The organism is Sedimenticola hydrogenitrophicus, from assembly GCF_029017505.1.
GTDB lineage: Bacteria > Pseudomonadota > Gammaproteobacteria > Chromatiales > Chromatiaceae > Sedimenticola > Sedimenticola hydrogenitrophicus_A.
On record NZ_JAQGEI010000001.1, the window covers coordinates 115,343 to 173,013 of the forward strand.

44 protein-coding genes (2 of these 44 running past the window's edge) are annotated in these 57,671 nt (G+C 62.6%); 10 read left to right on the forward strand and 34 right to left on the reverse strand.

Translation table 11 applies throughout. The features are described 5' to 3' along the window. From O9K64_RS00475 to O9K64_RS00520, 10 genes are all read right to left on the reverse strand, one after another. Positions 1-2,075, reverse strand: partial view of a DEAD/DEAH box helicase gene (locus O9K64_RS00475; RefSeq protein ID WP_275096100.1) — the 5' portion only. The gene continues 646 nt to the left of window position 1, outside the view; 2,075 of the gene's 2,721 nt are visible here — the first part of the coding sequence; it begins with the start codon at positions 2,073-2,075; the stop codon falls past the left edge of the window. After that, complete coding sequence (locus O9K64_RS00480; RefSeq protein WP_275096101.1) at positions 2,075-2,290, reverse strand: hypothetical protein; 216 nt, start codon at positions 2,288-2,290, stop codon at positions 2,075-2,077. The genes O9K64_RS00475 and O9K64_RS00480 overlap by 1 nt, the downstream gene beginning before the upstream one ends. Beyond that, positions 2,287-2,811 carry an AAA family ATPase gene (locus O9K64_RS00485; protein ID WP_275096102.1) on the reverse strand — a complete coding sequence of 175 codons (525 nt, stop codon included), beginning with the start codon at positions 2,809-2,811 and terminating at the stop codon, positions 2,287-2,289. The genes O9K64_RS00480 and O9K64_RS00485 overlap by 4 nt, the downstream gene beginning before the upstream one ends. 2 nt (positions 2,812-2,813) lie before the next feature. Beyond that, positions 2,814-4,439, reverse strand: a complete 1,626-nt coding sequence (locus O9K64_RS00490; protein ID WP_275096103.1) for a site-specific DNA-methyltransferase — start codon at positions 4,437-4,439, stop codon at positions 2,814-2,816. A gap of 21 nt (positions 4,440-4,460) precedes the next feature. Beyond that, a complete protein-coding gene (locus tag O9K64_RS00495) occupies positions 4,461-5,528 on the reverse strand; it encodes a Fic family protein (protein ID WP_275096104.1) in 1,068 nt (355 codons plus the stop codon). A 339-nt stretch (positions 5,529-5,867) separates the two neighbouring features. After that, positions 5,868-7,340, reverse strand: coding sequence for a helicase HerA-like domain-containing protein (locus O9K64_RS00500; RefSeq protein ID WP_275096105.1), 1,473 nt, complete (start codon positions 7,338-7,340; stop codon positions 5,868-5,870). A 158-nt stretch (positions 7,341-7,498) separates the two neighbouring features. After that, entirely contained in the window at positions 7,499-9,418 is a 1,920-nt protein-coding gene (locus tag O9K64_RS00505; protein WP_275096106.1) for a DUF2207 domain-containing protein, read from the reverse strand. After that, positions 9,418-9,960 (reverse strand): LemA family protein, encoded by a 543-nt coding sequence (locus O9K64_RS00510; protein ID WP_275096107.1) that lies wholly within the window; start codon positions 9,958-9,960, stop codon positions 9,418-9,420. The genes O9K64_RS00505 and O9K64_RS00510 overlap by 1 nt, the downstream gene beginning before the upstream one ends. Before the next feature lie 481 nt (positions 9,961-10,441). Beyond that, complete coding sequence (gene ppx / locus O9K64_RS00515) at positions 10,442-11,962, reverse strand: exopolyphosphatase (protein ID WP_275096108.1); 1,521 nt, start codon at positions 11,960-11,962, stop codon at positions 10,442-10,444. Positions 11,963-12,309: 347 nt separating this feature from the next. Next, positions 12,310-12,828 (reverse strand): SixA phosphatase family protein, encoded by a 519-nt coding sequence (locus O9K64_RS00520; RefSeq protein WP_275096109.1) that lies wholly within the window; start codon positions 12,826-12,828, stop codon positions 12,310-12,312. 96 nt (positions 12,829-12,924) lie between these two features. Between O9K64_RS00520 and O9K64_RS00525 the strand changes: the two genes are divergently transcribed. After that, the gene (locus O9K64_RS00525) at positions 12,925-13,497 is read left to right on the forward strand and encodes an NUDIX hydrolase (RefSeq protein WP_275096110.1); all 573 of its coding nucleotides are present in this window, start codon (positions 12,925-12,927) and stop codon (positions 13,495-13,497) included. 165 nt (positions 13,498-13,662) lie between these two features. On the opposite strand, the gene O9K64_RS00530 is transcribed toward O9K64_RS00525, so the two are convergent. The 5 genes from O9K64_RS00530 to O9K64_RS00550 all read right to left on the reverse strand — a co-directional run bounded on the left by O9K64_RS00530 (position 13,663) and on the right by O9K64_RS00550 (position 22,110). Further along, positions 13,663-14,481, reverse strand: coding sequence for an NYN domain-containing protein (locus O9K64_RS00530; RefSeq protein WP_275096111.1), 819 nt, complete (start codon positions 14,479-14,481; stop codon positions 13,663-13,665). Positions 14,482-14,772: 291 nt separating this feature from the next. Then, positions 14,773-17,109, reverse strand: a complete 2,337-nt coding sequence (locus O9K64_RS00535) for an alpha/beta fold hydrolase (protein WP_275096112.1) — start codon at positions 17,107-17,109, stop codon at positions 14,773-14,775. Positions 17,110-17,312: 203 nt separating this feature from the next. After that, a complete protein-coding gene (gene acs / locus O9K64_RS00540) occupies positions 17,313-19,253 on the reverse strand; it encodes an acetate--CoA ligase (RefSeq protein WP_275096113.1) in 1,941 nt (646 codons plus the stop codon). Between the two features lie 122 nt (positions 19,254-19,375). Then, positions 19,376-20,104, reverse strand: coding sequence for a PolC-type DNA polymerase III (locus O9K64_RS00545; protein ID WP_260294792.1), 729 nt, complete (start codon positions 20,102-20,104; stop codon positions 19,376-19,378). 125 nt (positions 20,105-20,229) lie between these two features. Beyond that, a complete protein-coding gene (locus O9K64_RS00550; protein ID WP_275096114.1) occupies positions 20,230-22,110 on the reverse strand; it encodes a putative nucleotidyltransferase substrate binding domain-containing protein in 1,881 nt (626 codons plus the stop codon). 141 nt (positions 22,111-22,251) lie between these two features. Between O9K64_RS00550 and O9K64_RS00555 the strand changes: the two genes are divergently transcribed. Beyond that, on the forward strand, positions 22,252-22,416 hold the full coding sequence (locus O9K64_RS00555; protein ID WP_275096115.1) for a hypothetical protein: 165 nt from the start codon (positions 22,252-22,254) through the stop codon (positions 22,414-22,416). 87 nt (positions 22,417-22,503) lie between these two features. Here O9K64_RS00555 and O9K64_RS00560 read toward each other — a convergent pair whose 3' ends face one another. The 6 genes from O9K64_RS00560 to O9K64_RS00585 form a co-directional block, all read right to left on the reverse strand. Then, positions 22,504-23,199, reverse strand: coding sequence for a tetratricopeptide repeat protein (locus O9K64_RS00560; protein ID WP_275096116.1), 696 nt, complete (start codon positions 23,197-23,199; stop codon positions 22,504-22,506). Continuing rightward, the gene (locus O9K64_RS00565) at positions 23,192-23,425 is read right to left on the reverse strand and encodes a hypothetical protein (RefSeq protein ID WP_275096117.1); all 234 of its coding nucleotides are present in this window, start codon (positions 23,423-23,425) and stop codon (positions 23,192-23,194) included. The genes O9K64_RS00560 and O9K64_RS00565 overlap by 8 nt, the downstream gene beginning before the upstream one ends. Before the next feature lie 169 nt (positions 23,426-23,594). Next, entirely contained in the window at positions 23,595-25,580 is a 1,986-nt protein-coding gene (locus O9K64_RS00570) for a sodium:solute symporter family protein (protein WP_275096118.1), read from the reverse strand. 233 nt (positions 25,581-25,813) lie between these two features. Beyond that, complete coding sequence (locus tag O9K64_RS00575) at positions 25,814-27,169, reverse strand: sigma-54-dependent transcriptional regulator (protein ID WP_275096119.1); 1,356 nt, start codon at positions 27,167-27,169, stop codon at positions 25,814-25,816. Further along, entirely contained in the window at positions 27,166-30,117 is a 2,952-nt protein-coding gene (locus O9K64_RS00580) for a sensor histidine kinase (protein ID WP_275096120.1), read from the reverse strand. Before O9K64_RS00580 ends, O9K64_RS00575 begins: the two co-directional genes overlap by 4 nt. Next, the gene (locus O9K64_RS00585; protein WP_275096121.1) at positions 30,107-30,307 is read right to left on the reverse strand and encodes a hypothetical protein; all 201 of its coding nucleotides are present in this window, start codon (positions 30,305-30,307) and stop codon (positions 30,107-30,109) included. Before O9K64_RS00585 ends, O9K64_RS00580 begins: the two co-directional genes overlap by 11 nt. A 577-nt stretch (positions 30,308-30,884) precedes the next feature. Here O9K64_RS00585 and O9K64_RS00590 point away from each other — a divergent pair. Then, entirely contained in the window at positions 30,885-31,454 is a 570-nt protein-coding gene (locus O9K64_RS00590; RefSeq protein WP_275096122.1) for a hemerythrin domain-containing protein, read from the forward strand. A 201-nt stretch (positions 31,455-31,655) separates the two neighbouring features. Beyond that, positions 31,656-32,927, forward strand: a complete 1,272-nt coding sequence (locus tag O9K64_RS00595) for an NAD(P)/FAD-dependent oxidoreductase (protein WP_275096123.1) — start codon at positions 31,656-31,658, stop codon at positions 32,925-32,927. Positions 32,928-33,271: 344 nt separating this feature from the next. Here O9K64_RS00595 and O9K64_RS00600 read toward each other — a convergent pair whose 3' ends face one another. Beyond that, on the reverse strand, positions 33,272-34,450 hold the full coding sequence (locus O9K64_RS00600; RefSeq protein WP_275096124.1) for a methyl-accepting chemotaxis protein: 1,179 nt from the start codon (positions 34,448-34,450) through the stop codon (positions 33,272-33,274). A gap of 124 nt (positions 34,451-34,574) precedes the next feature. Beyond that, positions 34,575-35,594, reverse strand: a complete 1,020-nt coding sequence (hemH, locus tag O9K64_RS00605) for a ferrochelatase (protein WP_275096125.1) — start codon at positions 35,592-35,594, stop codon at positions 34,575-34,577. Between the two features lie 175 nt (positions 35,595-35,769). On the opposite strand from hemH, the gene xerD reads away from it, so the two are divergent. The 5 genes from xerD (at position 35,770) to O9K64_RS00630 (ending at position 39,653) form a co-directional block, all read left to right on the forward strand. Continuing rightward, on the forward strand, positions 35,770-36,672 hold the full coding sequence (gene xerD, locus O9K64_RS00610; RefSeq protein ID WP_275096126.1) for a site-specific tyrosine recombinase XerD: 903 nt from the start codon (positions 35,770-35,772) through the stop codon (positions 36,670-36,672). 61 nt (positions 36,673-36,733) lie between these two features. Further along, the gene (locus tag O9K64_RS00615; protein WP_275096127.1) at positions 36,734-37,216 is read left to right on the forward strand and encodes a YajQ family cyclic di-GMP-binding protein; all 483 of its coding nucleotides are present in this window, start codon (positions 36,734-36,736) and stop codon (positions 37,214-37,216) included. Between the two features lies 1 nt (position 37,217). Further along, entirely contained in the window at positions 37,218-37,973 is a 756-nt protein-coding gene (locus O9K64_RS00620; RefSeq protein WP_275096128.1) for a disulfide isomerase DsbC N-terminal domain-containing protein, read from the forward strand. Positions 37,974-38,194: 221 nt separating this feature from the next. Then, positions 38,195-38,944 (forward strand): PP2C family protein-serine/threonine phosphatase, encoded by a 750-nt coding sequence (locus tag O9K64_RS00625; protein WP_275096129.1) that lies wholly within the window; start codon positions 38,195-38,197, stop codon positions 38,942-38,944. Positions 38,945-38,981: 37 nt separating this feature from the next. Continuing rightward, a complete protein-coding gene (locus tag O9K64_RS00630; RefSeq protein ID WP_275096130.1) occupies positions 38,982-39,653 on the forward strand; it encodes an FHA domain-containing protein in 672 nt (223 codons plus the stop codon). 66 nt (positions 39,654-39,719) lie between these two features. Here the strand turns inward: O9K64_RS00630 and mutS are convergent, their stop codons facing one another. Next, positions 39,720-42,317 carry a DNA mismatch repair protein MutS gene (gene mutS / locus O9K64_RS00635; RefSeq protein ID WP_275096131.1) on the reverse strand — a complete coding sequence of 866 codons (2,598 nt, stop codon included), beginning with the start codon at positions 42,315-42,317 and terminating at the stop codon, positions 39,720-39,722. A 211-nt stretch (positions 42,318-42,528) separates the two neighbouring features. Between mutS and O9K64_RS00640 the strand changes: the two genes are divergently transcribed. Further along, positions 42,529-43,827: a tyrosine-type recombinase/integrase gene (locus tag O9K64_RS00640; protein ID WP_275096132.1), complete on the forward strand. Its 1,299-nt coding sequence runs from the start codon at positions 42,529-42,531 to the stop codon at positions 43,825-43,827. 14 nt (positions 43,828-43,841) lie between these two features. On the opposite strand, the gene O9K64_RS00645 is transcribed toward O9K64_RS00640, so the two are convergent. The 10 genes from O9K64_RS00645 to drmA all read right to left on the reverse strand — a co-directional run. Continuing rightward, the gene (locus tag O9K64_RS00645) at positions 43,842-45,170 is read right to left on the reverse strand and encodes a HipA domain-containing protein (protein ID WP_275096133.1); all 1,329 of its coding nucleotides are present in this window, start codon (positions 45,168-45,170) and stop codon (positions 43,842-43,844) included. Continuing rightward, complete coding sequence (locus tag O9K64_RS00650) at positions 45,167-45,460, reverse strand: helix-turn-helix domain-containing protein (RefSeq protein ID WP_275096135.1); 294 nt, start codon at positions 45,458-45,460, stop codon at positions 45,167-45,169. The genes O9K64_RS00645 and O9K64_RS00650 overlap by 4 nt, the downstream gene beginning before the upstream one ends. 213 nt (positions 45,461-45,673) lie before the next feature. Beyond that, positions 45,674-45,931, reverse strand: coding sequence for a helix-turn-helix transcriptional regulator (locus O9K64_RS00655; RefSeq protein WP_275096136.1), 258 nt, complete (start codon positions 45,929-45,931; stop codon positions 45,674-45,676). A gap of 192 nt (positions 45,932-46,123) precedes the next feature. Further along, entirely contained in the window at positions 46,124-46,813 is a 690-nt protein-coding gene (locus O9K64_RS00660) for a DUF4400 domain-containing protein (protein ID WP_275096138.1), read from the reverse strand. Further along, positions 46,792-48,822 (reverse strand): type IV conjugative transfer system coupling protein TraD, encoded by a 2,031-nt coding sequence (traD, locus tag O9K64_RS00665; RefSeq protein ID WP_275096140.1) that lies wholly within the window; start codon positions 48,820-48,822, stop codon positions 46,792-46,794. The genes O9K64_RS00660 and traD overlap by 22 nt, the downstream gene beginning before the upstream one ends. Before the next feature lie 4 nt (positions 48,823-48,826). Then, positions 48,827-50,563, reverse strand: coding sequence for a MobH family relaxase (gene mobH / locus O9K64_RS00670; protein ID WP_275096141.1), 1,737 nt, complete (start codon positions 50,561-50,563; stop codon positions 48,827-48,829). Beyond that, positions 50,536-50,940 carry a hypothetical protein gene (locus O9K64_RS00675; RefSeq protein WP_275096142.1) on the reverse strand — a complete coding sequence of 135 codons (405 nt, stop codon included), beginning with the start codon at positions 50,938-50,940 and terminating at the stop codon, positions 50,536-50,538. Before O9K64_RS00675 ends, mobH begins: the two co-directional genes overlap by 28 nt. Positions 50,941-51,432: 492 nt before the next feature. Beyond that, positions 51,433-52,182 (reverse strand): DISARM system phospholipase D-like protein DrmC, encoded by a 750-nt coding sequence (drmC, locus tag O9K64_RS00680; RefSeq protein ID WP_335342207.1) that lies wholly within the window; start codon positions 52,180-52,182, stop codon positions 51,433-51,435. A 13-nt stretch (positions 52,183-52,195) separates the two neighbouring features. Beyond that, on the reverse strand, positions 52,196-54,055 hold the full coding sequence (drmB, locus tag O9K64_RS00685; protein WP_275096144.1) for a DUF1998 domain-containing protein: 1,860 nt from the start codon (positions 54,053-54,055) through the stop codon (positions 52,196-52,198). Between the two features lie 2 nt (positions 54,056-54,057). Next, on the reverse strand, positions 54,058-57,671 hold the 3' portion of the coding sequence (drmA, locus tag O9K64_RS00690) for a DISARM system helicase DrmA (RefSeq protein ID WP_275096145.1). 397 nt of this gene lie beyond the right edge of the window; only the last 3,614 of its 4,011 coding nucleotides appear in the window; its start codon lies off the right edge, out of view — the gene reads right to left on this strand; its stop codon occupies positions 54,058-54,060.

Consider the following 57,671-nt stretch of genomic DNA (forward strand, 5'->3'; position numbering starts at 1 on the left):
GCCTGCTTGCTGGCGTGGGTGAGAGATGGCTCCGGCAAATTGCGGCACAGCCAAGTGGCTATGCGCACTTCATCCCAGTTCTCGGGCTGATAGACTAGACCCAGATCGCGTTGCAGATCAGGTAGGAAGCGGGACACAACCTTGCCGCTGTCGTCATCTACATCGATCTCGCCACCTTCCGACACCTTCAAACCAGCACCCAGGGCCGTCAGGTTGTCGCTGGTCGGTGCGGCATCGTAAGGCGACAAGTCCCACGGGTACTCCAACACTTCCGGGTCATCGAACAGTTGCAACTGTTCTGAATCATTGGGACCCTGCACGCGCAATGCGAGCTGTGGCACGCGAAAGCGTTCGCCCAGTTCAGCCGGCGTCTGGAAAAACTCGATAGCCGTGGTGCGGCTGATTTCGGCGGCCTCGATTATGGCCGTCGCAGCGGTTTCACTAGTGACCGATGCCTTGAGAACTTCAGCCTCATCCTCGGTCAGTGGTGTGCTGATGGTCAGCGTGTTGAGCTTGCCATCCCAGCTCACCTTGTCGCGCACCGGCTTGGGCATGCTCCTGAGGTCGGGTTTCTCCGACAGGGTGATCGCCACCGGCCGAACGACGACTCGCCCCGCGTGCCCCTCCAGATCCAGCCGCGCTTGATCGGCCTTGGCGGCGGTGACGAACTCGGTTACTTCGCGCCGCTCGAAGCCGGCACCCGCCACCAGACGGTCACGCAGCGCGCCTGCCGTCTCGGCAAAATTGCGTGACACCACGAACGCATAAGACTGATTCAGCGCCTTTGCCTGCCGATGGCTGGCGCCGGGTTGCCGCAACACGCGGCCCAGCAACTGCTCCACGGCCGTGGCGGATGACAGCGAGGCCATGCTGACCAGGATGTAGGCGAAGGGGCAGTCCCAGCCCTCGGCCAGCGCCTTCTGGGTGATGACGAACTTCACCGGACAGGTTGGGTCGGCAATGCCCAGTTTGTAGTCGACGTCGATTTGCTCCAGCCCCTTTTCTTCACCGGTGGCGACGATGATCTCGCTGGCCGGAATGCCGTGATTGGTGATCAGCTCATTGCGCACGTGCTCAAAGTCCAGCCTGTCCACCCCGGTGCGGCGGGGTTCCGACTGAATCAGCACCAGCGGCCGCAGGTAGGCGGCGCCCGCCCGGCGTTCCTCATCCGCCAGCTTGTGCAGGGCATCGCGCCGACCGATGGCGTCCGCCAGGCATTGCTGCCAGTTCGGCTCGGTTTCCAGTACCACCGGCAGCTTGATCATCTCCTCCGCCTTCAGTTCGGCGGCGGAGACACTGTGCAGCACATTGCTGGGAGTGCGCTCCAGATCGGGCGTGGCGGTCAGCTCCATTACCCCGCTGGGGCGAAAGCGCGCCAGCATGTCGAAGGCGAGTTCGGTGCGGCTGTTGTGTGCCTCATCCACAACCACAAAGGGCCTGCGCAGGCGCAGCACATTGGCCAGCGAACAGGGCGTAGTGCGATTCGCGCCTTCGCCCTCGTTCAACAGCATGTCGCGCTGGGTCGGCGACAGATTGTCGAAGTGATGCATCAGCGCGCCGCTGCTCTGATACACCTTGCGTGACTCCTCGTTCTCCACCTGAAACGCCTGCCGGGTGGCGACGATGATGGTGGTCGAGGTATCCAGCGTGGCGCGGGTTACGCTCTTGGCCTCATCCAGATCCATCACCGTGATCGGCCCGGCCTCGCGCAGCGCCGTGTGGTAAGGGTGCAGGCGGTCGCGCAGGGCGCGCAGCGTCTGCTCGCGGATCGGCTTGCTCGGCACCAGCCACAGAATCACGCTGTGCTCGCAGCGCAGCAGGTGGGTATTGACCAGCGCCACGCTCTTGGCCGCCAACCAGGTCTTGCCGCCGCCAGTGGGCACGCGCAGGCAGAAATACGGCATGTCAGCCGGAAAGCCTGACAGCGGGTGGTACGGGTTGCCACGCCCCCACAGGCGTTCGGTGGTGGCGGTGAAGGCAATCGAGGGCGAGGGCAGCTCGTGGCAGGACCTGAAATAGGCCTCGATACTGTCGAGCACATGCTGCTGGTAGGTTTTCGGCGCGAATGTGGTCATCACTTATCACCGTAGGGTGGGGTCGGCTCGTGCACCTGGGAGTCTGTTGACTCCGCCCCGGGGCTGATCTGCTCAATCACGCCGTGATGGCTGATGACAATATCCGTGCCGGTTTGCGCAGCGATCTCACGGGCACGTTTTGCCGCGCGCTGCATGGCCTGTAGCGACAAACGCAAATCCTGGTCCTGCGCCGTTTCGATAGGCTGTTTGTTCATGGCTGCTCACTCCAGTCCAGCAGGACCGGGCTTGGCCCCGCATTGTCATACAACGCCCACGCATCAACCCGCGGCGCATACAGCTGTTCAAAGTTCATTCGTCCGGCAACAAATCTGCGGCGGATGACGTCTTCGGGAACGTCGTGACCGCCTTGCCGTACCCGCTGAACAACACGGGCGATAGCGGCCTCGACGCTGTCGAGTTGCAGAAATATCAGCTTGACCCGGTAGCCTGCCGACCGCCATTCGTCGATATGGTGCAGGTAGCCGCGCCCTGACAAGGTGGTTTCGAAGGCGAAACTTTCTTTGGCTGCGAAATGCCGGGCCAGTTCGTGCAGCATCAGCCGTCCCGCTTGAATCGCCGCGCGCGCCGGCGCAAAGGGTGCAAGCCCGGCGGCGATCAGATCTGCATTGACGAATATTGGGCAGCCCGCCTCGTTGGGCAGGAACTCGCGGGCAAAGGTGGTTTTGCCCGCCCCGTTGGGTCCGGCGATGATGATGACTTTCAAGTCGTCGTGCATCGCTACACCTCCAGCGCGTAAGGGGTCTGCTTGAAGGTGATGCCCTCGCGGGCGGCACGGCTCCCCATGCGGTTGGCGGCGGCGTAGATCACCTTGGCCCCGGCGAATTTCGGCAGCAGATCGAACACCGGGCCGGTGAGCACATTGCCGCCGCCCACGGATTTATCCTTGAGGATGCCGTTGTAGAGCAGGTAAATCGCGCGGCCCTCGTGCACGCCGACCAAGGGGCTGGCTGTTTCGTCTCTTTTTGCCGGCGACAGACCGGTGCCGGTTTCGGCAAACCAGACGAATTCGGCGAGCTGGGCAAAACTCACGTCGCTGCGGATCTGGCCTTCGGCATCGAATAGCGGTTCCGCTGACAAGCGACAGAACTGGAAGCCACTGCCGAGACCCTCGACGGCAGTGCCCTTGGTGTTGGTGTAGCCGGTAACAACGCGCTTCATGCGCCCAGCAGTGACGGTCTTGGCAATGCCGGGGTCCATCTCTACCTGGATGAAACGACGGTTTCCGCCGTCCTGGGTGTTCTGCTTCAAAACCGCATGGCCGGTGGTGCCGGAGCCTGCGAAGCTGTCGAGAACGATGGAGTCCTTATCCGTGGCGATCTGCAGGATGCGTTGGATCAGACGGGTGGGCTTCGGGGTGATGAAGACGTCGTCAGAGGTATCGAAGTCGACCAGTTCGAGAAGCTCCTTCTTTGCCTCTTGCGTATGGCCAACATCTTTGTAGAACCACATCGTCTGTGGAACCACGCCGTCTTTCACATCGGTCAAGAATCTTTTGAATTGTGGAATCGAATCCTGTTTCTTTCCCCACCAAATTCGATTGTCTTTATCAAGTTCTTTGAAACGCTCCTTTGATATTGTCCAATAGCGTCCCTTTGGAGGGCCGCCAATAACTCGCCCTGATGGCGTTGTGAGAGAGTAGGTTCCATCGGAATAATAGTTCCGGGCTGAGAGATCGCTTGTCTTCCAGGGGCCTCGTGGATCATTGTCTGGATTCTTATACGCAGCATCTTGTGACTCATTGCGGCCAATTAAATTTGGCCTCCAGTTATCAGCTTTCGTCGCATAAATAACGATGTAGTCGTGGTCCTCGGATAGGTGGCGCGCTGAGTTCTTGGGCGAATATACTTTCTGCCAGAGTACTGTTGCTACAAAATTCTTTGCGCCAAAAATCTCATCCATCAGCAACCGCAGTGTCGCCACTTCGTTGTCATCTATCGAAATGACGATCGCTCCATCCTCCCGCAGAAACTGCTTCAGCAGCACCAGGCGCGGGTACATCATGCAGAGCCAGCGGTCATGCCGGTCCAGCGTTTCACCTTCCTTGCCGACCACCTCGCCCAGCCACTTGCGAATCTCCGGGCTGTTGACGTTGTCGTTGTAGACCCAGCCCTCGTTGCCGGTGTTGTAGGGCGGGTCGATGTAGATGCACTTCACCTGCCCGGCGTAGCGGGGCAGCAGGGCCTTGAGGGCGTGCAGGTTGTCGCCCTGCACGATCAGGTTGCCGGCTTCCCCGGCATCCTCAGCGCCGCAGGAAAGCTCGGGCACCGGCTCCAGCAGGCGGAACGGTACTTCTTTGTGGTGTTTGACGACGGCTTCTTTGCCGATCCAGTTCAATGTAGGCATTCGCGTTCCCGTTAGGTTTTTCTATTCTTGTGCTGGCGGTCGTTGGCCGAGGCCGACCCACTTGGCGCCTCGCCCCTTGCCCGTGGGGGCGATCAATCCTTCGCTCTTCATCGCACGCAGTACCAGCCGCACCATGTCGCGGCTGACGCCGGGGCAGGCTTGTTCGATCTCGGAGATGGAAAAGGGCAGGTTGCGTTTGAGGATCTCCGCGCGCACCCGGTCGCCCTTGGCCCCGCGTCCGTGTGAGAGGCTGCCGACCCGCTCCTCGAATTCCTTGTAGGCGCACAGCAGGGCGCCCCAAAAGTAGTCGAGCCAGGGCGCGATGTCGTGCGCGGCCTCGTGCCAGCCCTGGGAGCTGGCTTCCAGCGTTTCGTAGTAGCTCTCTTTCGATTCCTCGAAGATGCGCTCCAGGCTGATGAAGCGGCCCACGGCGTAATCGAAGTGGTAGAGCAGTTGCAGGGTGAGCAGCCGCGCCATGCGTCCGTTGCCGTCCGGGAACGGATGAATGCACAGGAAGTCGAGAATGGCCAGGGGCACCAGCACCAGCGGATCGGCCAGGTGCTGGTCCAGCGCGGCGCGATAGCGTGCGATCAGGTCGGTCATTGCCATCGGTGCGAGATGCGCGGCGACCGGACGGAACCGGATACGTGAACTCCCATCCGGGTGCCGTTCGACGATATCGTTGTTGGTCGCCTTCCAGTGTCCGCCCGGCTGCGGCATGTAGCGGTAGAGGATGCCGTGCAGCTGGAGCACCGTGCCATCGGAGAACGGCATCCGTTCGCCACTTTCGTGAATCAGTGCCAGTGCATCGCGGTACCCGGCGACCTCCTGTTCGGACCGGCTCTTGGGCGTGGCGTTCTTGAGGACCAGCGATTTGAGCCGGCTCGCCGCGACGACCACCCCTTCGAGACGGTTGGACGACTCGGTCGACTCGACCGCCGCGACTTGTCGCAGATCGCTCAGTACTTCGGGGGACTGGGCGACGTACAGCCGCTGTTTGCCCCGGTACTCCCCCAGGGCACGCAGCGTCGCCAGTTGCTGGGCGTCAAAGCGCAGCGCGGCAAGGTAGTCGGGCGACAGTGAGTGCATGGCTCGTCACGGTTTGAATAAATGGGGTAATCCTACTGCATAACGGGGTATTAAGCTACTCTATTACCCCAATAAAGAGCAGGTTACCCCGTTTAGGGTCCGCCATAGGGAAATATGGGTGTGTGGGTCGCCTAACGATTGAACATTGCCATGCGAGGTACGAGCGTCGGCAGTTTTCAATTTTGCCAGGGATTTTGCTGAGAATGAGCCTCTAACAGGGCAGGATTAGCACGTAGGTTGGGATGAGGAACGAATCCCAACATCAGGAGGTATGGTTCAGCGCCATATGTTGGGGTTCGCAGGCTCACCCCAACCTACGACCTTGTTACTGCCTCCCCATCACCGCTTCCCCATAATCGACCCCAACACCCCACGAATAATCTGCCGGCCGATGGTGCTGCCCACGGACCTGGCAGCACTTTTAAAGAAGGATTCCAGCACGGTCTGGCGACCACTCCCGCTACGTTTTTCTGCCTTTGCCAACTCCTTCTGCCGCGCCTGCTCCACTTCGGCGGCCTGTTGCGTTTCGGCCTGCTTGGCGGCGCGTTCAGTGAGTATTTCGTGAGCGGATTGGCGGTCCACGGCTTGCTCGTAGATGCCGGCGACCAGCGAGCCGGACATGATAGTCTGGCGCAGGGGTTTGGTGATGGGGCCAATCTGGCTCTCCGGGGGGCGGATCAGGGTACGCTCGACCATCCCGGGGCGTCCCTTGGCGTCCAGGGTGGAGACCAGCGCCTCGCCCAGGCCCAGTTCGCTGATCACCTGTTCGGTATCCAGGGTCGGGTTGTCGCGGAAGGTCTGGGCGGCGGCGCGCAGTGCCTTCTGGTCCTTGGCGGTGTAGGCGCGCAGGGCGTGCTGGATGCGGTTGCCGAGCTGGCCGAGGACCGTGTCCGGGATATCCAGCGGATTCTGGGTGACGAAGTAGACCCCGACCCCCTTGGAGCGGATCAGTCGCACCACCTGTTCGATCTTGTCCAGCAGCGCTTCCGGGGCATCGTCAAACAGCAGGTGCGCCTCGTCGAAGAACAGCACCAGTTTGGGTTTTTCCCGGTCGCCCACCTCGGGCAGCTGTTCAAACAGTTCCGACAGCAGCCAGAACAGGAAGGTGCTGTAGAGTTGCGGGGCGTTCATCAACTGGTCGGCGGCGAGGATGTTTATGACGCCCAATCCGTTCTCGTCGGTCTGCAGCAGGTCGGCCAGGTTGAGGGCCGGTTCACCAAACAGTTGGCTGCCGCCCTGGTCCTCCAGGCTGATCAGGCGGCGCTGGATGGCGCCGACGCTGGCGGCGGAGACGTTGCCGTAAAGGGTGCGGAATTCGGCGGCGTTCTCCGCCACGAATTGCAGGATGGCGCGCAGGTCCTTGATGTCCAGCAGCAGCCAGCCGTTTTCGTCGGCAACCCGGAACACCAGTGCCAGCCCCCCCTGCTGGGTGTCGTTGAGATTGAGCAGGCGGGCCAGCAGCAGCGGTCCCATTTCCGAAATGGTGGTGCGCACCGGGTGGCCCTGCTGGCCGTAGATGTCCCAGAAGGTGACCGGGAAACCGCGGAAGGTGAACTCATCCAGCGACATCCGCTCCAGTCGCTCCTGAATCTTCGGGTGGGGTTTGCCCGGCTGGCCGAGACCGGAGAGGTCACCCTTCACGTCGGCCAGGAATACCGGTACCCCGAGGCGGCTGAAGGACTCGGCCAGCCCCTGCAGGGTGACGGTCTTGCCGGTACCGGTGGCGCCGGCGATCAGGCCGTGGCGGTTGGCCATGTTGGGCAGCAGCCCGACATCTTTGTCACTGCAACCCAGGTAGATCATCTGTTCCATTGTTGGTATTCCTTCTCCGACTTTAAATTATTCATGATGGCCAGCGGGCATCCGCGTGGGCAAAAAAAACGTGCCCACCCTACCGGGCTGTTGCCAGCCTCGGGCAGGCACGGGGGCCTGCCCCTACGATTGAACAGGTGTGCATTCTGCGCAGAGGGCTACCAGCCACCCCCGCCGCCACCGCCGCCGCCACCACCGGAGGAGCCCCCGCCGCCGCTGCCGGAGGAGGAGCCCGGTGCGCTGGAAGAGGAGGAGATGGCCGAGCCCATGGCGCTGCCCACGGCGCTGGTGAAGCCGCTGAGGTTGCGGCTGTTCCAGCTCCGGCCGCTGTACCAGGTGGGGTGGTAGGCGTGGCCATCCTGTCCGGCGCCGGCCAGCACCTGGGTGAAGCGTTCCGCCCACTGCTGTTCGACCCCCAGTGCCAGGGCGTAGGGAAGGTAGGCCTCGAACAGCGCCGGGGTCTTCTCCACCGGGTGCTTGAAGTTCAGTTCGTCCTGTTCGGCCACCCCGAGATACTGCTTGAAGCCCTCGACCTTCTGCAACAGTTGCTGGCCGGCCAGGGTCGGCGCCTTGAGCCACTCGTAGAATGCCACATTGATGGCGATGGCGAGCAGCAGCATCAGGGTGAAGGGGAGTGAGATGGCGAAGGTGAGCATACCGATGCCGAATACCTCGCCGGCCAGGAAGGGCAGGGCGAACAGGGTGACGCCGATCGCCTTGGCGTAGCTGCCGACGCCGCTGCCGAGCGCATCGCGCCAGGCCCGATAGATGCCGACCACCATCTTGAACACGGCGATGCTCCAGATGGAGAGCCAGACCATCATGAAGCCGCCCAGCATCAGTTTCTCTTCCGAGCCGACACTCCATAAACCGACCCCGAGCAGGGCCAGGGTGATCAGCAGGCCCGGTACGATAAAGCCGCTGTTACGGACGAAGTAGCGTTTTTCATAATCCCGCTTCAGTGACGCCTTGTGCGCCTCCAGCGCCTTGGCGATTTTCCGGTGATTGGTTTGGTGCAGCTTGATCTTGTGGTCGCGGCCACCGAACAGGGCGCTGGCGATGGCACCCTCGCCGGGGGCCAGGGTGGGCGACTTGCCGGTCTTCTCCAGGGTGAACTTGCCCGCCCTGTCCTCCTTGATTTTGAGATAACCGCTGACCGCCATGTTGACCACGGCCGCACCGAAGGTCTGGTGGTCGTAGCCCATCTTCTGAATAAAGCGCATGGCGGCGGGGGAGTAGCCCTTGGGCGGGGTGTAGAGTGGGATGATCACGCCCAGTTCCGGGTCGCGGCCCACCCGATACCAGATGGCCGTGAAGTAGGCCAGCAGTAGCAGCAGGCCGCCGCCGGCGATCAGGAAGCCCTGGTTGTCGGTCAGGAACCAGCTGATGCGCTGCTGCCGGTCCGGTTCCGTGACATGGCCCTTGGGCCAACTGGTGACCAGGGTCAGCCCGTGGTGGACCGGCAGCGGGGCGGTGGTTTCGAACAGCGCCTTGCCGTCCTCGTCCACCCGGGCGCTGTACTGTTGCCCCCGGGCGCCCTGGGCGCCGGTGTAGCCCTCGACCCGGATCGCACCGGTGGGAACCTCGGGTGGCAGGGTGACCCGGGCGCCGGCGCGCTCGATGGGGAAGTCCCAGCCGTTGCCGGTGACGTTCCAGTAGAGCTCGTCATGCTCGGCGAAGAAGCCGAGCTGCCGGCTGGTGCGGTAGCGCAGGGTGTAACGGTAGACCCCCGGCTTCAGGTAGACGTTCTGGCTGCCGGCATAGATGCGCATGCCGTTGTCCTGGGCCTCGCTGCGGTAGGGCTCGCTGCGGCCGTCGCGGCGCACCTCCAGCAGTTCGAATCCCACCCGGTAGCGGTTGCCGAGGCGGTCTTTGTAGTCGGTGGGAAAGTCGCGGAAGATACCGCGGCGGATCTTGTTGCCTTCGGCCCGTACCTCGATGGTCTCCTCCACCAGCATGCTGCCGTCGCGCTGCACCTGGATGTCGCTGAAGTAGTCGAGGATGCGCTCCTGGGCGATACTGGGGGTGGAGAGGAGCAGCAACAACAGCAGGGTGACGGGTCTGAAAGGGTTCGGCACTAACGTATCTCCGGTGGATCGACCTCCACCGCGCTCTCCAGCTCGAAGAAGGCGGCGGGGTGGAAGCGGAAGGTGCGGGCGATCAGCAGATCAGGAAAGGAGTCGATGCGCACGTTCAGGTTGCGTACCGCGCCGTTGTAATAGCGGCGCGCGTACTGGATGTGGTTCTCCACGTCGCTGAGCTGTTGCAGCAGATCCAGATACTGCGCGCCGGCCTTCAGGTCGGGGTAGGCCTCGGCCAGCAGCAGCAGGGAGCGCAGCTGTTCATTGAGGTCGCTCTCCAGCCGGCCCCGTTCCGCCGGCGCGGTGGTGGCCGAGGCGGCCGTGCGCAGGTGGGTGATGTGGTCCAGGGTGGACTGCTCGTAGCGGGCGTAGGCCTGTACCGCATCTACCAGTTTGGGGATCAGGTCGTGGCGCCGTTTCAGCTGCACGTCGATATCGCTCCAGGCCGCCAGTACCCGGTTTTTGTCCCGCACCAGTTTGTTGTAGATGATGATGGCCCAGGCAATGAGCGGCAGCAGTAGCAACAGCAGTATTTCCATTGCGCCCGAGTTCCTCTGTTTTTATCGTTGTGCTACCCGGTGTAACCGGCAACCGGTTCCAGTTTGCGTTCTCGCCGATGGGATTTCAAATTTTTCTTTGCTGGTGAGACCGAAACCATGAGGGCAACCACGGGGGGTTGCCCCTACGGGATGGTGAATTTTTTTGGAAAGGTGCGTAGGGGCAGGCCCCTGTGCCTGCCCGGGTCGCTGGCACGGTGAACAGCAGGGCAACCACGGGGGGTTGCCCCTACGGGATTGAGGATGTTTTTGGAAAGGTGCGTAGGGGCAGGCCCTTGTGCCTGCCCGGGTCGTTGGCACGGTGAATAGAAGGGCAACCACGGGGGGTTGCCCCTACGGGATTGAGGATGTTTTTGGAAAGGTGCGTAGGGGCAGGCCCTTGTGCCTGCCCGGGTCGCTGGCACGGTGAATAGAAGGGCAACCACGGGGGGTTGCCCCTACGGGGTTGTGGGTGTTTTTCTGATCAGCTGAACCGCAGCTCGAAGCCGCGGCCGGCCAGCTGCCTGGCCTCCTGCTCCAGTTCGGCGTGGGGCAGGGTGTGGGTGGTGAGCCAGTGCTCGGGGAAGGTCAGTTGCAGGCGGCTTTCGGCCACCTCGATCGCCACCTTCACCTGGGTGGCGGCGGAGCGCGCCCGGTGCAGCAATACCGACAGGCGCAGCAGGATGCACAGGCGCAGGGCGGCCAGGGAGATATCCTGGGGCAGTTCGTTGAACACGTCGAAGGGGAATTTGCGCCGGTGGCCGCGGATCAGGGCAGAGAGCACCCGCTGCTCCTGGCGCGAAAATCCCTGCATATCGGAGTTGGCGATCAGGTAGGCACCATGCTTGTGGAACTGGCTGTGGGAGACCGTCAGGCCGATCTCGTGCAAGCGGGTGGCCCAGCAGAGCATGTCGATGTACTCCCCCTCGCGCAGTTGCCAGCTGTCGGCCGCCTGGTCGAACAGGGCGCGGGCGGTGGCCTCCACTTGGCTGGCGTGCTCCACATCCACGTCGTAGCGGCGGCACAGGGCGCGCACGGTGCTCTCGCGCACGTCCTCGTACTGGGTGCGGCCCAGCATCTCGTACAGCAGGCCCTCGCGCAGCGCCTTGTCGGAGACCTTGAGCTGTTCGATGTTCAGCGCCTTGAACACCGCACGCAGCACCGCCACGCCGCCGGCGAATACCGCCCGGCGTTCGCTGCTGAGTCCCTCCAGCTGGATCTTGTCCACATGCCCGGCGTCGATCAGTGCGTTACGCAGTTTCTTCAGCGCCTGGTAGGTGATGCCCTCCTGCTCGCCGGTCCAGCCCGCCGCCTGCACCACCTTGTGGATGGCGCGGATGGTGCCGGAGGCGCCAACCGCCACCTCCCAGCCGGCGCTGCGGTACTCATGCTTGACCGGCAACATCTCCAGCGCGCCGTTCAGTTCCGCCGAGCGCATCGCCTCGGCGCTGAGGTTGCCGTCGCTGAAGTGCCAGCGGGTCATGTTGACACAGCCCATGTGGATGCTTTCGGTGCGCCGTGACTGGAAGCCGTCGCCGACGATCAGTTCGGTACTGCCGCCGCCGATGTCGATCACCAGGCGGCGCTCGTTGCCGGCGGCCAGCCCGTGGGCCACGCCGAGGTAGACCAGGCGCGCCTCCTCGCGGCCGGCGATGATCTCGATCGGGTGTCCCAGCACCGCCTCGGCCTCGGCCAGGAAGCGGGCGGAGTTGCGCACCTGGCGCAGGGCACTGGTGCCGACGGCGCGGACGCTGCCGTGGGGCAGGGATTTCAGGCGCTGGCCGAAGCGCTTCAGGCAGTCCAGGGCGCGCGCCTCGGTCTCCGGGGAGAGCTCCTTGTTCTCCTGCAGGCCGGCGCCGAGGCGCACCATCTCGCGCAGCCGGTCGATCACCTGGAAATTGCCGTTGTCGACCTTGGCGACGATCATGTGGAAGCTGTTGGAGCCGAGATCCACCGCCGCGACGGTATCCGAGATGTTGGCGATATTGGCAATATAACGCAGCATGGGTCCGGCGCTTTATGACAAACAGGACCGGCATGCTACCACCGGGCCGGAGCGATTGAAACCACGGTTTTGGCGGCGTCCGCCCGGGCAACCACGGGGGGTTGCCCCTACGGGGTTATGGGTGTTTTGAAGGGAGGGTAGGGGCAGGCCCCCGTGCCTGCCCGGGTCGGTGGCACGGTGAACACCCGGGCAACCACGGGGGGTTGCCCCTACGGGGTTGTGGGTGTTTTGAAGGGAGGGTAGGGGCAGGCCCCCGTGCCTGCCCGGGTCGGTGGCACGGTGAACACCCGGGCAACCACGGGGGGTTGCCCCGACGGGATTGTGGGTGTTTTGCAGGGCCGGTAGGGTCAGGCGCACGTTTCCAGCCCCAGGCTGCGCAGCTGCCTGGGCGGCAGCAGCCAGATCATCTCGGCCGAGGCCGGCTTGGCGGTGCCCTTGAACTGCAGCAGGCAGGCGGCGCCTTTTTTGAGCTGCAGGAAGTTGAAATGGGAGCCGTTGGTACACCAGGAGATGAGTTCCGACAGGTCCGGTTCGTGGCCGATCAGGAGAATCGTGCTCTGGGTCGGCAGTTCGGCGAGCAGGCTGGTCAGCTTGGCCGGGTCCGAGCCCGGATTCAGCTGGGGAATCGCCTTGCGGATCGCCTCGGGATAGCATTCGGCGAGCAGATCGGCGGTCTGTACCGCCCGCGTCAGGGTACTGCTGAAGATATAGTCCGCTTCCGGTTCCAGTCGCTTCAGTCCCTGGCGCGCCTGTTCCATGCGCTTGATACCTTTAGCTGTCAGCGGGCGGAGGCTGTCGTCGGTGTTGTGTTCGGCGAAGACGGCGCGGTCCTCGGCGATGGCGTGTCGGATGATGATGATGTTCATATCTGCTGAGTCGGTCAGTCCGGTTGCACAGAGAAAACAGGTTAGAATATATACTATTTAAGCATGACACCATTGAGACTACGAACGGACAACAGCATGAATTACTGCAGCCAGTGCGGCAGCGACATTGAAATCAGGGTGCCGGAGGGCGACAGCCGGGAGCGTCACGTCTGCAGCCATTGCGGACATATCCATTACCAGAACCCCAATGTGGTGACCGGTTGCATTCCCGAGTGGGAGGGGCGGGTGCTGTTGTGCCGCCGTGCCATCGAGCCGCGAAAGGGCTACTGGACCCTGCCGGCCGGTTTTCTGGAGAACGGTGAATCGACCCAGCAGGGGGCGTTGCGCGAGACCCTGGAGGAGGCCAATGCCCGGGTGGCGGTGGAGCAGCTCTATACGCTGTTCAGCCTGCCCCATATCTCGCAGGTCTACATGCTGTTCCGCGGACCGCTGCTGGATCTCGATTTCTCGCCGGGCCACGAGAGCCTGGAGGTGCGGCTGTTCGAGGAGCGGGAGATCCCCTGGGACGAGCTGGCCTTCCAGGTGGTCTCCGAAACCCTCAAATACTACTTCGAGGACCAGCGCCGGGGCGCGTTCCGGCTGCGCTCCGGGGTGATCGAGCGCCTGCCGGGGGAGCGGCGACGCTATCGCACCACCCTGCACGAGTAGCCCTTAGGATCCGCGCAAGAATAATTCCGTAGTACCGAGGGCGTTCCTGGGCCCCGCTGGCAAGGCACGCTTTGCAGGCAATGGCTGTTCCCTTGCCAAAAAGTGTAACGCCGCCAGCGGGGTCCAGGGGCGACCGAATACAGGAACTTATTCTTGCACGGGTCCTTAGCTGGGCGCGTAGACCAGCCGCACATTGGTGGCGATCAGGCCGTCATCCACGTCGCTCTCCTTGAGATAGAACTCGACAATGGTCTCCCGGTGCATCAGCAGATCCGGGGTCACCTCGTCGGCCAGTTCGTTGATGTGGCAGAATACGCTCTCGTAGGGCGAGTGGGGGTCGCGCGGATCGGTAATCCAGAGATTAGGCGAGATGTCGCGGATAAAGCGCAGGAAGCCGTAGCCCTTGTCCTGGAACCATTTGGTACAGACCCCGCGCACGCAGGAGCCGGGTTTGCCCCACTCGTTGCGCGGCTCGTAGGAGAACGGCAGCAGATCCGGTATCAGGTAGCCGCGATAGAAGGCGTCGGCCTGACGCTGCAGCTGTTTGGAGACGTTCTTGAAACCCAGCAGTTCCACCCGGCAGCCGCGATTCTGCAACGCGGTGACCACCTGGAGAAAGTCGCCGTCGCCGGTGACCAGCAGGATCAGGTCCAGGTTCTCCGCCTGCAACATGGCGTCCACCGCCAGATCCAGGTCGGCGTTGGCCTTGGTGGTGATGTTGCCTTCCTCGTCGGTATAGCGCTTGACATGCTTGACAATAATCTTCCAGCCGTAGTCCCGCACCATCTGCTGGTAGATGTTGGATTTCTTCGCATACTCGCCATCCTCCCGGGCACGCTCCTGGTCAAAGGCGAGATAGGTGTTCAGGCGCAGCAGGGTGCCGTTATCGCGCGCCGCGAAGCGTCGCAGAATGTCATAACGCAACTGATAACCGCCATTGAATTTGACGTTTTCCGCGTCAACAAAAACACCGATTTTAAGCATGTACGGAATCCATTTTTTTAATTTCAAGACAGGGGTCGGAGTCAAATGGCACTTAACTTAAAGCGAATCGCAGGATTTTCGTCATTCCATCCTTAGGTCCGTAACCGGTGCATCCCTGCACCACTCCTCCGGCGCAGGCCGGAATCCAGGAATACCGCCACCATTAAGCAGTCTGGATCCCGGCCTGCGCCGGGATGACGGTGATTCTTGACTTAAGTTATTGACTTAAGTAAGTACCATTCGACTCCGACCCCTATAGGTAAATGATCCAACCGGAAGTGGCCCATTACATCAGATCGGCAGTGGCGGCTCAATCGCCGGCAGCGCCGCCTGTTGCGTGGGGGTGGTCAGGTTCGCTTCCAGGGCCTTCAGATACTGAATGATGATCCCCTGGGTATTATCGATATTCTCATTCAGGATGCCGTGCCGCTGGGAGTGCACGAACTCGAGGCGTTTCAGCTTGCTGCTGATCTTCTCATACACCCGGTTGGCACTCTCCGGCACCACCACCGGATCCTCGTCACCCTGAATGACCAGGGCCGGGCAGTGCACGTCCGGCAGGCGCTTGACCAGCTGGGTGACCATCAGACGCAACTCGAACAGGGCGTGTACCGGCATGCTGGTGTAATTGATGTCGGGGTGTTCCGTGTCATTGGGGCGGAACGGCATGATTCCCTCATAGGCGCGCAGCCAGCTCACCAGCCGGTTGGCATGATGCACCAGGGGCACGAAAATCATATTCTTGTTGCGGAACTTGATCGGCGCGGAGATGGCCACCACGCCGGCCAGCCCGTCCGGCTGCTCGGCCGCCTGCAGCAGTGACAGGGCACCACCGGTGGAGAAGCCGATCAGACAGATATCCTCACAGTGCTGCCGCATGATGTGGCAGGCCCGCTGGACCGACGCCAGCCACTCCTTCCAGCTGCGCTCGCGCAGATCCCAGGGCGAGGTGCCGTGACCCTTCAGACGTGGGCCGATGACCGCATATCCCAGGTGCCCCAGTTTATCGGCAAACGGTTTCACCTCGGCCGGCGAGGCGAGAAAACCGTGCACCAGCACAATACCCAGGCGGTTGGGTTGTTCCGGCAGAATCAGGAACGGCTCGGCGCTCCGGGTGGCAGTCTCCTTGCTGTTCAGCTCCTGATGCCGTGGCTTGGAGAAGCTGGCCCTGTCCCAGCGATAGGCGACCCGTTCGTCATCAAACAGATGGGCGGCAAGCTCTAGCGGGGTGGTGCTGGCGGCCCGGTTGATGACGTCGTCGATCATCTCGTTCAGGCCGACGACCGGGCGCGCCTCGTTGGCGTAGACCTCGACCATGTTCTCCAGCCGGATCTCATCAAATTCATGCTCCTTGCACAGCTTGGGCATGAACAGGTAGTGGTCGCCCTCGTGCTCGATCAGTTCCAGCTGTGCCGCGGTGAGGAAGAACTGGTCGAGGCCGGCACAGCGGCCGAACATCAGCTCACCATAACTGCCGGCATCGCGGAGACTGCGTTGCAGATTGATCTTCGGCAGCTTCTGTGCCGACTTTACGGCGAGATAGAGCATGCGATGGAACTGCCCCCGGTCGACCGCCTGTTGGCCGTTTTCGAGCAGCTGATAGATGATCAGGGCGGCGAGGTGGCTCAGGTTGATGGTCACCTGGTTGTAGATCGCCTTCATGTAGTCGTTGCGCAGCCGCAGGGCATTCTTGCGCAGCCGGTTGTTGAGCAGGTGGTGCTTGAAATCGCGCGGCGGCGCGTGCCGGTCCAGCAGTTCGTCCAGCGATTGCAGCTGCGGGATCAGCTGCTTGACGATCGGCCGCACCCACCAGCTCCAGTATTTGTGGCTGTAGAGGATATCCCCCAGGTGGATGTCCATATCCGTATTCTTCAGCAGGATATTGCCCTCGATCAGCAACTCTTCCGAGAGGCGGCGGCTGATGCCGCGATTGACCAGCTCGAATACGCTGTGCAGGAGGTTGTCGCTGACGCGCATCGGGTAGAAGGTGATATTGGCCGGCACAATGGTGGAGGGCCGTTCCGCGGCCGCCAGCAGCGCCTGCGACGTGGCAATCTCCAGCCGGTGCATCCAGTGCTCGATCAGCGGCTGGTTATCCTGTTCAAAGGCGAGCTGGATCGACTGTTTGAGGATATCCACCGCCAGCGACAGCACCGCCGCGCCGGTGTGGTGTTTTCTGCGTTCCAGGGCGGAGCGCGAATAGATGCTGTAGGCGCCCCGTTTATCCTGTACCCGGCGGTCCTTTACCATGCCCCCTTCGGGGAAAATGACCACCTTGTGTCCGCGCAGGATCTCCTCGGCGAGATAGGCAATCAGGCGCGGGTGGTTGTGGGGCACGGCGCCGACGTTGCGCAGGTAGTTGCTCAGGGTGTCGTCCCCGGTGAAAAACTCCGCGGCGGCGATGGAGCGGCAATAGGCGCCGGTCTCCTGATAGATCAGATACTGCGGGATGAAGGTCTCGAAACGGGCGAAATGGTTGAACAGGAAGATCTCGCCCTCGGCCACCTGCCCGCGGTCGTGATGCATCTTGATATTGACGCTCAACAGACGCTTGATAGTGGAAAAGAAGCGTATCGACCACTGGTAGGTGGAGATATTGATCTTTACTTCGTCCTGCCGATCCGTCAAACCGATTCCCCCTGATACGGATGCCCTGAATGTCGGGCCTCTAGGCATTTGCTGCAGCCGTTCAAGGCATTTGATTCTGCGTTTTATAGCCAAAAGTATAGGCGTTGGCGGGGGTTGTGTCTGCCGCTGCATCGACTGGTTGGCGCCACAAAAAAGGCGGCCCCGTTACCGGGACCGCCCGTGCTGGCTGACAGAGGCCGCGGTTACTGGTTGGCGCGGTTCTCAATCAGATCATCCACCACGCCGGGATCGGCCAGGGTGGAGGTGTCACCCAGGGAGTCGATCTCGTTGCAGGCCACCTTGCGCAGGATGCGGCGCATGATCTTGCCGGAGCGGGTCTTGGGCAGGCCATGCGCCCACTGGATCAGGTTGATCTTGGCGATCGGCCCGATCTCGTCACGCACCAGCTTGATCAGCTCGGCCTTCAACTCATCGGTCGGTTCGACGCCGGCCATCGGGGTGACATAGGCATAGATGCCCTGACCGGTGATCTCGTGGGGATAGCCCACCACCGCAGCCTCGGCCACTTTCTCGTGCAGCACCAGGGCCGACTCGATCTCGGCGGTGCCGAGGCGGTGGCCGGAGACGTTCAGCACGTCGTCGATACGCCCGGTGATCCAGTAATAGCCGTCCTTGTCGCGGCGTGCGCCGTCACCGGTGAAATAGCTGCCGGGATACTGGGTGAAGTAGGTGTCCTTGAAGCGCTGGTGGTCGCCGTAAACGGAACGCATCATGCCGGGCCAGGGGCGGGTCAGGACCAGCGCGCCCTCGCACTCGCCTTCCAGGGTCTCCCCGGTGGTGGCGTCCACGATGGCGGGCACCACGCCGAAGAACGGCTTGGAGGCGGAGCCGGGTTTCAGGTCGGTGGCGCCGGGCAGCGGGGTGATCAGATGGCCGCCGGTTTCGGTCTGCCACCAGGTGTCGACAATCGGGCAGCGCTCGCCGCCGACCACGCGGTAGTACCACTCCCAGGCTTCCGGATTGATCGGCTCACCCACGGTGCCGAGCAGGCGCAGCGAGGAGAGGTCGTGCTTTTTCACCGGCTCCTCGCCCAGCCGCATCAGGGCACGGATGGCGGTGGGTGCGGTGTAGAAGATGTTGACCTTGTGTTTCTCGCAGACTGCCCAGAAGCGGCCGGCATCCGGGTAGGTGGGGATGCCCTCGAACATCAGGCTGATGGCACCGTTGGTCAGCGGTCCGTAGACGATATAGGTGTGGCCGGTGACCCAGCCGACATCGGCGGTACACCAGTAGACCTCGCCCTCTTTGTAATCGAAGGTGTATTTGTGGGTCATGGCGGCGAACAGCAGGTAGCCGCCGGTGGTGTGCAGCACGCCCTTGGGTTGTCCGGTGGAGCCCGAGGTGTAGAGGATGAACAGCGGATCTTCCGCATCCATCGGCTCCGGCTCGCACTCCGCCGAGGCGTCGGCCATGGCGTCGTGATAGTAGATATCGCGGCCTTCGGTCCAGGCAATGTTGCCGCCGGTACGCTTGACCACCACGCAGGTGTGCACGTTGGGGCAATCTTCCAGGGCGATATCGGCATTGCTCTTGAGCGGGACGTGCTTGCCGCCACGCACCGATTCGTCGGCGGTGATCAGGGTCTGGCAGTCGGAGTCGAGGATACGGCTGGAGAGGGCGTCGGGCGAGAAGCCGCCGAAGACGATGGAGTGCACCGCGCCGATGCGGGTACAGGCCAGCATGGCCACCGCCGCTTCCAGGATCATCGGCATGTAGATACAGACCCGGTCGCCCTTCTTGACGCCGCGGCTTTTCAGCACATTGGCGAATTTACATACCTCGGTATGCAATTCGCGGTAGGTGATTTTTTTGTCCTCGGCGGGATTGTCGCTCTCCCAGATGAAGGCGGTCTGATCCCCGCGGGTCTCCAGGTGGCGATCCAGACAGTTGTAGGAGACATTCAGTTTGCCGCCCTGAAACCATTTGATCCCGGCTTCATTGAAATCCCACTCGCTCACCTTGTCCCACTTGCGGAACCAGGTAAGGAACTCGTCAGCGGCGTCGCCCCAGAAACCTTCCGGGTCTTCGACAGAGCGCTGATACAGCTCCTGGTACTTGGCTGCATCGATATGGGCTTGCGCGGCTGTTTCAGCACTTACCGGATAGATTTTCTCATCGGACATGGCGTGTCTCCTTCTCTTTAAAATTACATGGACCGATAGCTCGGTCGGTTTCTCTGAATTTAGTGTAGTTGCACTGCTGAACTGCTGGTGATGATCCACGGATCATCCGTTTATCGGAAATATTAAAAATGTCCCAATTCGTATTGCCGTTGAATCAGCCGGTCGACCGGATTGTTGTATTCCGTCAATACCGCGGCGATTCGCCTGAACACCTCGGCGGCGGTGATGGCGTCACCCCGCGCCGTGTGTCTTCCCTGTACCTCCACCCTGGCGTAGTCGGCCACCTCTTCCAGTGTATAGTGTCCAACCCGGCCGGTATGGACCAGGTAGAGTAGCATGGTATCCAGCCATGGATGTTTCAAATGACACAGCAGCTCGCGCTGCAGAATCTTGTTCAGAAAGCGGATGTCGAATCCCACATGGTGTCCCACCAGCACGCTCTCGCCGATGAAATCCACGATCTCCAGCATCACCTCCTCGATCAGCGGCGCGTCCTTCACATCCGCGTCGGTCAGCCGGTGGATGCGGGTCGATTCGGCCGGAATCTTGCGCCCCGGAAAAATCAATGTATTGAATTCCCGGCCGGTCAGTTCCAGACCCTGCATCTCGATCAGGGCGATGGAACAGATCTCGTCACCGGCGTAGGCCTGCAGCCCGGTGGTCTCGGTATCCACCACCACAAACCGGGTCTCCGCCAGCGGCCGGGTGACCAGCCGTTTCGGATCGATCGACAGCAGGCGCCGGTGCAGCGCCAGCATCCCGGGATCGGCCAGCAGCGCCCCCTTGCTCAGGGTGCGCCGGAATCCCGCATGTATCCTGCCGAATAACTCGCCGAGTTGTTCACTTGCCATATGCTTGTTGCCGCTGCCGTCCGATCACTCCAATCCGCATTCTTGATATTTTTATTCCGGCCCTTGGGCCGGAGCGGAATGATGTCGCCAAATCTGGCTGTCGGGCAGTCTCTGCCACTCCTCTCTCAGAATATGTCCGTTGCGTATTCGTCCTGCAGTTGCTCCTGAAACCGTTTGACCGCCCGCATGGCCATGCGCAGGGTGCTGCGTGACTGTGGGGAGAGGCGTTCCGGATTGATCAGCTTGTTCACTTCCCTGTCTGTTTTGGCCTGCCGGATCTGGTGGGTCAGCAGCAGATCCAGCAGCTCCTCGAAGGCCTCCTGTACCGAGTCCTTGAAATCGGTGGAGAGTTTGCCCACGCGCATCAGCGCATTCAGCCGGTCGGTGGTGTTCTGCGCCGCGATGCCGTTCTGCAGCGAGAAGATGCGCGCGGCGTCGGCGATGATGCGCAGGCCGTTGCGCTTGATGTCGATATACTCGCCCTGTTCGTCCTTCATGGTAACCAATCGATTGAAGAAACCGATAGCGGGTTTTCCCTCGGCGTCGTCGTCGGACATCATTTTCAGCAGCCGCGGTTTCTCCTTCAGCTCGGCGAGGGCGTGACGCCGCAGCTCCGTGGTCAGGCTGTCGTCGCCGTACAGGGTGTCGAAATCGAACACCACGTTGGACCAGCGCGCCGCCTTCGCAGTGGGCTGGTCGGCGATGTGGCTGATCTGCTGTTTCCACTTCGACAGGGTTTTACAGTAGAGCGGATTGCGCGCCATGATGGCGCCGGGGCAAAGCGGGTAGCCGATACGGTCCAGGTTCAGGTTCAGCCGGTTGCAGAAATGGTCGAACCACTCCTTGGCCTCGGCGCTCTCGCTGGCCGGGCTGTCCTCGATGACGATGCCGTTGTCCTGGTCCGGATTGAGCAGCATCTCCAGCCGGCCGCCGGAACCCATGATCAGTACGCTGAAGCCGACCGGCGCCTTGCCCAGGTCCTTGGTCTCCATCCAGCGCAGGGTCAGCTCCACCGCCCGGCGTTGGGCGATCAGGTGGTATTCGCTGAGCAGCCGGACCGCGCTGCTGGGGCGGTGGTTGGTCTCCTGGATGTCGATGGCGGCATCGGCCAGCAGCGGCGTCAGTTCCGCCAGCTCCTTGATGCTGCCGGCCTCGCGGAAGCGGTTGGTCAGGGTGCTGGGGCGGGAGATGAGGATGCGCAGGATGTCGGTTTGGGAGACCATGCCGATCGGGTATTGCTCCTCCAGCACGATCAGGTACTTGGCGGTGTGCCGTTTCATGATCTCTTCGGCTTCCCACAGGGCGGTGTCGGGGTCGATCACCCGCGGGGTGTCCGGGGTCATCTTCAGCACCTGCTCATCCGGGGTCGCGCCCTTGAGCATCACCGCCTCGGCCAGTCCGGCATAGGTGAGCACGCCGCGCAGCCGGCCCTGCTCATCGGTCACCACCAGGCTGCCGATCTTGCGTGCCTTCATGGTGCTGAAGGCCTCCCGCAGGGTGGTCTCGGGGGTGCAGGAGGCGACCGGGGTGCGCATCACCCGGGTGACCGGCTGTGCCAGCACACCGGTGGAGATGGAGCGGTCCGGGCTGCGCTCCCGCAGCTTGGTGGCGATCACCCGGTTGAGCACGTTGAACAGTTCCGGATGCGCCCCTTCGAGGGCCTTGAAGCGCTCCTCGGGGACCGCCAGGATCTCCGACTGGTTGGTGGCGACGGTCTTGGTGGTGTAGTCGTTCTTGTCCAGGTAGTTGGCCAGTCCGATCAGATCGCCGGGCAGCACGGTGTCCTGGCGGCCGCTGGGGCGGTGCATCACGATATTGCCGTCGAGCAGGATATAGATCTCCTTCCGGTAGGCTTCGCCGGGACGAAACAGGGCCACGCCACCGGGCAGGACGCGCCGGCTGGCACAGGCCACCAGCTCCCGCAGGGTCTCCAGCGGGACATCCCGGAAGGTGCGGGTGGCGGCAAGTATCTGCTCGGTTGTAACGGTTTCGCTCTGCTGTGTCATTCGCTGCTGTCGCTGACGATGTAAGGCCATTTCCTGCTATGACCAAAAATGTCCGGCTCCTGTTTTGTCCTGTTGCTCAGGAAAAAAAACTGCTATTTTCCCTTGCCGTTGGTTCTTACTGCTATCGATGAAGGCGCTCAATTGATCGATTGGATCTTTCTGCTGGTCACCGCCGTGATTGCCTGGCACGCCCTCACCCATCGCAATGACGATGGGGAGAACGATATCGGCCATCTGCTGTTCGGTGCGATCGCCCTGCTGTTCTTCGTGCGCGTCCTGTTTGTCGATATACTCCAATTACTGTAGGAGCGCCTCTGGCGCGAAGGTGTTCGCGGCGAAGCCACTCCTACGGGGTGCCCGTTCCCACTCAGAACATCGCGGCTGAAGCCGCCACTACTCGAAACGGTACGCACGCTGCCGGTGGTCCTGCTCCGGTATCCGCATCAGCCGCTCCGCTTCCGGTTTGGCCAGCTGCGCGGCGAGATAGCGGGCGCGGTCGGCGATGCTGGGCGGCGGTTGCGGCTGATTGCGCAGGAACCGGGTGAGAAATCCCGGCCCTTCCGCCAGCCCGGGTTCCAGGCGCAGCCCCTCCCGGTAATCGGCCAGGGCGCCGCGATACTCCCCCAACTGATCCTTGAGGATACCGCGATTGGCCAGGGCCACCCCCAGGGCGCGCCGGTTCCGCTCGTTGACGCCCGCCGTCAGTTCCCGCTCGACCGCTTCATCGTAATACCCCAGGGCCTGCCGCAACTGGGTTGTAGACTCCTGCCGCAGTCTGGCGATCTCCGCCTGCTGCGTCGTCGGGTCCAGCCGCTCCGCGTCCGCCGCCCGGCGTATGCCGATACGCATCAGTGCCTGCGCCTTGCCCCGCAAGGCGCCGAGGTTGTCCGGTTGCCGCGCATAGACCTGGCTGAAGATGCCCAACGCCTGTTCAAACGCGCCATCCTCCAGGTAGCGGTCGGCCGCCGCCAGCTCCCGGCCCGTCACCGTCGACTCGCCGGGGCCGCTGTCATAGAACGTCCAGCCGATCCAGACAGCGGTGAGGACGACGGCCGCCCGCACCAGCATCCGGTAGTGCGCGTCACCCATGCGCGGCTCCGATGATCGACAGATTGAAAAACCAGGAGAACAGGGTCACCAGAATGAGACTGATAAAACGTGCCCTGTTCTTCTGTCCGTTGAGCTCTTCGGCGGCCAGCTCCCGGCCAAGTCTGCGCCGCAACCGGCGCACGCTGACCACCCAGATGAGGTTGCTGACCGGGAAGAACAGCATCACCGACAGCAGTGCGACCCAGAGATAAAACATCGGATTCATGGTCTGATTCAGCTCTTGGCCCTGGTCGGGCGTTCCGGGTCTATGCGACCAGGAGCGGTAGCGACGATTCAACCCCGTGACCGGGTGAGTCACCAGCGCCGCGCACGCACCCGAACACACGAAAATAGCAATAATGAGTAGCGGCTATCCATTGTCCAAAGGTGCTATCTCAACCCGGCTTGTCCAGGTCCAGCTGGATATCGCCGATATCCTCATGCAGCGCCACCACCTCCTTGTGCGGCACGGTGGAGAGTTCCATGCGGTAGGCGAGGAACCACATCATGGCCACGCCCAGTACCCACCAGAGCAGCTGCCAGGCCCAGATCGAGGGCATGCCGAAGGTCCAGGTCCCGGCATTGGTGGGATCGCCGAATATCCAGTTGCCGATCACCGCGCCGGGTCCGATACCGAAGAAGAACCAGACCAGGGTGAGAATCCAGGCCGCCGGGATCAGGCCACGCTTCTCGGGGGAGAGGGAGGCGTGATCGCGCAGAAAGTTGTGGAAGATCATGCGGTGTTCGCGCTCGCTGCCGTTCTGGGTCAGGGCGGAGACGGCGATGGTGAGGCTGAGATTGAACAGGATGCCCCAGAACGCGGAGTGCAGGGTCATGGGCCAGCGGCCCCAGGGCATGAACTCGGCGCCGATGCTCTCGGTCAGGGTGACCGCGATCAGTCCGGCGATCAGCCCCACGGTGACGCCCTGCCGGGTCAGGTAGGGCCACCAGCAGACGGCGATCAGCGCCGGCCACATCTGGAATCCGTAGGCCACCGCCAGTCCGCCGAGCAGCACCAGGGCATCGGTGGAGGTGGTGGCGACCAGCAGCGCGGCGATGACGATCAGGATCACGCCCAGGCGGCCATACAGCTTCTGCTGGGCATGGCTGGCGTTGGGGATGATGAAGCGCTTCAGCAGGTCGCGGGTGAGCATGCCGCCGGCGGTGGACATGTAGGCGGCGCCGGTCGACTGCATGGCGGCCAGGGCGCAGACCGACAACAGCCCCACCATCCAGGGCGCGGTCTCGGACATCAGGTAGACCAGTTGTGGCACCAGCATGTCGCCCCTGCCCTCGGACTGCAGCAGGTCGATGCCGCCCAGGCCGGTGCCCATGACGTTGTTGACCAGCTCGGGGAAGCGCGCCATGAATTGGGTATCGGCGCCGAGGAAGTGGGCGCCGATGCCCTGGATGGCGGTGAAGAACATGAGGATGAAGCCGATCACCAGGGAGGAGGCCCACACCTGCTGCGGGGCGAAGGGTTCCGGGCTCTTGTTGCCGAAGGCCCACATGGAGAAGGCCGGGGCCGACTGGATGCCCATCAGGCCGAACATGTAGGTCAGTATCATCACCCCGGTCCAGGCGCCGCCGATGGGCGCGCTGGCGCTGCCGAGACCGGCGCCGAACTGGATCACCCCGGGGATGGCGATATAGGCGCTGTAGCCGTCCGGCGTGGTCTTGCCGAACATCGCCTTGCCGGTGCTCGGGTCGATCTGGCTCAGTGCGGCGATGCCCTGGTTGAGGCGTTCGAAGCCGCCGATATCGTTCATGGCGATGATGCCGATCACGGCAATGCCGCCGCCGAGCAGGATCGCCTGGGCCGAGTCGACATAGGCCACGGCGCGCAGGCCGCCGGAGGCGACATAGATGATCACCACGATGGAGAGCAGCCACATGCCGACATTGGTGCTCAGCATGTCATCGGTGAGGACGTTGAACAGGAAGCCTGAGGCGCGCAGCTGGATGCCGAGGTAGGGCACCGAGAAGATCAGCGCCACCAGTACCACCAGGATGCGGATCGTGTCGGAGCGGAAGTAGTAGGCCAGCATCTCGCCCGGGGTGATGAAGCCGAAGCGCTTGCCGAGCATCCATTGGCGTTTGAGAAACAGCACCCCGGTGAAGGGGATGGTGATGGCGTAGAAGGAGGCGTAGGCGTACTGGAAGCCGTCCCGGTAGATGAGGCCGGGGTGTCCCATGAAGGTCCAGCCGGAAAACGAGGTGGCGGTGGCGGCGAGGATGAATACCCAGAGCGAGATCTGCCGGCCGGCGACGAAATAGTCACTGGCGGTCTTTGCCGACAGCGCGCCCTTGATGCCCCAGAAGATGCAGTATGACCAGTAAAGCGCAACGAATACAAACAACCAGACAACCTTTGCGTCCATTGGTCGTATTCCCCCTCAGTAGTGAAAATCAAATGGTTTTAATTTTTCTGTTATCTGTATCTGTCTTGGCCACCGACCAATGGCCGATAGGCGAAAGCTGCCGCTATTATGCGAGAATTGTGCCGTTTAATAAAGCTATTGGGCTCAATGGCTTGGCGAGCTTCACAGCGCATCTGTTACCCCTTGTCTGTTACCAAAGGTGACAACCCCGTGTGGTTCGGTAACAGGGCCGCTCAGCCGGCCCCCTTCCTGCTTCGGGGAATGCCGAAGCGCTGGCGCCGCTCCCAAAGCGCCTTGCGGCTTATGCCGAGGCGCTTGGCCAGTTCGGTTTCGGTCAGCTGCTCCTGATTCTCCAGGACAAACTGGCGGAAATACTCTTCCAGGGTCAGGTCGCCGCTCCCCGGATTCAGGCCGGCGGGCGGGCTGGCGGCGGAGTGGTTGCTTTCGATGGCCAACAGGTCCGGGGTGATGACATCCTCCTCGCACAGGATCACCGCCCGCTCCAGGGCGTTCTCCAGTTCCCGCACATTGCCCGGCCAGCCGTAGGTGGTGATGGTGTCGATGGCGGCCTGACCGAGGGTCATGGGGGCGCGGTTGAGCTGCTTGCGGGTCTTCTCCAGCAGGAACACGGCCAGCTCCACCAGGTCCTGGCCGCGCTCCCGCAGGGGCGGCAGGTTGAGCTCCACCACCCGCAGGCGGAAATAGAGATCGCTGCGAAATTCGCTGTCCTGGACCCGCCGCTTCAGGTCCCGATGGGTGGCGGCGATCAGCCGCACATCCACCAGCCGCGACTGCTCCGAGCCGACCCGGCGGATCTCGCCGTTCTGCAGCACCCGCAGCAGCCGGGCCTGGGCGGCGAGGGGCAGTTCGCCGATCTCATCGAGAAACAGGGTGCCGCCCTCGGCCGCCTCGATCAGCCCGGTGCGGGCCGAGTCGGCGCCGGTGAAGGCGCCCTTTTCATGGCCGAACAGCTCTGATTCGATCAGGGTTTCGGGGATCGCGGCGCAGTTGACGGTAACGATCGGCGCATCCTTGCGCAGGCTCTGTTCGTGCAGGGCGCGGGCCACCAGCTCCTTGCCGGTGCCGGACTCGCCGAGGATCAGCACCGTGGAGTCGGTGGGGGCGACCTTGGTGATACGCCGGCACACCTCCTGCATGGCCGGGCATTTTCCCACCATGCCGTCGACCGGATAGGTCTTGTCCAGGTCCGATTTCAGCACCTCGGTCTTGCGCCCCAGCTGCTCCTGCTTCAGGGTGCGCTCGATCAGCATCACCAGTTCGTCATGGTCGAACGGTTTGGCGATATAGTCGATGGCACCCTGCTTCATGGAGTCCACCGCCGAGCGCACGCTGGCATAACTGGTCATGATCAGCACCGGCACACCGGGGGCGCGCCTGATCACTTCGGTGCCGGGCACGCCGGGCAGCCGCACATCGGTGAGGATCAGATTGAAGCTCTTCAGGTCGAAATTCTGCTCCGCCTCCTCGACCGACTCGGCCGTGGTCACGGTGTAGCCGCGGCGGGTCAGGAGGCGATCGACGGCGCTACGGATGACCGATTCATCTTCAATAACCAGTATCTGACTCATGACGTTTTGGGGTCCATGTGTTGGGGCAGCTGGATGATGACCCGGGTGCCGATCCCCGGCGCCGAGTCGATCTCTATTGTGCCATTATGTTCATCGATGATCTTGCTCACCATGGGCAGACCCAGTCCGGTACCCTTGCCGGCGTCCTTGGTGGTGAAGAAGGGTTCGAAGATCTCCCCCTGCACCTCCTCCGGTATCCCTTCCCCCTGATCCATCACCTCGATCTGCAACTGGGTGGCGGAGGCGAAGGCGAAGATCTCCACCCGGTCGCCGGGTTTCGAGGCGTCACAGGCGTTGGTCAGCAGGTTGACCATCACCTGGGCCAGCCGCTGGCGATCTCCCTTCATGCTCAGGCCCTCGGGACAGCCGTTGCTGAAGGCCACGTGTTTGCCGGCGCGGGTCAGGCCCACCAGCTGGATCGCCTCCGCCATGATCTCCTTCAGATTGAAGGTCTCGAAACTGAGGCCGATGCGCCCGCTGCGGCTGTAGTTCATCAGCGAGTGGACGATGCTGCTGATGCGGCGGGTCTGCTGCAGGATCGCCTCGATACTCTCCTGGGTGGTCTGTTCGTCGCGCTCCTCCAGCAGGTTCTGGGCCAGCGAGGCGATCCCGGAGACCGGGTTGCCGATCTCGTGGGCGACACCGGCCGCCAGCTTGCCGATGGAGGCGAGCCGGTCGCTGTGCGCCAGCTCCGCCTCCAGGGTCTCCAGGTCGGTCAGATCCTCCAGCAACAGCACCAGACCGCTGCGCGGGCCGGTCTGATAGCGTGGCAGATCGGGATCGAGAATGGCCGCCTTGTGCAGGTTGAACCAGTGCGGGCGGTTGTTGATCGGCACCTCCATGTGGTGAATATGCTCATCCTGGGCCAGGGCGAAACCGGCCAGCAGCTCTCCCCAGGGCTGGGTGAGGGTGGAGAGCTTGCGCCCGGTGGCCTCGTTACTGGGTACCCCGCTCATCACCTCCAGGGCCAGGTTCCAGGTGATCACGGTGTGCTCCGGATCGACCGCGCAGACCCCCAGGGGCAGGTCGAGCAGGATCTGCCGGTGGTAGCGGCGCAGGGCGTCCAGGTCGGCGGTCAGGCCCTTCAGTTTGCTGCGGGACTGCTCCATCCGCTCCTCCATGTGACGGATCGAGTCGGCCAGCGCGGTCTTGGCGTCGGCGTCGACCTTGAGCTGCTGATTGATGATCATGTGGGCCATGGCCGGCCCCACCAGGCCCGAGAGGTTGCGCTCGATCCGCTGGCGTAGCCGTTTCAGCTCGCGCGGACGGGTTTCGCCGCGATCCAGCTGCAGATCCTCCAGCGCCTGGTTGACCTCCATCTCCGCGGCTTCCTGTCCCAGCATCACCGCCAGGCCCTCGGCAAACTGGGTGGGCGAGGCAGCGGTCAGGGTGCCGGCCAGCGGGGTCATCGGCGCCACCTCGCTGCGACAGGCGAATGCGGTCTCCTCCTCCTCGGGTGACTGGCGGGTCAACAGGGAGACGATCACGAACAGCAGGCCGTTGCAGGCGAGGGACCAGAAGGTGGAGAACTCCCACTGATCCAGCCCGGCGAGATCGCGCATGGCGGGCACGTCGATGCCGGTGCCGATAAAGCCCGATTTTTCCAGCAGCGGCAGCAGCAGGGTGACGATCCAGATGGCGATGCCACCGAGCAGCCCGACGATAAACCCCTCGCGGGTGGCGCGGCGCCAGTAGAGCAGGCCGATGATGCCGGGCAGGAACTGGGCGACCGCGACGAACGAGATCAGCCCCAGCTGCACCAGCCCCTGATTGTGTTCCAGCACCTCGTAGAAGATGTAACCGGCGAAGATGATCAGCCCGATCAGCAGGCGCCGGCCCCACAGCAGCCAGCGATAGATATCCACCTTGGGGTCCGGGTAACTGGCCGGCAGCAGCAGATGGTTCAGGCACATGGAGGAGAGCGCCAGGGTGCAGACGATCACCATGGCGCTGGCGGCCGAGACGCCGCCGATAAAGGCCAGGATCGGCAGCCAGGTCGGGCCCTTGCTCAGGGTGATGCCGAGCACATAATAGTCGGCATCCATCTCCAGCTGCAGATACTCGCCCGCCCACAGGATCGGCGGGATGGAGAGATTGAGCAGCAGCAGGAACAGCGGGAACGCCCAGCTCGCCGTCGCCAGGGAGCGCATCGACAGGTTTTCGGTGAAGGTCATGTGGAACTGCCGCGGCAGCAGGAAGGCGGCGCAGAAGGAGAGGAACAGCAGGGTGGTCCAGGGGCCCTCGCGCACCGGCTCGTAGAGATTGCGCAGCGCCTCGGGGTGCTCGGTGAGGTACTGGTTGAGTGATTCCGGGCCGGAGAATACGCCGAAGATGGCGAAAAATCCCACTATCAGCAGGGCGATGATCTTGACCAGGGACTCGAAGGCGATGGCGGCCACCAGGCCGCGGTGTTTCTCCCGGGGGGAGATGTGGCGGGCGCCGAACAGGATCGAGAACAGGGTCAGCATGCCGCAGAAGCCCAACGCCAGCAGCTGCGGGATCTCGTCATGGGTCAGCACCTGGATGGAGGTGGTGACGGCGCGGATCTGCAGGGCGATGTAGGGCAGCGAGCCGAGCAGCATGAACAGGGTCACCAGGACGCCACCCAGCTGGCTGCGGTAACGGAAGGCGAGCAGATCGGCCAGCGAGGTGAGCTGGTAGTCCCGGGTCAGCCGCAACAGCGGCTGCAGCAGCACCGGACTGAGGATGAAGGCGATGGTGATACCCAGGTAGACGGTGAGGAACTGATAGCCCTCGCTCTGGGCAAAGCCAACGCTGCCGTAGTAGGTCCAGGAGGTGGCGTAGACCCCGAGCGAGAGGACATAGACCGGTGCATTGTCGGTCCAGCGGTCGGGCACCAGCCCGCTGTCGGTTACATAGGCGACGAAGAAGAGCAGCAGCAGGTAGAACAGACTGGCCCCGAACAGGATCTCCAGATCATAGGTCATGGTGTGGGTATCGGCGGCGCAACCAGGCGCCCAGCAGGATGACAAACAGCCACAGCGCGTAGGGCATCAGCCAATGGGCGTGGTCGGCGGCCCACCAGATTGTCAGGGGTGAAGCGAAAAGAAACAGGGCGAAAAGCGCCAGTAACAGTGCACTCTCTCTCAGCCTGATCGGGTCCGGGTGCTTTTGCATTTGCCAAGGTTACCAGCTGTTACTAATAGTAACAACTTGGCCGGAGGAGCGTTGGACCGGGTCGCTGGTTCGAGGAAGGCCCGCCATGGAGCGCTCCGTGGGCGCCTTGGGGGCGGGGCGGTTCCCCTACGGAGCTTGGTGTCGGTGAATACAGATCGTATGCTCGGGAGAAGGCTTTGTCCGTGACGATGGGCGGTTCGGCCGACCGGTTGCTGCACCCCCATTCGGGTGAGGTGCGCGGGACCGGGATGGGGTAGGATATAACTATCCCGCGGGCTCCGATGAACAGCCTGTCAGCCCTGAATGTCCCCGAGGACGCTTCGCTTCCGGGGGAACCGAAACAGATTTTACGGGTAGTGAGGGCCTGTCAATAAATAACTACGACGTCTTGCTGGTCTTTTCGTCCGCCTTCGGCGTTACGGCAAGACTTACATAGAACGACTATGCGCGCCTTGCCGTGCCTTGAAGGCAAACGAAAATCCGGCGCAATACGTAGCAGTTATTTCTTTCCAGGTCCTACAAAGAATTACTTATACCAGAATCACTCGATTCTTGGCTTGTTATATGGAGGCATCCCATGCATTATCTACTGGAAAAACTACAGAAAGATCATAGGAATTTGGAGAAGATTCTTGATCTGTTGACGTCTCAGCTCGATCATTTTCTAGCGGGTCGCGAGTCGGATTTCGACCTTAAGATCGAACTGCTGGAATACATGGAGGCCTACGCCGACCAGGGACATCATCCATTGGAGAATGTGATGTTCAGCGCGGCCAAACCCCGGGTGGCGGATCGGGCGGATCTGATGGATCGCCTGATGCAACAGCATCAGGAGCTGGCGCAGCTGACCCGAACCTTCCGCAACTCCTTGGAGAACATCTACCAGGGCGGGGTGATGCCGCGGGACGAGCTGGAGGTGCAGGGGCGTGAATTTATTGCCCTGCAACGTCAGCACATCGATCTTGAGGAGCAGGAGGCATTCCCGCTGCTGGATGAAATGCTGGAGGAGCAGGATTGGGCCGGGATCATTGATCAGTCACCCAGTCACGCCGACCCGGTGTTCGACAAGCCCGACAAGATTCGCTTTCAGACCCTGTTTGATTACCTGAGCAGAGCCGGAAAGCAAGGGGCATCACCCGTCGCGTAGGGGAACCTTGCGCGGTACGGGTCACGGCATCGCGGGATGTCAGGATGACTATTTATTATTAGAGAAGGGCTTGCCACCGGGGTCCAGGAGTGGACCCGTTAGGTTCGCGTGCCGGATTGCAGTCCGTCGGCCTTGACCGACAGACTGCGGAGGCGGGTGGGGAGCATTGTTAACAGCGACGTTCGTTGGGAGGAAGAGAGAATGGCTCATATCGTTGTATTGGGGGCAGGTACCGGGGGCATGCCCTGTGCCTATGAATTGAAAGAGGCCCTGGGCAAGGGGCACCAGGTCACGGTAGTCAACGAACGGGAGGAGTTTCAGTTCACCCCCTCCAATCCCTGGGTGGCGGTGGGCTGGCGCGACCGGGCCAGCGTCACATTTGACATACGTCCTCACCTGGAACGCAAAGGCATCAGCTTTATCGCCAAACGCTGTAGCAAGATTGATGCGCAAGCCAATACGCTCGAAATGGAAGATGGCGAAGTGGTCAGTTACGACTACCTGGTCATCGCCACCGGCCCGAAGCTGTTTTTCGAAGAGGTGGAAGGCGCCGGCCCGGCAATCGGCAATACCCAGTCGATCTGTACCGTGGATCACGCCCTGGGCGCCTACGATGCCTATCAGCAGTTGATCGAAAATCCCGGACACGTGGTCATCGGCGCCATGCCCTTTGCCAGCTGTTTCGGACCCGCCTACGAATTCGCCTTCATCATGGATGCCGATCTGCGCAAGCGCAAGATCCGCGACAAGATTCCCATGACCTACGTCACCTCCGAGCCCTACATCGGCCATCTGGGGTTGGGCGGCGTGGGGGATTCCAAGGGCTTCCTGGAGTCCGATCTGCGGGCCCACCACATCAACTGGATCACCAATGCCAAGGTGACCAAGGTGGAAGCGGGCAAGATGCATATCGAGCAGTACGACGACAGCGGCCACCTGATCAAGAATCACGAGCTGGATTTCAAGTTTTCAATGATGCTGCCGGCCTTCAAGGGGGTGGATGCGGTCGCCAATGTCGAGGGGCTGTGCAATCCACGCGGTTTCGTCTTCGTCGACAGCCATCAGCGCAACCCGACCTTCCCGAATATCTTCTCCGCCGGTGTCTGTATCGCCATTCCCCCGGTCGAGGCGACGGCGGTGCCGACCGGTGCCCCCAAGACCGGTTATATGATCGAGTCCATGGTCACCGCCATCGTGCACAACATCGCCGACGATATCGCCGGGCGCGAACTCTCCACCAATGCCACCTGGAACGCCATCTGCCTGGCCGACATGGGGGATACCGGTGCCGCCTTCGTGGCGCTGCCGCAGATCCCGCCGCGCAACGTCGCCTGGTTCAAGAAGGGCAAATGGGTGCACATGGCCAAGATCGCCTTCGAGAAGTATTTCATTCGCAAGATGAAGAAGGGCACGACCGAACCGATCTACGAGAAATACATCCTCAAGATGCTGGGGATCAGTAAGCTGAAATAGCGGCTGCCGCCGACAGAAAAAGCCCGGCCAATCGCCGGACTTTTTTTGTCCAGGATGGACTTAGGGCTCGCGCAAAAATAAGTTTCGGTATTCGGTCGCAACTGGACCCCGCTGGCGGCGTTACGCTTTTTGGCAAGGGAACAGCCATTGCCTGCAAAGCGTGCCTTGCCAGCGTGGCCCAGTTACGTCCTCTGTACTACGAAATTATTCTTGCGCGAGTCCTTATGCCGCGGAGGCCACCCTGTTTCAAGACAACCCGTAGAGGCAACCTCCCGTGGTTGCCCTTGGGGCGGTCTGGTGCTCGATCCGGGCAGGCACGGGGGCCTGCCCCTGCATCCGGCTGATCAGTGCCGGAATTGCTCCAGCATCTGCCGCAGTTCGCGGGCCTGATGACTCAGGTTGTTGCTGGATTCGGCCACCATGAGGGCGCCCTGCGAGGTGTCCTGCGCGGTTTCGCCGATACGTCCCATGTGCTCTTTTACCGTACCGATGAGGGCGGTCTGGGACGAGGTGGCGGTGGAGAGGCCGTTGCTGATCAGGGTGACCGATGAGATGGCGCCGGCAATCTCCGCCAACAGCTCTGCCGCCCGTTCGAAATGCTCCTCGGTCTGCATCGCCCGACTGCGGGCGTTGTCCATCATATCCACCGCAGAGCGGGAGCCCGACTGCAGGTGGCCGATGATCTTTTCAATCTCCTCGGTCGACTCCTGGGTGCGGGTGGCCAGGGTCCGCACCTCATCGGCCACCACGGCGAAGCCGCGGCCCTGTTCACCGGCGCGGGCCGCCTCGATGGCGGCGTTCAGCGCCAGCAGATTGGTCTGCTCGGCGATGTTGCGGATGACGTCCATCACCATGCCGATACTGGCGCTCTTCTCGTCCAGCTGGCTGATCACATCGCCGGCTTTGTTCATGTAGGTAATCAGGGCCGAAATCGAGCCTATCGCCTCGGTGGCGATCAGGGTCCCCTCGCGGGCAAACTGATCCGCCTGGCCGGAGGCGCCGGCCACTTCAACGGCCATGTCGGATACCTGGTGGATGCTGCCGCTGATCTCGTCGATGGCCTGGACCGCCTGTTGACTTTCCACCTGTTGCCGCGCGGCCTTGTCGCTCTCCCGGTCGGCGATCTCCGCCAGTTGCTGAATATTCTCGTCCAGGGTGTGGGTGGAGCCGCCGATCCGCCCGATCATGTTGCGCAGGTTGGTCGACATCTGATTGAAGCTGTCGATGATCTCACCGATCAGATCATGGCTCACCAGGGTGCAGTGCTGGCTGATGTCGTTGTTGCTGATCGCCTGCGCCACCTCGGATATGCGTTTCAGGCGGCGTAGCAGCACCTGTTTGCAGACCCAGTAGTTGGCGATGCCGATGCTCAGGCCGGCAATAATGCAACCGATATTGAACCAGAGTTGCATGCCGGGTTTCCATTCCACGAAAAACCGCGCATACAGGGGAAACAGCAGCCCCATGGACAGACCAAGCCCTATATAAGCGATGAAGAGCGTACGCAGAATGCTAGGCTTCATGACGGTTCCCTGATTTTTATTGGTTAACGGATAGCGGCTAACTGCAGATGACCTTTAGTATTTTTCCATAAGTTATGCTGATGATCCGGATAAGCCCGGCTAGCGGTACTCCGTCAGGGTCGGGCTAGCGGTTACGCCAGTGATGGTGCCGGACAAGCTCGGCCAGGAAGTCGATGTGGGCCGCGCGGTCATTCAGTGCCGGGATATAGTGATACTCCTCGCCGCCGGCCGACAGGAAGTACTCACGATTCTCCGCGCCGATCTCCTCCAGGGTCTCCAGGCAGTCGGCGGGAAAACCGGGACAGAGCACATGGACCCGTTTAATCCCGTTCGCGCCCCACTGTTTCAGGGTTTCATCGGTATAGGGTCGCAGCCACGCCTGCCGGCCGACCCGCGACTGGAAGGTGATGGCCCACTGGTCCGGTGACAGCGCCAGGGCGGCGGCCAGCCGCTCCGCAGTGGCACGGCACTCCGCGGCGTAGGGATCACCCTGGTCGGCATAGGATTGGGGTATGCCGTGAAACGAGAGCAACAGCCGCTCACACGCCCCATGGGTCCGGGCGAACTCCGTTACGCTCTCCGCCAGGGCGCCGATATAGCCGGGCGCGTCGTGGTAGTGGTTGATGAAGCGAAGCTCGGGGAGCCAGCGCCAGCCCCGCAGCACCCGACCGATCTCGTCAAAGGTGGAGGCGGTGGTGGTGGCGGAGTATTGCGGATAGAGCGGCAGCACCAGGATGCGCCGCGCATTGGCCCGGCGCAGGGTCTCCAGCCCCTCGGCAATGGACGGTGAACCGTAGCGCATCGCCAGTACCACCTTGGTCGGACCGTCGAGGCGTTGATCGAGGGTCTGCTGCAGCGCGTCGGCGATCGCCCGGGAGAGGGTGAGCAGGGGGGAACCCCGGTCGGTCCAGACCTTGCGGTAGGCCGCGGCCGAGCGTTTCGGGCGGATGCGCAGGATGACGCCGTGCAATACCAGCCACCAGAGCAGGCGCGGGACCTCCACCACCCGGGGGTCGCTGAGGAACTCCTGCAGATAGCTTCTGACGTCGGCCACCGCGGGTGAGTCGGGCGTGCCCAGGTTGGTGATCAGGATACCGGTGCAGGGGGGCGTGCTGTTATCGGGGACCGGTCCGTGAAATTTCATGCGCTGCTTTGGTGGCTGTTGAATTTGCGGCCTATGATCCCCTATTCGCCCGGTGAGGTGCAATGCCTGGTGCGGCGGCCACCTGCCGCGCGGTGTATGATACGGGCACCGCCGATGACGACGGTTGTGTGAAAGTGGATTGGACAACGCTGGGGTGGATGCCGGGTGAGAGGTTATGACAGAAGCGGCGGATGACGCGATCATCGAGCGGTTTGCCGATGCGCTGTGGATGGAGCGGGGACTCAGCCGCAATACCCTGGCCGCCTATCAGTCGGATCTGGCCAAGCTGGCCGAATGGCTGAACCGGCAGCGGGGCGCCACCCTGCTGGAGGCGCGCCGGGAGGATCTGCTGGAGTATCTGGCGGCCCGGGCGCGGGCCGGAACCAAGGCGCGCTCCTCGGCGCGCCTGCTCTCCTGTCTGCGCCAGTTCTATCAGCATGCCCTGCGCGAGGGCTGGGTCCGGGTGGACCCGTCGGCGCGGATCGATGCACCCCGGCTGGGCCGTCCCCTGCCCAAGTCACTCACCGAACAGGAGGTGGAGGCGCTGCTGGAGGCCCCGGAGACGGAGGACCCGGAAGGGCTGCGGGACCGGGCCATGCTGGAACTGTTGTACGCCACCGGCCTGCGGGTGTCGGAACTGGTGGGACTGCGCTTTGCCCAGCTCGGTCTGAACCAGGGGCTGGTCCGGGTGATGGGCAAGGGGGGCAAGGAGCGCCTGGTGCCCCTCGGCGACGAGGCGATGGAGTGGCTGTCCCGTTTCATCCGCACGGCCCGTTACGAGCTGCTCGGCGAGCGGCTCAGCGATGACGTGTTCCCCACCCGGCGCGGCGCCGCCATGACCCGGCAGGCGTTCTGGTACCGGATCAAGAAACACGCCGCGGCGGCCGGGATCCATAAACACCTCTCGCCCCACACCTTGCGCCACGCCTTCGCCACCCACTTGCTGAATCATGGGGCCGACCTGCGGGTGGTGCAGATGCTGCTGGGTCACAGCGATCTCTCCACCACCCAGATTTATACCCATGTAGCGCGGGAACGCCTGAAGAGCATGCACCAGCAGCATCACCCGAGGGCCTGAGTATGGTAGCCTTTGGGGCCAGGACATTAGACCAGGACATTAGATAAGAGGAGTGAATCCCGTGCCGTCATTTGACATCGTCTCCGAGGTGGATATCCAGGAGGTCCGCAACGCCGTCGACCAGGCCAAACGCGAAGTGTCCACCCGCTTCGATTTCAAGGGTACCAAGTGCAGCTTCGAGCTGAACGACACCGAGGTCACCCTGAAGGGCCAGCAGGAGTTTCAGCTGCAGCAGATGCTGGACATCCTGCGCCAGAAGATGGTCAAGCGGAAGGTGGATCTCGCCTGCATGGATATCAGGGACCCCGAGACCACACTCAATGCCGCCACCCAGACGGTGCTGATCAGGCAGGGCATCGAGGCCGACACGGCGCGCAAGATGGTGAAGTTGATCAAGGGCGCCAAACTCAAGGTGCAGGCGCAGATCCAGGGCGACCAGGTGCGGGTGACCGGCAAGAACCGGGACGACCTGCAGCAGGTGATCGCCCTGTTCAGGGAGGCCGAATTCGACCTGCCCCTCAAGTACATCAATTTCCGCGACTGACATGATCCGCCTCACGCGCCTGTTCCGCTGGTTGGTTCCGTGGTTGCTGTTGTCCGTCTCGAGCGCGCTGGGGGCCGCCCCGTCCGACGACCGGCAGATCGCCCGGGTACGCCAGAGCCTGGCCCTGCTGCTGCCGGATGTCCTTCCCGACAGTATCAGTCCCACACCGATACCCGGTCTTTTTGAAGTGGTGGTGGGGACGCGGCTGGTCTATGTGACCGGGGATGGCCGCTACCTGATCGAGGGTGAGATCACCGACCTGGAACAGCAAAAAAACCTCACCAACCCCCGCCTCAACGAAGTGACCGTGGCGGCCGTCGATGCGATCGGTGAACAGAACATGCTGATCTTCGAACCCGCGGAGCCGGCCCGCTACAGTGTCACCGTGTTCACCGATATCGACAGCGCCTACAGCCGCAAGCTGCACCAGGAGATCGAGCAATACACCCGCCGGGGGATCCGGGTGCGCTACCTGTTCTATCCCCGGGCCGGGCTGGAGAGCCGCTCCTTCGACAAGGCGGTGGCCGTCTGGTGCTCCCCGGACCGGAGCCGGGCATTGCGCCAGGCGATGGCCGGTGAAGCGGTGGAGGCGGCGAGCTGTGCCCATCCGGTTGGCGACCATTGGCGGCTGGGCGGGCGTATGGGTATCTCCGGCGCGCCGGTCATGGTGCTGGAAAACGGGGATATGCTGCCGGGTTATGTCTCGGCCGAGCGGCTGCACGAAATTCTGGGTAAAATGCAGCGCTTGAAGCCCTAGGATTGGTATGGCGGGTGGCAGGGTGTGACAACCGTGTTGGATCATTGGGGCCGGGTTATCCGGGTTGCGGAAATGTGCTGTCGTTTACAGATTCTTCCGCCAGAGTGGTCGAACATTCAGGGTGGACGGAAAGGCCGCCGATACCCCGGTCATGCAAGGCCATGGTCATGGAAAGACATCACAACTCTACCGGCCAGCCGTGTCAGGATCAGCAATCAGATATGAATCTAATGTCCATCAGTGCCGTCACCCGTTCCGACAAGGGGTGGGTTCGGGAGATCAACGAGGATAACGTGGCGGTACTCGAGGAGCACCGCCTGGTGGTCCTGGCCGATGGCATGGGGGGGTACAATGCCGGTGAGGTGGCCAGTCAACTGGCGGTCGAAACCATTACCGCCGAGCTGTTGCCGCTCTATACTGGTGAAAACGCGGAACCGTCGGAACGGGACATCCGTGCGGCGGTGGAGGCGGCCAATACGGCGATCCGCGCCGCCGTGCAGTCCGAGCCGGCCTACGAAGGGATGGCCACCACGCTGGTGATGGCCCTGTTTTGCGATCAGCGGGTGCACTACGGGCATGTCGGCGACTCCCGGCTCTACCGCCTGCGCAAGGGCCGGCTGGAGCAGCTGACCCGGGATCACTCCATGGTCCAGGCGCTGGTGGATGAAGGGATGTTCGACTCCATCGCGGAGGCGCTGGACGCCGGGGTCAAGGGCAATATCCTGCTGCGTGGACTGGGCATCCAGGAGACGGTCGAGGTGGACGTAGCCAGTGCGGCGGTGGAGGCGGACGATCTCTACCTGGTCTGTTCGGACGGGCTCAGCAACATGGTGTCGGATCAGGAGATGCTGGGCATCCTGCTGGATGCGGATGGCGATATCGAGCAAGCCGCCGGTCGCCTGCTGCAAACCGCGCTGGACAATGGCGGTCTGGACAATGTGTCACTGGCACTGGTATGCCCACAATCTTAAGGTGAACACGACCCTACATTCATGGTCGGGAGTAACGATGGAAAAGCTGGTTATTAAGAAAGATGATGCGCTGGTGGATGAGATACCGATCGATAAACAGATAGTTACCATCGGGCGGGACGCGGAGTCCGATCTGCAGCTAAATGATCCGTCGGTGAGCCGCCACCACGCCACCATCCGCCGCATCTACACCGACCTCTATATCGAGGATCTGGGCAGCACCAACGGCACCCAGCTGAATGGGCGTCCCATCACCAAGCATGTGCTGAAACCGGGGGACCAGTTGGCGATCGGCAGTTATCTGCTGGATATGCTGGTCGACATGCCCGAGGGGGCCGCCGAAGAGGATCTGGACAAGACGGTGGTGATCCAGCCCCAGGCGGTGGCCGCCGCCCGTGCCGATCACGCCGGTCACACCCAACCGGTCAGAAGGCTCCAGCCCAAGAGCGCCACCCTGCACTTTATGCGCGGGCCGAACCAGGGGAGCCAGGAAAAGATCGACCGTTCACTCTACACCATCGGTAAGCCCGGGGAGAACGTGGCGGTGATCGCCCGCCGCCCCCAGGGCTTCTATCTGCTGCACATCGGCGGCGCCAGCTTCCCGCGCATCAACAACAAGGAGATCGACTCCAAGGGCGGCGTGCAGCTGCACGAGGGAGACGTGGTGGAAGTGGGCGAGTATATGGCGGAGATCTCCTTCGTCCAGTAGCCGGTTCGACCCACCGCCACCGGTAGGCGCATCCACCCTTGCGCGACTGCCCTGTCGCGACGCGCCTCAATCACACAGCGATTTCAGCCGGTAGAGGGCGTCCAGCGCCTCCCGCGGGCTCAGCTCGTCGGGATTCAGCCGATCCAGCGCCTCCAGGACGGGGGAGGGAGGGGCCGGCTCGGATGCCGGCCCGGACTCCGGGGCGAACAGGGAGAGCTGGCTGGTGTGCTGGTCGGTGTGGCGCTGGGCCGCCAGCTCCAGTTCCCGCAGCCGCTGCCCGGCCCGTTTGATGATCGGGCGCGGGACCCCGGCCAGGGCCGCCACCTGCAGGCCGTAACTCTGATTGGCCGGGCCTTCCCGTACCGCATGCAGGAAGACGATGGAGTCGCCGTGCTCTACCGCGTCCAGGTGCACGTTGGCGATCCCCGGGTACTCCTCCGGCAGGGTGGTCAGCTCGAAATAGTGGGTGGCGAACAGGGTGAAGGCGCGGATCCGGGTGGCCAGCTCCACGGCGCAGGCCCAGGCCAGGGAGAGGCCGTCGAAGGTGCTGGTGCCGCGGCCGATCTCGTCCATCAGCACCAGGCTCTGCTCGCTGGCGTTGTGCAGGATGTTGGCGGTCTCCTCCATCTCCACCATGAAGGTGGAGCGGCCGCCGGCCAGGTCGTCGGAGGCGCCGATGCGCGAGAAGATGCGGTCCACCGGGCCGATCCGCGCCGCCGCCGCGGGCACGAAGCTGCCGGCGTAGGCGAGCAGCACGATCAGCGCGGTCTGGCGCATGTAGGTGGACTTGCCGCCCATGTTGGGGCCGGTGATGATGAGGATGCGCCGCTGGTTGTCGAAGTCGACGCTGTTGGCGACAAAGGGGGCGTCGCTCACCTGCTCCACCACCGGGTGGCGGCCCTCCTCGATGCGGATACCCGGGGTCTCGTCCAGCTGTGGTGGACTGAGCCGCAGGCTCTCGGCCCGTTCCGCGAGGTTGCCGAGCACATCCAGTGCCGCCAGCGCGGCGGCACACTGCTGCAGCGGGGCGATGACCGCCTGCAGGGTCTCCAGCAGCGCCTCGTAGAGCAGCTTCTCCCGCGCCAGGGCGCGCTCCCGCGCCGACAGCACCCGGTCCTCGAACTTCTTCAGCTCCGGGGTGATGAAGCGCTCGCTGCCCTTGAGGGTCTGGCGCCTCACATAGTCGTCTGGGACCTCCTCGGACTTGCTGCGGCTGATCTCGATGTAGTAGCCGTGCACCCGGTTGTAGCTCACCTTCAGGTTGGCGATGCCGGTGCGCGCCCGCTCCCGGCTCTCCAGGTCGAGCAGGAACTGGTCGGCGTTCTGGGACAGATCGCGCAGCTCGTCCAGTTCCCCGTCGTAGCCCTCGGCCAGTACCCCGCCGTCGCGGATCAGCATCGGCGGCTGCTCGATGACGGCGCGCCGCAGCAGCCCGACGGTGTCGGGATGGGTGCCGCACTCGCCGGCCAGCCGTTGCAACAGCGGGGCGTCCAGACTGGCCAACAGGGATTGCAGGGCCGGCAGCTGGGCCAGGGAGTCGCGCAGCGTGGCCAGGTCGCGCGGCCTGGCGCTCTTCAGCGCCACCCGGGCGAGGATACGCTCGATATCGCCGATGCCCTGCAGGCACTCGCGCAGGGCGGGAAACTCCTGCTGTTGCAACAGCAGGCCGATGGCGTCGTGGCGCTCCCGCACCTGGCCGATGTCACGCAGCGGGCGGTTGATCCAGCGCCGCAGCAGGCGGCTGCCCATGGGCGTGGCGGTGCGGTCCAGGATGCCCGCCAGGGTATGCTGATTCTGGCCGCTGAGGCTGTGGTCCAGCTCCAGGTTGCGCCGGGTGGCGGCGTCGATGATGATCGCCTCCTCGCGCCGCTCCACCGAGAGCCCGCGCAGGTGGGGCAGGGCGCTCTGCTGGGTATCCTTGACATACTGCAGCAGGCAGCCGGCGGCGCCGATCGCCAGCGGCAGGTCGGCGCAGCCGAAGCCGCCCAGGTCGCGGGTGCCGAACTGGCGCGTCAGCAGCCGTTCCGCGCTCTCCCGGTCGAAGTGCCAGGCGGGGCGACGGGTGGTGCCGTGCTTGGTGCCGCCTGGGGCGCTGACCCCCCCGGGCAGGGCATAATCCTCCATCAGCAGCAGCTCCGTCGGATGCAGCCGCTCCAGTTCGCCGGCCAGCGCCTCGGCCCCCCGCAACTGCTGCACCACGAAGCGGCCGCTGCTCAGATCGAGGATGGCTAGACCGAAGTGGTCGCCCTGCTGGACCAGGGCGGCCAGCAGGTTGTCGCGGCGCTCCTCCAGCAGGGCGTCGTCGGTCACGGTGCCGGGGGTGACGATGCGTTGTACCTTGCGCTCCACCGGCCCCTTGCTGGTGGCCGGATCGCCTACCTGCTCGCAGATCGCCACCGACTCGCCCTGTTTGACCAGCTTGGCCAGATAGCCCTCGGCGGCGTGGTAGGGGATGCCGGCCATCGGGATCGGCTGGCCCGCCGACTGGCCGCGTTTGGTCAGGGTGATGTTGAGCAGCCGCGCAGCCCGCTCCGCGTCGCCATAGAAGAGTTCATAGAAATCCCCCATGCGATAGAACACCAGCATGTCCGGGTAGTCGGCCTTGATGCGCAGGTACTGCTGCATCATTGGGGTATGTTGCTCGTTTTTTCCTAATGAACTCATGCCGTTACGCTGCTCTACTTATTGATTACTAAGTATTTATCGTTTTTTCGTCGTCTCTTACAGTCTCATTGAGTCTCACGAAATATCATCCAATCTCACGAAAAAGTGTAGGTTGAAGTGTAGGTTGTTCTGGTGTAGGTTTTGTGAAAGGTGACAACCTACACTTTTTCCGTTGCGTCGGACAAACTGACATCAATTCAAGAGGATGCCAATGGCAACAGTACAGGGTACCAAACCCTTGTCTTCCAGGACAGTGGAGACGATGAAATCGGGCGATAAGGACAAGGCTGACACCGGTGAAAACACGGGTTTGCGAGTGGCGTGCGGTGCCTCTGGAGTGAAAACATTTTTCTATCGCTATACCAGCCCGATCACCTCAAAGCTCGTTCAGGTGAAAATCGGCAACTTCCCGGAGACCTCCCTGGCCGAAGCGAGACTGAAACTCCAAGAGCTAAAACAAATTCGTCGTCAGGGTCGTTGCCCGGGTACCGAAGCAAGGGAACTGCAAAAGCAGGAAAAAGAGCAGGAAAAAGAGCTGGCGGAGTCAGTTGAGGAGTCCTTCACCGTGGAGAAGCTCGTAGAACTCTACCTGACCCAGTATATCGAAGACCGGAAATCTCCAAGCGGAAAGGTCATCGCCGGCGCACGAAAACCGAAAGGTCAGTCTGAGACGCGCAGAACCCTCTATGGCGATGTGATTCCCAAGTTGGGGGAGATGGCGGCAAATGCTGTCACGCGAAAGGCTGTGGTGGATATGATCATGGCAATTGTTCAACGTGGGGCAAATGTTCAAGCAGGAAATGTACTGAGAGAGCTTTCCGCCGCCTACGAGTTTGCGATTGGTCTGGGCTATTTTTCCGATGAGTTTGCAAATCCGGCAATTCTCGCCAAATCAAGCCTCAGACAGGCCAAGGTGAAACTTACCCATCAACGAGGAAAAAGAGTCCTCTCTGATACCGAGTTGGCGACGTTGCTGAAATGGTTGCCTGGCTCCGATTACACCGCAACACAAAAGAATGTACTTCGATTCACCCTCTGGACAGGGTGTCGTACCGGAGAGGTCTGCAATGCGGCCTGGAAGGACATCGACTTGAAGAAACGGACATTCCACATAAGGGAGAGCAAGACGGAGGTCGAGCGCTATGTGCAATTGCCCCACCAAGCGGTGGAATTCTTAAAAACACTTCGCCTGACCACTGGAGACTACCCGTTTCCATCCCAGAAAACGCGGCTGCCTATCCAGCAAAAGCAGCTAACCGAGCAGGCCTGGCGGATGAGAATAAGCAACAAGATGGTAGATCTTCCGGCCTGGACACCTCATGATCTGCGCAGAAGCGTCAGGACCGGCTTGTCACGCCTGCAATGCCCTAACGAAGTGGCCGAAGCGGTATTGGGGCATTCACGTAAGGGGATTGAAGGGACCTACGATTTGCACCGGTACGAGGCGGAGTGTAGGCAGTGGTTACAGAAGTGGGCGGATCATCTGGACTCGCTCATTGGAACGGGTTGAGGCTGCACCCGCTTCTATTCAATTACCACTTTCGCAATCATTTTCGCATCGATTTCCAGTCGCTCAGCCTGTTGCAGGGCCAGGTCCAAGATATTCTGCAGCATGGCGCGCTCTTCCTCAATGTAATTGGGCAGAGACAGTAATGTCGGCAGCTGGATTCTGAGCGCTTTGATCATCCGGTTCATCTCACGCACCAGAAGGCGGCGTTCTATGCCACAGCGGTCGGAAAAGTCTGCCCAATCGAAGGCACGGACTTTAGTCATATCGAACTCGTCTCCGATGGCCATGGCAAATTCGTGTTCGATATCCGGGTAGATACACACCGAAACCAGGTCGTAAGCAGGGGCGAGGCGCAGGCCGCCCGGCTCGACCAGAAACGAGATATTTTTGCCATGGGCATCACTATTGCCGATCAGGTATTGCAGGATCGCCCAACGGATCAGCGCCATGCGCGTGGCCGCTTGAGACTGGGTGATCGAAGCGATGGAGAAGAGCCTCTCGAAACTGACGCCGTCCCGAATATTGGCGACATCACGCCCACTGCCGAAATTGCGTTCATACTTGTGGTTGACGCTGAGATTGAGCACTTGGCAGCTATCCACCGCATGTAAACGCTCGACATGGCGGTTGTGTTTGATGCGGTCGAAGCGTTTGACCATCAGTACCGGCTCCGGTGCTCGTAGAATCTCTACCTCGGCCGAGGGTATACCGAGCGCGGCAGCCAGCTTCAGGCAAAAGTGCTCATTGGCCACCAGCCTGGAGAGCTTTGGGTTCATCGGCTCCGGTTTGAGGATATGCGTCGAAGCCAGCAGGCCTTCCACCAGGAACAGCTTTCCTTCCTCATCAACATAGACCGCCAGTTTATCCTGGTAACCGGCGATGGACATGCGTACCCGGCCGTCCCATACATTGAAGGGACGATTGGCCCGGTCATGGATGCGCTCGGAGAGCTCTTCAAAGGCGACTTCACGCACGATCGGTTCAAGCCGGGCCGGCAGGGTGCCTTCAGGCAACAGGGCAAGCGCACCTGTACTCTCCTGACCCAGCCAGCGCAGCAGACCAAACAGGTTGCCTTTTGAGACCGTGTGCGCTGCAGCCGCATCCTCCAGGGCTTTGCCCTCGGGCAGCAGATTCTCAAAGAAGCGGCGTACGTTGACCGAGTGCAGTTCATCGGTTTGGTTGTCCGGACGCCGAAACGGGAGGGCGGGGGAGATTGGATAAGCGCCGCTATTCGTCATCCAGGTCTGTTCGTATTCAAACGAGAAGCGCCCGGTATCGTCGTGATAGCTCAGGGTGCCAACCTGTTGTTCACCAATCCAGGCCGAAAGGCTGTGGGTTGTCATAATGACTGACTCTTGATGGCGGCAATTGCCTGGGGTTGCGCCGATTTTGGTACCGCCAGCAGGGTGAGCCCCAGTTGCCGTGCAACCGCCAGGGCCTTGTCCAGGCCGACGGAACGGTTGCCATTTTCAAGATCCGAGAGCAGCTGAACCGAAACTCCGCACAGTGCAGCGGCATCATCGATGCGCAGTTGTTGTTGCGTGCGCAGGCTCCGTACAAACGCGCCAAACGCCTCAACCGAGTCGACGACTGGGGAGGCGGGTAGGGGTAAGGGCGTAATTTTTCTGGCCATAAAGTTTCTCCAATAAAAGAAACTATAGGTCGATGCTGGGCAATAAGTCAATAGTTACTTAAAAATAAGAAATATATGTTGCGTGGTGGGTAATGCGCAGTATATTTATTAATTATGAGAAACAAATGTGGCCGAAGCGGGTTATAGGCGATGAATGGAGGTTATTGTCCCAAGTTAACTCCAGCAGCTAATTGGAAGGGGGGAATCGCTCAATCAATTGGCCAGGGTCTGCCGCTTCTCAATGAGAATTTTTACCACGGCTTGAAGTTCCTCTATTGTTTTTCCCGAGGCGAATGCATTTAACATCGTATCCACTTCATGGGCCAGCCACCCGACAGAACGATTGCCAAGGGAAACCCCGGGAGGGAACAAGCCTTCACTGATTCGACGATAGAGGGTCGCGTGGCTCATCCCGGTTCGATTTAACACCGCCGGCTTTCTTTCGATTCGGATGGTGTGATGCTCAGGCATACGCGATGAATGCCCAAAGTGGGGGTTGGTGTGCGATTGTCGGTTGCCTCATGAGTTCACGTGCTCCACCGTGCTTTGATACGCAGTTCATACTAACGGTGGGTCGTGCGAGAAAAACCTGGGAAAGCGGGCAGACAGGTGTGGGCTTTCGTCATTGAAAGCGCGCCGGTGTGTGTCGATGAGCGGCGGTGATTACAGATACTTCTTGAAGTACGCCACGCTCACCCGTACGGCGATGCCGAAGACGAGCACGAACGGCGGGGTCACCCAGCGCGGGTCCAGCGGCACGGGCGGTACCAGGTAGACCAGCCACAGGGCCAGTATCGACAGCGCCAGGCCGCGCTTGGTGCGGTGGTAGATGAAGCCGGACTCGCGGCCGGCGCCGGTGCGGCGCAGGTACCAGGTGATGATGCCGTCGGCGGCCGCGGCGATGGCGGTGACGAGGAAGATCGGCAGGGTGAGGAGCAGCACGCCCAGGCGCAGGGCGAAGAGCTGCAGGCCGGTGGCGGCCGTCTCCAGGAAGACCCAGTTGCCCAGAACAAAGCGGCGCATGGTCTCGTTGAGGGGCGAGAGCGGCGTCGGGTCCACCGCGCGGCGCATGAATTCGTCCATCCCGGTCCAGACGAAGACCACTTCGTAGATGCCGTCGGCCAGGGCGAGGATGATCGCCCAGGAGCGCTCATCGGCCAGCCGGCCGATCAGCTCCGCCTCGGCCGTGAGGTTGGCCTTGAATGCGGCCACGCCCCGCGCCTCGCCCGGATAGGGCCAGAGCACGTAGAGCATGTCCACGCACAGCACCAGCAGGCAGACGATGAAGAACCACTTCAGCGTCCAGAGCACCCCGGTCAGCCGCCGGCCGTTCATGGTTGCTCCCCACGGCAACGCTCCACCCAGGCCCCGATCTCGTCCATGTCCCGCGGCAGCAGGGGATCGTCCCCGGCCAGCGGCAGCCGCAGCTTGTAGAGCCGCCCCCCGTCGAGCAGCCCGAAGGCCTGTCCCTTGGGCAGTTGCACCAGGTCAGCCGGGGTGAGCATCTCGGTCTCCACCTCGGTCAGCCGGTCGGCGTTCTGCGCAACGAAGTCCACCGGCGTGTCCGGATCGTTGTTGTCGGTGGTGCGCGACTCGGCCACCTTGGTGTAGACCCGCACCTTGGGCAGCTGGTCGGTGAGGAGGGCGGCGGTCTCCTCGTTCTTCACCCGCAGCATGATGAGCGTATTGAGGTTGCCGCTCACCTGGCCCGCCTTGGCGCGGTCGCCGATCCCGGCCTCGATGTCCGAGGCGGTCTGGGTGTAGGCGGTGACCTGGACCCCGGCGCCGCCCGCCTTGTTGAGCAACGGAATGAACTCGTCGCCGATCAGCTCGTTGAATTCGTCGGCGTGGATGGCGATCCGTCCCTGGCGGTGCCCGGCCACCTCGGGCAGGCCCAGGGTGTCGCCGTGCTTGTAGAGCTGGCCGGCGATGGAGGTCAGGTCCGCGAACATGGAGTTGCCCACCGCCCCGGCGACCTCGGCGTCCGACAGTGCATCCAGGCCCACATAGACGATGCCCTGCTGGCGGATCACCCGCATCCAGTCGAGGATGGGACGGGGATCGCGGGTGTCGGCGTAGTCGGGTGCCAGCAGCTCGCCGCTCTTGCCGCTGGTCAGCTTCTCCAGCAGCGGCAGCAGGCTCGCGGTGAGCTTGTCGAAATAGGTCTTGTCGTACTCGAAGGCCGAGCGCAGGCCGTCGGCGACGGGATCGTAGAGGTTGCGCTCCTTGGCGAACTTCACCAGCGCCACCCCGTGCGGGTCCCGGCCGCGCAGCGCAAAGGGCAGCTTCTTGTCGTCGATGTTGGCCTCGATGGTCTGCACCCCGGCTCGCCACTCGCCGGGCAGTTCGCTCTCAAGCCACAGGTGGTAGTAGTCCACCAGCAGCGGCTCGATGTTGGTGACGTAGCGGGCGATGGCGGCGTAGTCCGGCTTGCGGCCCAGCCCCACCAGCGCCCGGGCGACGATGTTGGTGAAGCGCCAGGCGAACTCGCGGAAGGCCGCCGAGTTGCCCTGGGAGGGGAGCTGCGAGGCGATGCGGGTGGCCACCTCGGTGATGCGGCCGAACTCGCCCACCGGGTTGTAGCGCTCCGAAAGTTCCGGGAACCCCAGATGGAAGATGTGAAACTCATCCAGCCGCCCGGCACGTCGGGCCTCGGCGAACATGCGCCGCAACAGATCGATGTCGCCCTTGGGGTCGAAGACGATCACCGTCTCGCCGCGGCGGATGTCCTGGCTCACCAGCAGTTCCCCCAGGCGGGTCTTGCCCACCCGGGTGGTGCCCAGCACCAGGGTGTGGCCAACCCGATCGGCGAGGTCCATCCAAATCGGGCGCTCGTCCTCCAGGCCAACGCCGTGCAGGGCCGGATCGCCGCCCAGGGGCGGCAGGGGGCGCAGCGGATTCCACCCGGAGTCCAAGCGGGTGAGCCGGGTCACCCAGCCGAGCAACAAAGAGTGCTCGAAGCGCAGCTCGAACGCCCGGGCGGCCCGGTAGAACACCCCCGGTTCCAGCCAGCGCCGGGCCTGGGGCGAGCGCGCCTCCACCAGCCGCTGGCTGTGGCGCTGGTCCCAGGCGAAACCCCGGCCGAGGAACAGCTTGTGGCGCGAGAGGGGGATGCGTTGCCCGTTCAGCACGTAGCGCGGCAGGCGGCGCAGTTGCCGCCGGTAGCGGATGATCACGCAGCCCTGCCACAGGCGCAGCAGGCCCAGCGCCCCGAGCCCCGCCGCGGCGATCCGGGCCAGGCCCGGCAGCAGCGGAAAGAACGGCACGGGGTCGTGGAGCAGTACCCCGGCCAGGCCGAGGAGCACGGTGGCCGGGATGAACTCGATGACGGGGCGCAGCCGGTTGTCGAAGGTCGGTCCCACCGGCTCACTCCTTGCGCGACAGGTGGGGGTTGGGCGGCGGCAGCCGCAGGCCGAGGGCCTGCTGCGGCTCCGGGATCAGGATGCCGTTGATGCGGCTCTGCTTGCGCTCGCCCTTGATCAGATAGACCCAGATGTTGGTGGCCTGCGGGGTGCGCTGATGCAGCTTGAGCTTCTGGAACCGCTTCTGCGCCAGGCTCCAGTTCTCGCGATCGAAGTCCTTGAAGATGCCGGGGCTCACCAGCAGGAGGCCTTCGGGAACCGTATGGATGCGGGCATGCACCGTGTTGATGGCGAGTGTGCCGGACGCGAGGCCCTCCCTGAGCCAGACCAGAAAGCGCCGGCCGGGATCGTCATCGTCCGCCAGCGTATCGGTTTCCTGCGACCAGGAAATAGGGTCACCCCCGGCAGCCATGGGCGGCGCATGCCCGGGCGCCGGCGATGGCGAATCCGCGGCGATCACCGGACTGTCGCCGACACCTTCTGTATAGGGATCGCGTTCGTTGGTGGTCTCCATACGTTGGTCTTGCGGCGTGGCCTGCTCCGATGAGTCCTGGCGCTCCTCCTGCACCGTGCGCCCCGGCTTGTCGACAACGGGCGTCACCGTCCCCTCGAACACCGGCGGCCGGGCGTCCGGATCCGGCCAGAGGGTCTGCACGGGAAAGCGCAGCACGGTGAGGTGTTGCGACCAGTCGCCGGTGGTTACCTGCACGGTCCAAACGGCCCGGTCGCCGGTGGGTGTCAGCAGGCCATGCTGTTGCAACTCGTCCATGAGCCGGTCGTTGCGCGTGGGTACACCCTCCTGACCCTCCTGGTTCAGGTGCTCGCGCAGGCTGTCCAACACCCGCTTGCTGACCAGCCACAGATCGTCATCGAGCCGCCAGCCGGCGGCGCCGGGGCGGTTCAGCGGCAGCGCGTCCTGGTCCAACAGGTAGCGCAGGCCGGTGAGCAATCGTGCCGAAAGGGGTTTGCGCCGGGCCGTCGGTATCCTGGTCGGTGCGCCCACGAGATCACTTGCCACCGACAGCCCGTCCGCCTGGTGTACCAGCTCACCGAGGACACCCGCCTGATCGGCATCTCCGCTGATTGCGGCCACCCAGGCCGCGAAGACCTCCGCATCGGAAGCCAGCCAGCTAAGACCCCGCTGGGGCAGAATGAATCGGACCAGCAGGGGCGGCACCTGCTCGTGGAAGCGGTGGCGGCGTTCCCGTACGAACACTACCCGGTACCAATTCCCGTCGAGGGATAGTGGGCCGGCCCAAGGGTCCCACCAGCCGAGTTCCCGCCCCTGCCTGTCATACAAGCGCACCCGCTGGTCCGTCACCGGCTTACCGATGTCGTGGAGCAGGGCGGCCGTGGCCGTGGCATAGGTCCAGAGGTCCTGCCGCGTCGCCAGCTCCTCAGCGGCGGCACCAGAGGGCAGCAATCGGCCGCGGCGCAGCTTCAGGGCCTCACGCACCACCTCCAGTCCATGGGCCAGCATGCCACCGGGACCGGCATGATGATGGGCCTCCGAGGCCGGCAGCTGTTGCACGAAGCCCGCATAGGCCTCGAAGACCGTGGCGTAGAACGCCTCCCAGTGAGCGCGCGGCACCCCGACCAGCTGGCGGATGGCCGCCAGTTGCGAGCGGTGCGGATGGAGCAGGGTAGCGGAGTCCAGCACCGGCAGCGCCCCCTCCACCGGCGGTGCCGGTGGGCGTTTTCGGCCCCAGAGGTTCAGCAGCGCACCCATCGGTCCAGCCATTCCGAGACCTCTTCGGGCCGGGGCCAGGGTGCCCACTCACGCCAGAACTGCACCGCGTTGCCGTGCCGTCGAAGAAAATGCTCAAGGGGTTCCGCGAGGGGATGCCACATCTCACGGGCGGCGGCCGCCCGATACTCGAACAGGGACAGCCGACAGAGCTGGTGGCGCAGGATGGCCGCCTGGCGCGGCAGCGGCGCCGCCATGGCGGTGCGTAATGCGCAGAGAACGGCGACCGATGGGAGATCGTCCGGGCTCTCGATCACCCTTTCCAGGCCACTGAGGTGTTCGAGGATAACCCGGCAGGGCTCGATCCAGGGGCCAAGCCCAGCTTGGTGAATTCGTGAGATGGAGAGAGGATAGGCAGATAGCGTGTTCATATGCCGGCACTGTGCCAACGCCGGCCGGGTCACACCATGTAAAACGTGATTCCTGTTTGGGGTGGGTTTTGCAGCGGCGGACGCACTGCCGTTTGAGTAACCCTTTCAGCGCCGCGCGCCTCTTCCAGCGCGGCGGCCCTTTCGGGTAGGGCCTTTGCCATTACAAACCTCTTCCTTTCAGACCCATTGGGCCTTTGTGTAGCTGCCCTTTCGGCAAAGGGTAAGTCGTTCAGCGCATCGTATGCCCGTGTCTTTGAGTCTCGTCAGCCTTTGTGGGGAGGAAACCCACACCCGCCACAATTGAAGATACGCAATCGAGGTATTGCTGGCCACTGCGAACTCCCCTTGATTCAAGTAAAGAGCGCCGATGCGGCTGGCAAGGTTTTGTGGAAAGCGGTTTCTAGCTGGCTTGGTTGCCGCTTGAGCATGCTCAACCGTTCGTCCTCGCCTACCAAGTGCGATTCGGGCTTCCGGAACAGATTTGCGCCGGTTTCATACCGGCGAGACCACCTTGGTGTCGACCAGAGAGCGGAGATGTTCGTGCAGCAGTCGAGGAACGTGACCTCCCGAAATGAGTACTCCAGCCTCCATATTCTTTTCCATCGCATATCCGGTCAAGTTTGCACTGGTGATGAAACACACCCTACCGTCGGCTACCGCGACTTTGGCATGAACGCGCCCATCGGAGAATGCGTCGGCTTTGTCGCACCAAGCGTAGATCTGGGCGGAGGGTACCAATGCTCTCATCTTGCCTATCGCGTCGAAGGTGATGTTGCCGCCGTGGTCCTGAGACGACTCCAGCAGCATCGAGATGGTCACACCCCGATTGCTCGCGGCGCTCAAAGCCTTGACGATGGTGGAGACGTCATAGGCGACGAAGCTGGTGATGAATAGCGTATGTTCAGCGGCGTTGATGACCTGCAGTAGCGCCTGCTCGGTTCGTCGAGCCGAGACGAAGGGTGTCGTCGGTCCCGTCCACACGAGTTCGGTGGATTGTTGATTCGTAGCCTTGGTGGAAACATGGCCGGCGGCGAGCAGCATCGATGCAAGCTCATCGGCGCTGACCTCACTGGCTCGCCAAGCATCGATGAGCTGATCCACAACCTCAGCAGCAACGGGGGTGCTGACCACACCCGACAGCGCACCGGCTGCTTTGCTGGCATCGGTCCGACGAGTCCGGCTGGCTATGGCCTGGACCTTCTCTGGAGAGACCAGACAGACCACGGCTGCGACGGCGTCCAAGAGCCTCTCCATGTCACATGCCCTTGAAGAAAGCCGCGTCGATGCGTTCCAGGGTCGGAACCAGCAATGACCGATCCAAGTAACGATTGCCACGTTCGCAGGACGTCTCGGCCACAAGGCTACAAGCGTGGCAAGCCGCAGCATGAAGTGAGCGATCTTTCTCGGGATCGTGCTCGGAGCAAAGCGGGTCGGATGAGCAGATCTTCGAGCGGTTCAAGGCCTGTTCCAGCAGCCGCCCGAGGTTCTCCGGTTTGCCGAGATCGACGAGGCCGCCCAGTGTTCCGTCAGAGTCCGCTGCTGCGGTGTAGATGAGGATGCCGGCCTGCGGACTATCGCCTGAAGTGTCGGCATAGATCCGTTCGCGGATACTCGCGGCGTTGTAGCCGCACTCCAGCGCCAGCTCACGGATCAGCAGGTGTGAGAGCGTATGAAGCATGGCGTAGCGAATTCCGGGGTAGCCCTCATCCGGGTCGAGATGACGTGCGTTGCGCCACCCCCTGTGGCCACCTCGGAGCATCTGATCGACCTTATTCACCGCCGGTAGCGCCTCCCACACCACGAGCGCCTGTTCGTCGAACTGGATGAAGATGCCCTCGCCATGGACTTGGTTCGCGGGAACCCAATCCGGCTTGCTTCGCGAGAGGTTGGCCATCTGCGGCCGCTCGTTCGGGTCACCCGTTTCTTCGGGCGCCTCCACCCGAGTGAAGCCCAGCAAGGCATTGACCTCGCGCAGTCGCTCCAGGAGCAACACTCTGCTGATGTGCTTTGCAAAGGCCGGCGGCGTGCCGACCTTCTTGCTCATGAAGTGTGGGTAGTCTGTAGGCGGATCGGCCTCCGTAAGCACGTCCCACTCTGGACCCTTGATATCGGCCTCACCCACGACCTCCTGTCCGCAACCGGTGCGGTGCACCTCGATGGCTGACCAGATCGACGCCGCGGGATATTTGTCGATCCCTGGCAGCGCGCCGGTCTTCTTCAAGGTCTTCACCGTCAACGACACTTCGGCTTCGGATTCCAGCTCTTCGAAGAACTCCCAGCCATCTTGAACCAGCTGACTGAGCGGGTCCTTGCTCTGGGGAATCGCGAGCGCCGAGAGTGTGATCGGGAACCAGCTATTCGTGGCGCCCAGCAAAACGGCACGCGCCTCCTCGTCGCATTCATGGTCGAAGTGATCAAGGTGCGGGTGGCGTCCACGGCAGGCGGGTAGATTCTCTTTCCCCGCCTTGCCGAAGGCGTGGGCCATGCTTCTCGATGCCCCACACGCATCACACTTCACCCACAGGTTTTCGGTTTGCAGCGAGGCGCCGCTCTCGAAGAAGCGCAGCGTGCCCTTGCATGAACTGTTGCCACCGTGGACGAAATAGTGCCAAGGGAAGTCGTCGAGGTGACCATCGCGGCAGGCTAGCAGGAAGCGCGCCGGCACCGCATCGGCATCCTTCGCGGGTTGATCGCCCTTTGAACCTCGGCAGCCCTTGTGGACGAACCGAGTTCGCTCGGGCCTAAAACGGTTCTCCTTGATCTCGAACAGTCCGGCATCGAAGGGGGATAGCAGGCCGCATTTCACGCAGCGCATCCAGCGCGGGAATGGCCGGACGGGAACGCCGATGTTCGCCTCTGCCGACCAGACGTCGACGAGCTCGCTTTTTTGGAATGGCGGCATCCGCAGGTTCTCGACCTGTGCTCCCAGTACCTTCCGGACGGCGGCCAGCAGCCTGGCTTCCTGGATCGGCTGGCAACGGTCCTTTTCCCAACGGTCGATGCCGAGCGTCACCACGGACAAGCTCGGCAGATCGATCAACGCCCCGGGGCCGTAGGTCCAGAGCAGCTGGCTGGGTCGCACTTCTCCGACTGGGGTTTTGTCATTGATGATCATGTTCAATCCTCATCCTTCGTCGCGGGACGAGGCTTCCAATCGTGGTCGTCCGTGATGTGGCTGGTGTTCATGATCAAGCGCACGCCAGGCTCCACCTCACGCATCGACATGGGCACGGTCCAGTTGTCCCAGGCTTGGATGCCCGGTGACCTGAGCAATGCAACGGTCTTGTCCTTCTCCGGACCGCGCTTCTCATAGGCCAGGATACGGCCGCCTTTGCCCACTTCCTTAGCCCACTCGTCTGCGCGCTCCTTGAGTTCCTGTTTGGCCAGGCTCTTGGTACTGGACAGCTCGCTGACGTTCCAGGCGCGCTTGACCAGCACATCGATAGCATCGGTGATCTCGGTCTGGTCAGATTTGTCCAACTTGCCTGCACCCTCGTTGGGGCTGAACGCATCGTTATCGAGGCGCATCAGGCTGAGCAACGAGCCGGTCAGCCCACGATCCATCGCGCGCGGCGAGAAAGGCGTTACCGATTGCGCTTCGACGTGCTTGTAGAAGGTGGCGTGGTAGTGCTCGAAGGTCTCGTAGTGCGAGAGATCGCGTGGTCGCGCCCACGTGAGCACGGTGCACACCAAGCCGGGGAAGGAACGGCCCACACGACTGGTGGCCTGGATGTACTCGGCCGTGCCCTTGGGTTGGCCATTGACTGCCATCAGCCCCAGTCGATTGACGTCGACACCAACCGACAGCATGTTGGTCGCCAACACTACGTCGATTGCCCGGGTGTCGCCCTCTTGCCACTTGGTCACGTACTTGCCGGCGGCAACGTCGAACTCGGACTTGAACTTCACCTCCAACTGATCGAGGTACTTCGGGATGTCCTGGCTGGAGACTCGAGACGTCAACTCGCGAATGTTGCTGACGCTGCGTTGTGCCAGTGCTGGCCGCTCGACCATGCTCATCTGCACCCGGTAGGAACGCGTCTGCACGTCGTCCTCGGCCAAGCGCTTCATTCCGCCCAGCTCACGCAGCGAGTTGAAGTAGCCGACCATGGTCATGTACGGGTCTGCTGGCTCGCCGAAGCGATCGAACAACTCTTGCGCGGCGGTCAGGAAGGCCGTGTAGACCCGAATCAACATCGCAGGTCGCGAACTCCCCGGGGAGCAGACCCCGAGGTACCGCCGACCCGGCTTGTCCTCGATCGATCGCTGGACTGAAAAGTAGTTGTCCTCTACGTCCAGCCCATGCGGGGGGAACACCGACACGCGCCGCATGAAGACGTTGTTCACCTGCTCGCGGGCCTTTCGCACCGTGGCGGTCGACGCGATGATCTTCGGCTTGACCGTATGCTCGCCAAGTTTCCAGCCGCAAAGCTCATCCACGGCCGTCTCGTACAAGCCGACCATGGTGCCAAGCGGCCCGCTGATCAGGTGGAACTCATCCTGAATGATCAGGTCCGGCGGCCGGATCGGGCTGATGTTCTTGACCTTGGTGGCACCGAGCCCCTTTCCGGCCTGGTGATTGCCATTGCAGTCCGCCCCCTGCCATAGCAGGCCGTGCCGCTCGCATTCCTGGCCCACCCGACCGAATAGCGTGCGCACCTGGCCCCGCCACGCCATCATGGCGAACTTGTCCACCGTGGCGATCATCATGGTCGGGGGGCGGTGGTAGATCTCCTCGTCTACGACCAGCACCGGAATGCCCGCGTGAGGGAGCTTGCTGGACTTGCCCTTCGAGAAGTCGCAACGGCCCCTCTTGTCGCCACAGTAGACGAAGGTGCGCCCACGCCCCTTGTCGACCTCGACGTCGCGCCCAGGGGTGACTTCCGAGCCACACCAGGGGCAACTGGTCAGTTGAGCGGGAGACGCCGCCCCGGCGTTGTACTTGCCGGGGTTGCGGATGTCCTCGATGGCACGATGGCTGTCCTCGGTCGTGCCCGGCGTCACCTTGTTGCCCACCCACAGGCCGATGGTGAAGGGCTCGGTGCCGAGTGACTCGTCGCCCTTGGCCAGCGCCTCGCGTCGCAGCACTTCCATCGCACATATCAGCGCGGTGGCACGTTGGAACTGTTGCAGCGTAAGCAGGCGCAGGGTGTAACGCATGATCACGGCCAGACCACGCGAGCCGTCGTACCCGCCCAGGTTGCCCTGCATGCGCCGAATGGCCATGGTGAAGGCGGCCACACCCAAGTAGGCCTCGGTCTTGCCGCCGCCGGTGGGGAACCACAACAGGTCGGCATAGGCCTCGACCGGTTGCACGCGGTCAGGGTGCGTGGGGTCGGCCAGCGATGGGATCGACAGCAGCAGGAAAGCCAATTGGAACGGGCGCCAGCTGCGGTTCTTCAGCACATCGAACTGCTCGACGGTGACATCCTTGCCGCGCCGGATTTCGAGGGCGTATTGGCTGCGCACGCGCTGCGTGGCCATTGCCTGGTTGGCGAAACGGAAAGCCGCCAGGGCATTCGCGTCGCTCTTCAGCGTATCGATACCCTGCTGCAGGCGAGTGTGGATCTCGTGGCATCGATCCATTGCCTGTTGCGACTGCGCGTCGTAGCCAAGCACGTCGACGCCGACCCGAGCACGCTGCTCATTAATCCACGCGGAGTAATCCTTGGTCAGCAGATTCAGGGCATCGACCAGCGGATCGATATCCAAAGTGGCGAGGCGCTGCATGTCCAGCAGACCACTGCTTACCATCTCCTTCATCGCCGGCCGGTCGGCGGGGTCCAGCCCCGGTGTCTCGGTGACCTGCACCTCGTACTGCGGCATGACTGTGGTACGCACCTCGGTGGCCAGCGTCACGTCATCTGCTGTTTCGGCATGGACGGCAACGCCATGACCGACCGCGAACTCCACCCGGTTACGGTAGATCATCTCCAGCGATTCACGCTCCGGGTCCATGCCATCCGCATCCAGCACGGGGCGGCGCCGGAAAATAGCGCGCTTGGGGGCTTCCGCTTCCGAGCGCACGATCAGCTCCGGCTGGAAAACCCAGGCGGAATCACGATTGGTGTCGGGTTCCTCCTGTGCGTTGACCAGGAACAGCGTCACTAAGCGGTCGCCATTCGCGTTCTTGGCACGCACGGAGCCCTGCACCCGCACTTCGGGATAGGCCTTGTCCGGCGCCTGATGAGGGATCACGCCTTCGCTGAGCGGCAGCACCAGCTTGCCGCCGCAGGGGATGCGTTGCCAGACTTTGGCCTTGGTCTGCTCCTCGGCACCGGTTTCTTTGTTCTTGCGGGTGCGAAAGATTTCGTGCTCGTCACTGCGCTCATAGCGACCCCAGCGCACCTCGATCTCGATCCGTTCGGCATCCCCATCCACACAAAAGGTCATGCCCAGACTGCTCGGCACCAGCGACTGATTGCTGGCAGCGTCGATCTCATCGGCTGCATCCGATTCGGGCTCGACTCGGCCAGTCGCCGTGCCGAATTCCGCACCGGGTTCATGCTGACCGGGCGCCTTGGGGTCGGTGGGCTCCTCGACCTCGTCATTCGCCAGAGGCCCTTCAAGCCCCTCGATGCCACCCTGTGCCGCCTCACGCGGGGCGAGCTTGCCGACCAGGTAGCGATCGCGCACGCCCATATCGACGATGCGTTCGTGAGGGCCGCCAGCAGGGCCGAGCAGATCGTCCATCACCGCCAGTTGCAGTAGTTCGCGGATGTAGGCAAGTT

Excerpts from the sequence above, each read along its gene's own strand:
- O9K64_RS00650 (WP_275096135.1), bottom strand. The coding sequence starts at position 45,460 with ATGGCCAGAAAAATTACGCCCTTACCCCTACCCGCCTCCCCAGTCGTC.
- O9K64_RS00600 (WP_275096124.1), bottom strand. The coding sequence starts at position 34,450 with ATGAAGCCTAGCATTCTGCGTACGCTCTTCATCGCTTATATAGGGCTT.
- O9K64_RS00525 (WP_275096110.1), top strand. The coding sequence starts at position 12,925 with ATGAATTACTGCAGCCAGTGCGGCAGCGACATTGAAATCAGGGTGCCG.
- O9K64_RS00565 (WP_275096117.1), bottom strand. The coding sequence starts at position 23,425 with ATGAATCCGATGTTTTATCTCTGGGTCGCACTGCTGTCGGTGATGCTG.
- O9K64_RS00495 (WP_275096104.1), bottom strand. The coding sequence starts at position 5,528 with ATGCACTCACTGTCGCCCGACTACCTTGCCGCGCTGCGCTTTGACGCC.
- O9K64_RS00590 (WP_275096122.1), top strand. The coding sequence starts at position 30,885 with ATGCATTATCTACTGGAAAAACTACAGAAAGATCATAGGAATTTGGAG.
- acs (WP_275096113.1), bottom strand. The coding sequence starts at position 19,253 with ATGTCCGATGAGAAAATCTATCCGGTAAGTGCTGAAACAGCCGCGCAA.
- drmB (WP_275096144.1), bottom strand. The coding sequence starts at position 54,055 with ATGATCATCAATGACAAAACCCCAGTCGGAGAAGTGCGACCCAGCCAG.
- O9K64_RS00655 (WP_275096136.1), bottom strand. The coding sequence starts at position 45,931 with ATGCCTGAGCATCACACCATCCGAATCGAAAGAAAGCCGGCGGTGTTA.
- O9K64_RS00485 (WP_275096102.1), bottom strand. The coding sequence starts at position 2,811 with ATGCACGACGACTTGAAAGTCATCATCATCGCCGGACCCAACGGGGCG.
- O9K64_RS00490 (WP_275096103.1), bottom strand. The coding sequence starts at position 4,439 with ATGCCTACATTGAACTGGATCGGCAAAGAAGCCGTCGTCAAACACCAC.
- O9K64_RS00645 (WP_275096133.1), bottom strand. The coding sequence starts at position 45,170 with ATGACAACCCACAGCCTTTCGGCCTGGATTGGTGAACAACAGGTTGGC.
- O9K64_RS00625 (WP_275096129.1), top strand. The coding sequence starts at position 38,195 with ATGAATCTAATGTCCATCAGTGCCGTCACCCGTTCCGACAAGGGGTGG.
- O9K64_RS00545 (WP_260294792.1), bottom strand. The coding sequence starts at position 20,104 with ATGGCAAGTGAACAACTCGGCGAGTTATTCGGCAGGATACATGCGGGA.
- O9K64_RS00630 (WP_275096130.1), top strand. The coding sequence starts at position 38,982 with ATGGAAAAGCTGGTTATTAAGAAAGATGATGCGCTGGTGGATGAGATA.
- O9K64_RS00595 (WP_275096123.1), top strand. The coding sequence starts at position 31,656 with ATGGCTCATATCGTTGTATTGGGGGCAGGTACCGGGGGCATGCCCTGT.
- O9K64_RS00575 (WP_275096119.1), bottom strand. The coding sequence starts at position 27,169 with ATGAGTCAGATACTGGTTATTGAAGATGAATCGGTCATCCGTAGCGCC.
- O9K64_RS00570 (WP_275096118.1), bottom strand. The coding sequence starts at position 25,580 with ATGGACGCAAAGGTTGTCTGGTTGTTTGTATTCGTTGCGCTTTACTGG.
- O9K64_RS00560 (WP_275096116.1), bottom strand. The coding sequence starts at position 23,199 with ATGGGTGACGCGCACTACCGGATGCTGGTGCGGGCGGCCGTCGTCCTC.
- O9K64_RS00550 (WP_275096114.1), bottom strand. The coding sequence starts at position 22,110 with ATGACACAGCAGAGCGAAACCGTTACAACCGAGCAGATACTTGCCGCC.
- mobH (WP_275096141.1), bottom strand. The coding sequence starts at position 50,563 with ATGGCTGGACCGATGGGTGCGCTGCTGAACCTCTGGGGCCGAAAACGC.
- O9K64_RS00510 (WP_275096107.1), bottom strand. The coding sequence starts at position 9,960 with ATGGAAATACTGCTGTTGCTACTGCTGCCGCTCATTGCCTGGGCCATC.
- O9K64_RS00585 (WP_275096121.1), bottom strand. The coding sequence starts at position 30,307 with ATGCAAAAGCACCCGGACCCGATCAGGCTGAGAGAGAGTGCACTGTTA.
- ppx (WP_275096108.1), bottom strand. The coding sequence starts at position 11,962 with ATGCTGCGTTATATTGCCAATATCGCCAACATCTCGGATACCGTCGCG.
- O9K64_RS00520 (WP_275096109.1), bottom strand. The coding sequence starts at position 12,828 with ATGAACATCATCATCATCCGACACGCCATCGCCGAGGACCGCGCCGTC.
- O9K64_RS00580 (WP_275096120.1), bottom strand. The coding sequence starts at position 30,117 with ATGACCTATGATCTGGAGATCCTGTTCGGGGCCAGTCTGTTCTACCTG.
- O9K64_RS00530 (WP_275096111.1), bottom strand. The coding sequence starts at position 14,481 with ATGCTTAAAATCGGTGTTTTTGTTGACGCGGAAAACGTCAAATTCAAT.
- xerD (WP_275096126.1), top strand. The coding sequence starts at position 35,770 with ATGACAGAAGCGGCGGATGACGCGATCATCGAGCGGTTTGCCGATGCG.
- O9K64_RS00480 (WP_275096101.1), bottom strand. The coding sequence starts at position 2,290 with ATGAACAAACAGCCTATCGAAACGGCGCAGGACCAGGATTTGCGTTTG.
- O9K64_RS00620 (WP_275096128.1), top strand. The coding sequence starts at position 37,218 with ATGATCCGCCTCACGCGCCTGTTCCGCTGGTTGGTTCCGTGGTTGCTG.
- O9K64_RS00675 (WP_275096142.1), bottom strand. The coding sequence starts at position 50,940 with ATGAACACGCTATCTGCCTATCCTCTCTCCATCTCACGAATTCACCAA.
- O9K64_RS00500 (WP_275096105.1), bottom strand. The coding sequence starts at position 7,340 with ATGGAACAGATGATCTACCTGGGTTGCAGTGACAAAGATGTCGGGCTG.
- hemH (WP_275096125.1), bottom strand. The coding sequence starts at position 35,594 with ATGAAATTTCACGGACCGGTCCCCGATAACAGCACGCCCCCCTGCACC.
- O9K64_RS00640 (WP_275096132.1), top strand. The coding sequence starts at position 42,529 with ATGGCAACAGTACAGGGTACCAAACCCTTGTCTTCCAGGACAGTGGAG.
- mutS (WP_275096131.1), bottom strand. The coding sequence starts at position 42,317 with ATGAGTTCATTAGGAAAAAACGAGCAACATACCCCAATGATGCAGCAG.